This window comes from Saonia flava, from assembly GCF_011927795.1.
GTDB classification, from domain to species: Bacteria; Bacteroidota; Bacteroidia; order Flavobacteriales; family Flavobacteriaceae; genus Saonia; species Saonia flava.
Window position 1 is genome coordinate 1176693 of record NZ_JAATJJ010000001.1, and the last position, 57671, is coordinate 1234363.

Annotated in this window: 58 protein-coding genes and 2 tRNA genes (2 of these 60 cut by a window edge); 31 read left to right on the forward strand and 29 right to left on the reverse strand. The window is 35.7% G+C overall.

Annotated elements, in window-relative coordinates; all coding sequences use genetic code 11:
- A protein-coding gene (locus tag GGR42_RS05095; RefSeq protein WP_167961492.1) for an LptF/LptG family permease crosses the window boundary here: on the reverse strand, positions 1-238 show its beginning. The gene continues 845 nt to the left of window position 1, outside the view; 238 of the gene's 1083 nt are visible here — the first part of the coding sequence; its start codon is at positions 236-238; the stop codon falls past the left edge of the window.
- Positions 239-1369: a tRNA guanosine(34) transglycosylase Tgt gene (gene tgt, locus GGR42_RS05100; protein WP_167961494.1), complete on the reverse strand. Its 1131-nt coding sequence runs from the start codon at positions 1367-1369 to the stop codon at positions 239-241. It lies immediately after the preceding gene.
- A gap of 164 nt (positions 1370-1533) precedes the next feature.
- Between tgt and GGR42_RS05105 the strand changes: the two genes are divergently transcribed.
- The 3 genes from GGR42_RS05105 to GGR42_RS05115 are packed head-to-tail and all read left to right on the forward strand — an operon-like array spanning position 1534 to position 4045.
- A complete protein-coding gene (locus GGR42_RS05105; protein ID WP_167961496.1) occupies positions 1534-2379 on the forward strand; it encodes a transketolase in 846 nt (281 codons plus the stop codon).
- A 31-nt stretch (positions 2380-2410) separates the two neighbouring features.
- Entirely contained in the window at positions 2411-3364 is a 954-nt protein-coding gene (locus tag GGR42_RS05110) for a transketolase family protein (protein WP_167961498.1), read from the forward strand.
- A 57-nt stretch (positions 3365-3421) separates the two neighbouring features.
- Entirely contained in the window at positions 3422-4045 is a 624-nt protein-coding gene (locus GGR42_RS05115) for an outer membrane beta-barrel protein (RefSeq protein ID WP_167961500.1), read from the forward strand.
- A gap of 83 nt (positions 4046-4128) precedes the next feature.
- On the opposite strand, the gene GGR42_RS05120 is transcribed toward GGR42_RS05115, so the two are convergent.
- Positions 4129-5097, reverse strand: a complete 969-nt coding sequence (locus GGR42_RS05120) for an FKBP-type peptidyl-prolyl cis-trans isomerase (RefSeq protein WP_167961502.1) — start codon at positions 5095-5097, stop codon at positions 4129-4131.
- A gap of 79 nt (positions 5098-5176) precedes the next feature.
- On the opposite strand from GGR42_RS05120, the gene GGR42_RS05125 reads away from it, so the two are divergent.
- Both GGR42_RS05125 and GGR42_RS05130 read left to right on the forward strand, forming a co-directional pair.
- Entirely contained in the window at positions 5177-5548 is a 372-nt protein-coding gene (locus GGR42_RS05125; protein WP_167964358.1) for an RNA-binding S4 domain-containing protein, read from the forward strand.
- A gap of 39 nt (positions 5549-5587) precedes the next feature.
- Positions 5588-6085 (forward strand): phosphoribosyltransferase family protein, encoded by a 498-nt coding sequence (locus GGR42_RS05130; RefSeq protein ID WP_167961504.1) that lies wholly within the window; start codon positions 5588-5590, stop codon positions 6083-6085.
- On the opposite strand, the gene GGR42_RS05135 is transcribed toward GGR42_RS05130, so the two are convergent.
- Positions 6077-6592, reverse strand: a complete 516-nt coding sequence (locus tag GGR42_RS05135; RefSeq protein ID WP_167961506.1) for a shikimate kinase — start codon at positions 6590-6592, stop codon at positions 6077-6079. The genes GGR42_RS05130 and GGR42_RS05135 overlap by 9 nt on opposite strands.
- A gap of 133 nt (positions 6593-6725) precedes the next feature.
- On the opposite strand from GGR42_RS05135, the gene GGR42_RS05140 reads away from it, so the two are divergent.
- The 7 genes from GGR42_RS05140 to GGR42_RS05170 all read left to right on the forward strand — a co-directional run bounded on the left by GGR42_RS05140 (position 6726) and on the right by GGR42_RS05170 (position 13591).
- A tRNA-Lys gene (locus GGR42_RS05140) sits at positions 6726-6798 on the forward strand.
- A 55-nt stretch (positions 6799-6853) separates the two neighbouring features.
- Positions 6854-6937, forward strand: a tRNA-Leu gene (locus GGR42_RS05145).
- 119 nt (positions 6938-7056) lie between these two features.
- The gene (locus GGR42_RS05150) at positions 7057-7971 is read left to right on the forward strand and encodes a dihydrodipicolinate synthase family protein (RefSeq protein WP_167961508.1); all 915 of its coding nucleotides are present in this window, start codon (positions 7057-7059) and stop codon (positions 7969-7971) included.
- Between the two features lie 38 nt (positions 7972-8009).
- Positions 8010-9590, forward strand: a complete 1581-nt coding sequence (locus tag GGR42_RS05155; RefSeq protein ID WP_167961510.1) for an aldehyde dehydrogenase (NADP(+)) — start codon at positions 8010-8012, stop codon at positions 9588-9590.
- Positions 9591-9602: 12 nt separating this feature from the next.
- On the forward strand, positions 9603-11330 hold the full coding sequence (locus GGR42_RS05160) for a DUF885 domain-containing protein (protein ID WP_167961512.1): 1728 nt from the start codon (positions 9603-9605) through the stop codon (positions 11328-11330).
- The gene (locus tag GGR42_RS05165) at positions 11323-12324 is read left to right on the forward strand and encodes a 4-hydroxyproline epimerase (RefSeq protein ID WP_167961514.1); all 1002 of its coding nucleotides are present in this window, start codon (positions 11323-11325) and stop codon (positions 12322-12324) included. Before GGR42_RS05160 ends, GGR42_RS05165 begins: the two co-directional genes overlap by 8 nt.
- Positions 12325-12343: 19 nt before the next feature.
- On the forward strand, positions 12344-13591 hold the full coding sequence (locus tag GGR42_RS05170; protein ID WP_167961516.1) for an NAD(P)/FAD-dependent oxidoreductase: 1248 nt from the start codon (positions 12344-12346) through the stop codon (positions 13589-13591).
- On the opposite strand, the gene GGR42_RS05175 is transcribed toward GGR42_RS05170, so the two are convergent.
- From GGR42_RS05175 to GGR42_RS05205, 7 genes are all read right to left on the reverse strand, one after another.
- Positions 13592-14308 carry a 3-keto-disaccharide hydrolase gene (locus tag GGR42_RS05175; RefSeq protein WP_167961518.1) on the reverse strand — a complete coding sequence of 239 codons (717 nt, stop codon included), beginning with the start codon at positions 14306-14308 and terminating at the stop codon, positions 13592-13594.
- Between the two features lie 93 nt (positions 14309-14401).
- Positions 14402-14959, reverse strand: coding sequence for a TlpA family protein disulfide reductase (locus GGR42_RS05180; protein ID WP_167961520.1), 558 nt, complete (start codon positions 14957-14959; stop codon positions 14402-14404).
- 2 nt (positions 14960-14961) lie between these two features.
- Positions 14962-15522 carry a TlpA family protein disulfide reductase gene (locus GGR42_RS05185; protein ID WP_167961522.1) on the reverse strand — a complete coding sequence of 187 codons (561 nt, stop codon included), beginning with the start codon at positions 15520-15522 and terminating at the stop codon, positions 14962-14964.
- Positions 15523-15601: 79 nt separating this feature from the next.
- Positions 15602-17866: an aconitate hydratase gene (locus tag GGR42_RS05190; protein ID WP_167961524.1), complete on the reverse strand. Its 2265-nt coding sequence runs from the start codon at positions 17864-17866 to the stop codon at positions 15602-15604.
- Between the two features lie 113 nt (positions 17867-17979).
- The gene (locus tag GGR42_RS05195; protein ID WP_167961526.1) at positions 17980-18933 is read right to left on the reverse strand and encodes an AAA family ATPase; all 954 of its coding nucleotides are present in this window, start codon (positions 18931-18933) and stop codon (positions 17980-17982) included.
- A gap of 3 nt (positions 18934-18936) precedes the next feature.
- Positions 18937-20388, reverse strand: coding sequence for a peptidylprolyl isomerase (locus GGR42_RS05200; protein ID WP_245201396.1), 1452 nt, complete (start codon positions 20386-20388; stop codon positions 18937-18939).
- On the reverse strand, positions 20375-21238 hold the full coding sequence (locus GGR42_RS05205; protein WP_245201397.1) for a peptidyl-prolyl cis-trans isomerase: 864 nt from the start codon (positions 21236-21238) through the stop codon (positions 20375-20377). Before GGR42_RS05205 ends, GGR42_RS05200 begins: the two co-directional genes overlap by 14 nt.
- A 142-nt stretch (positions 21239-21380) precedes the next feature.
- Here GGR42_RS05205 and GGR42_RS05210 point away from each other — a divergent pair, with 142 nt between their 5' ends.
- From GGR42_RS05210 to GGR42_RS05230, 5 genes are read left to right on the forward strand one after another with little or no spacing between them, the layout of a single operon-like run.
- A complete protein-coding gene (locus tag GGR42_RS05210; protein WP_167961530.1) occupies positions 21381-21836 on the forward strand; it encodes an SRPBCC family protein in 456 nt (151 codons plus the stop codon).
- 17 nt (positions 21837-21853) lie between these two features.
- Complete coding sequence (locus GGR42_RS05215) at positions 21854-22093, forward strand: hypothetical protein (RefSeq protein WP_167961532.1); 240 nt, start codon at positions 21854-21856, stop codon at positions 22091-22093.
- Positions 22094-22108: 15 nt separating this feature from the next.
- The gene (locus GGR42_RS05220; protein WP_245201398.1) at positions 22109-23239 is read left to right on the forward strand and encodes a serine hydrolase; all 1131 of its coding nucleotides are present in this window, start codon (positions 22109-22111) and stop codon (positions 23237-23239) included.
- A 4-nt stretch (positions 23240-23243) separates the two neighbouring features.
- Complete coding sequence (locus GGR42_RS05225) at positions 23244-24077, forward strand: sialate O-acetylesterase (protein WP_167961534.1); 834 nt, start codon at positions 23244-23246, stop codon at positions 24075-24077.
- 1 nt (position 24078) lies between these two features.
- Positions 24079-25539: an alpha-L-fucosidase gene (locus tag GGR42_RS05230; protein ID WP_167961536.1), complete on the forward strand. Its 1461-nt coding sequence runs from the start codon at positions 24079-24081 to the stop codon at positions 25537-25539.
- A gap of 13 nt (positions 25540-25552) precedes the next feature.
- Here GGR42_RS05230 and rimO read toward each other — a convergent pair whose 3' ends face one another.
- The gene (gene rimO, locus GGR42_RS05235; RefSeq protein WP_167961538.1) at positions 25553-26860 is read right to left on the reverse strand and encodes a 30S ribosomal protein S12 methylthiotransferase RimO; all 1308 of its coding nucleotides are present in this window, start codon (positions 26858-26860) and stop codon (positions 25553-25555) included.
- Between the two features lie 142 nt (positions 26861-27002).
- Here rimO and GGR42_RS05240 point away from each other — a divergent pair, with 142 nt between their 5' ends.
- Positions 27003-28091: a serine hydrolase domain-containing protein gene (locus GGR42_RS05240; protein ID WP_167961540.1), complete on the forward strand. Its 1089-nt coding sequence runs from the start codon at positions 27003-27005 to the stop codon at positions 28089-28091.
- A 10-nt stretch (positions 28092-28101) separates the two neighbouring features.
- On the opposite strand, the gene GGR42_RS05245 is transcribed toward GGR42_RS05240, so the two are convergent.
- The 12 genes from GGR42_RS05245 to recR form a co-directional block, all read right to left on the reverse strand.
- Positions 28102-29382: an amidohydrolase family protein gene (locus GGR42_RS05245; RefSeq protein WP_167961542.1), complete on the reverse strand. Its 1281-nt coding sequence runs from the start codon at positions 29380-29382 to the stop codon at positions 28102-28104.
- A gap of 132 nt (positions 29383-29514) precedes the next feature.
- The gene (gene ftsY, locus GGR42_RS05250) at positions 29515-30471 is read right to left on the reverse strand and encodes a signal recognition particle-docking protein FtsY (RefSeq protein ID WP_167961544.1); all 957 of its coding nucleotides are present in this window, start codon (positions 30469-30471) and stop codon (positions 29515-29517) included.
- 144 nt (positions 30472-30615) lie between these two features.
- Positions 30616-30768 (reverse strand): DUF4295 domain-containing protein, encoded by a 153-nt coding sequence (locus GGR42_RS05255; protein ID WP_167961546.1) that lies wholly within the window; start codon positions 30766-30768, stop codon positions 30616-30618.
- Positions 30769-30774: 6 nt separating this feature from the next.
- Positions 30775-30957, reverse strand: coding sequence for a 50S ribosomal protein L33 (rpmG, locus tag GGR42_RS05260; RefSeq protein WP_072764828.1), 183 nt, complete (start codon positions 30955-30957; stop codon positions 30775-30777).
- A 21-nt stretch (positions 30958-30978) separates the two neighbouring features.
- Positions 30979-31215: a 50S ribosomal protein L28 gene (gene rpmB / locus GGR42_RS05265; protein ID WP_167961548.1), complete on the reverse strand. Its 237-nt coding sequence runs from the start codon at positions 31213-31215 to the stop codon at positions 30979-30981.
- A gap of 73 nt (positions 31216-31288) precedes the next feature.
- Positions 31289-32539 (reverse strand): competence/damage-inducible protein A, encoded by a 1251-nt coding sequence (locus GGR42_RS05270; RefSeq protein WP_167961550.1) that lies wholly within the window; start codon positions 32537-32539, stop codon positions 31289-31291.
- Positions 32539-32877, reverse strand: coding sequence for an Hpt domain-containing protein (locus GGR42_RS05275; protein ID WP_167961552.1), 339 nt, complete (start codon positions 32875-32877; stop codon positions 32539-32541). The genes GGR42_RS05270 and GGR42_RS05275 overlap by 1 nt, the downstream gene beginning before the upstream one ends.
- Positions 32877-33488 carry a fumarylacetoacetate hydrolase family protein gene (locus GGR42_RS05280; protein ID WP_167961554.1) on the reverse strand — a complete coding sequence of 204 codons (612 nt, stop codon included), beginning with the start codon at positions 33486-33488 and terminating at the stop codon, positions 32877-32879. Before GGR42_RS05280 ends, GGR42_RS05275 begins: the two co-directional genes overlap by 1 nt.
- Positions 33485-34399, reverse strand: a complete 915-nt coding sequence (locus tag GGR42_RS05285; protein ID WP_167961556.1) for a carboxypeptidase-like regulatory domain-containing protein — start codon at positions 34397-34399, stop codon at positions 33485-33487. The genes GGR42_RS05280 and GGR42_RS05285 overlap by 4 nt, the downstream gene beginning before the upstream one ends.
- Positions 34400-35176 (reverse strand): 3'-5' exonuclease, encoded by a 777-nt coding sequence (locus GGR42_RS05290; RefSeq protein ID WP_167961558.1) that lies wholly within the window; start codon positions 35174-35176, stop codon positions 34400-34402.
- A 43-nt stretch (positions 35177-35219) separates the two neighbouring features.
- The gene (locus GGR42_RS05295; RefSeq protein WP_167961560.1) at positions 35220-36572 is read right to left on the reverse strand and encodes a dihydrolipoamide acetyltransferase family protein; all 1353 of its coding nucleotides are present in this window, start codon (positions 36570-36572) and stop codon (positions 35220-35222) included.
- A gap of 23 nt (positions 36573-36595) precedes the next feature.
- Positions 36596-37216: a recombination mediator RecR gene (gene recR, locus GGR42_RS05300; protein WP_167961562.1), complete on the reverse strand. Its 621-nt coding sequence runs from the start codon at positions 37214-37216 to the stop codon at positions 36596-36598.
- 67 nt (positions 37217-37283) lie between these two features.
- Between recR and GGR42_RS05305 the strand changes: the two genes are divergently transcribed.
- On the forward strand, positions 37284-38741 hold the full coding sequence (locus GGR42_RS05305; protein WP_167961564.1) for a sodium:solute symporter: 1458 nt from the start codon (positions 37284-37286) through the stop codon (positions 38739-38741).
- Between the two features lie 44 nt (positions 38742-38785).
- Here GGR42_RS05305 and GGR42_RS05310 read toward each other — a convergent pair whose 3' ends face one another.
- A complete protein-coding gene (locus tag GGR42_RS05310) occupies positions 38786-39145 on the reverse strand; it encodes a CoA-binding protein (protein ID WP_167961566.1) in 360 nt (119 codons plus the stop codon).
- 291 nt (positions 39146-39436) lie between these two features.
- Between GGR42_RS05310 and GGR42_RS05315 the strand changes: the two genes are divergently transcribed.
- Entirely contained in the window at positions 39437-41890 is a 2454-nt protein-coding gene (locus GGR42_RS05315) for an outer membrane beta-barrel family protein (protein ID WP_167961568.1), read from the forward strand.
- A 125-nt stretch (positions 41891-42015) separates the two neighbouring features.
- On the opposite strand, the gene GGR42_RS05320 is transcribed toward GGR42_RS05315, so the two are convergent.
- Together GGR42_RS05320 and GGR42_RS05325 are read right to left on the reverse strand one after the other, a co-directional pair.
- Entirely contained in the window at positions 42016-42744 is a 729-nt protein-coding gene (locus GGR42_RS05320) for an SDR family oxidoreductase (protein ID WP_167961570.1), read from the reverse strand.
- A 6-nt stretch (positions 42745-42750) separates the two neighbouring features.
- Positions 42751-43761 carry a 3-oxoacyl-ACP synthase III family protein gene (locus GGR42_RS05325; RefSeq protein ID WP_167961572.1) on the reverse strand — a complete coding sequence of 337 codons (1011 nt, stop codon included), beginning with the start codon at positions 43759-43761 and terminating at the stop codon, positions 42751-42753.
- Between the two features lie 159 nt (positions 43762-43920).
- On the opposite strand from GGR42_RS05325, the gene htpG reads away from it, so the two are divergent.
- The 6 genes from htpG to GGR42_RS05355 all read left to right on the forward strand — a co-directional run bounded on the left by htpG (position 43921) and on the right by GGR42_RS05355 (position 50770).
- A complete protein-coding gene (htpG, locus tag GGR42_RS05330; protein WP_167961574.1) occupies positions 43921-45813 on the forward strand; it encodes a molecular chaperone HtpG in 1893 nt (630 codons plus the stop codon).
- A gap of 69 nt (positions 45814-45882) precedes the next feature.
- On the forward strand, positions 45883-46239 hold the full coding sequence (locus GGR42_RS05335) for a DoxX family protein (protein WP_167961576.1): 357 nt from the start codon (positions 45883-45885) through the stop codon (positions 46237-46239).
- Between the two features lie 354 nt (positions 46240-46593).
- Positions 46594-47706 (forward strand): helix-turn-helix domain-containing protein, encoded by a 1113-nt coding sequence (locus GGR42_RS05340; RefSeq protein WP_167961583.1) that lies wholly within the window; start codon positions 46594-46596, stop codon positions 47704-47706.
- A 522-nt stretch (positions 47707-48228) separates the two neighbouring features.
- Positions 48229-49269: a helix-turn-helix domain-containing protein gene (locus tag GGR42_RS05345; RefSeq protein ID WP_167961585.1), complete on the forward strand. Its 1041-nt coding sequence runs from the start codon at positions 48229-48231 to the stop codon at positions 49267-49269.
- 411 nt (positions 49270-49680) lie between these two features.
- Complete coding sequence (locus GGR42_RS05350) at positions 49681-50091, forward strand: hypothetical protein (RefSeq protein ID WP_167961587.1); 411 nt, start codon at positions 49681-49683, stop codon at positions 50089-50091.
- Between the two features lie 43 nt (positions 50092-50134).
- Positions 50135-50770 (forward strand): MOSC domain-containing protein, encoded by a 636-nt coding sequence (locus tag GGR42_RS05355; RefSeq protein ID WP_167961589.1) that lies wholly within the window; start codon positions 50135-50137, stop codon positions 50768-50770.
- 58 nt (positions 50771-50828) lie between these two features.
- Here GGR42_RS05355 and GGR42_RS05360 read toward each other — a convergent pair whose 3' ends face one another.
- Entirely contained in the window at positions 50829-51413 is a 585-nt protein-coding gene (locus tag GGR42_RS05360; RefSeq protein ID WP_167961591.1) for a hypothetical protein, read from the reverse strand.
- Between the two features lie 216 nt (positions 51414-51629).
- On the opposite strand from GGR42_RS05360, the gene GGR42_RS05365 reads away from it, so the two are divergent.
- A complete protein-coding gene (locus GGR42_RS05365) occupies positions 51630-52502 on the forward strand; it encodes an AraC family transcriptional regulator (RefSeq protein ID WP_167961593.1) in 873 nt (290 codons plus the stop codon).
- Positions 52502-53101: an alpha-ketoglutarate-dependent dioxygenase AlkB family protein gene (locus GGR42_RS05370; protein WP_167961595.1), complete on the forward strand. Its 600-nt coding sequence runs from the start codon at positions 52502-52504 to the stop codon at positions 53099-53101. Before GGR42_RS05365 ends, GGR42_RS05370 begins: the two co-directional genes overlap by 1 nt.
- A 4-nt stretch (positions 53102-53105) precedes the next feature.
- Here GGR42_RS05370 and GGR42_RS05375 read toward each other — a convergent pair whose 3' ends face one another.
- Positions 53106-53879, reverse strand: a complete 774-nt coding sequence (locus GGR42_RS05375; protein ID WP_167961597.1) for a S1/P1 nuclease — start codon at positions 53877-53879, stop codon at positions 53106-53108.
- 172 nt (positions 53880-54051) lie between these two features.
- On the opposite strand from GGR42_RS05375, the gene GGR42_RS05380 reads away from it, so the two are divergent.
- The 3 genes in view from GGR42_RS05380 to GGR42_RS05390 are tightly spaced (at most 38 nt apart) and all read left to right on the forward strand, a layout consistent with a single transcriptional unit that may run on beyond the window.
- Complete coding sequence (locus tag GGR42_RS05380) at positions 54052-56247, forward strand: DUF5916 domain-containing protein (protein ID WP_167961599.1); 2196 nt, start codon at positions 54052-54054, stop codon at positions 56245-56247.
- A 1-nt stretch (position 56248) separates the two neighbouring features.
- Positions 56249-57046: an HAD family hydrolase gene (locus tag GGR42_RS05385; RefSeq protein ID WP_167961601.1), complete on the forward strand. Its 798-nt coding sequence runs from the start codon at positions 56249-56251 to the stop codon at positions 57044-57046.
- A gap of 38 nt (positions 57047-57084) precedes the next feature.
- Positions 57085-57671, forward strand: partial view of a DUF819 family protein gene (locus tag GGR42_RS05390; RefSeq protein WP_167961603.1) — the start only. It continues 676 nt past the right edge of the window; 587 of the gene's 1263 nt are visible here — the first part of the coding sequence; it begins with the start codon at positions 57085-57087; its stop codon lies off the right edge, out of view.

Here is a 57671-nt window from a genome sequence, read left to right on the forward strand (position 1 = left end):
TGGAGGTAAAGAAAATAATTGATAAGAAAAGAAAGATAGGAAACAGCAAACTTCCTATGACAATTGTAAAATTTACATAATAAACAATAATCTCGTTCATTGGAGCTTCATTATCTATCATCTTTCCTATCTGCTCGGCAAGATTGGCCATAATTCCAATAGGGATAAACAAGAGTAACATTACCCCAAAAGTGAGTAAATAACGCTTTAGTATGTATTTGTCAAGGATTGTGAGCACCTATAATCTTTTATCCATTTGTTTTACCATCATATTCTTCCATTCATAAAAATCCCCTGCTAAAATATGTTTTCTGGCCTCTCTAACCAACCATAAATAAAAACCTAGATTATGTATGGTCGCTATTTGCTTTCCCAAATATTCATTAGCTGCAAATAAATGGCGTAAATAGGCCTTAGAATATTCTGTGTCCACAAAAGTAATTCCCATTTCATCAATGGGTGAAAAATCATCCTCCCATTTTTTGTTCTTTATATTAATAGTACCATGTGCTGTGAACAACATACCATTTCTGGCATTTCGGGTAGGCATTACACAATCGAACATATCAATGCCCAAGGCTATGTTTTCCAAGATATTAATAGGTGTTCCAACTCCCATTAAATACCTGGGTTTATCTTCTGGAAGAATTTCACATACCACCTCTGTCATGGCATACATTTCCTCTGCGGGCTCACCAACTGACAAGCCTCCTATGGCATTGCCCTCTGCCCCTGCATTTGCTATGTACTCAGCCGATTGTCTTCTTAAGTCTTTATATGTGGAACCCTGTACAATAGGAAAAAAGGATTGAGAGTAATCATATGTATAAGGCGTTTTCTCTAAATGGGAAATACACCTATCTAACCATCTATGTGTCATGTGCATGGAACGCTTTGCATAATTATAGTCGCATGGATAGGGAGTACATTCATCAAAGGCCATAATTATATCGGCGCCGATCACACGCTGAATTTCCATTACATTTTCTGGCGTAAAAACATGGTAGGAACCATCTATATGGGATTTAAACTTTACTCCTTCTTCTTTAATTTTTCTGTTGGCCGATAGGGAATATACTTGATAGCCACCACTATCGGTTAAAATATTTCTATCCCAACCCATAAACTTGTGCAAGCCACCAGCCTGTTCTATTATTTTAGTTTGAGGGCGCAAATAAAGATGATAAGTATTCCCGAGAATAATATCTGGGTCAATTTCTTCCTTAAGCTCTCTTTGATGCACACCTTTTACAGATGCTACTGTACCAACAGGCATAAAAATTGGGGTTTCTATTTTACCGTGATCGGTTATAACCTCCCCTGCTCTTGCCTTACTTTTTGGGTCCGTATGATGTAATGTAAACTTCAAATTCTATTTTAAGTGAGCAAAGATAATCAACTCCAACGCATAACTTCCTTAACAAAAAAATAAAGTTCTGTGAATACCTTTAACTTATCCAAAATAGTAGAATTCATATTTGCTTACCCAAAAGATAGCAACTATTTTTGTCCAGAATAAAACTAAAGACTAAAATGCCAAACGTAAGCGAGTTACAAGATATTACCACACAAGTTAGGAGGGATATTTTAAGAATGGTACACAAGGTGAATTCTGGTCATCCAGGCGGTTCATTAGGTTGTGCTGAGTTCATTGTTTCTTTGTACAATGAAATAATGGAATTAAAAGAAGGGTTTGATATGGATGGAATAGGAGAGGATTTATTCTTTCTATCCAATGGGCATATCTCTCCTGTTTTCTATAGTGTATTGGCAAGAAGAGGTTATTTTCCTGTAAATGAACTAGAGACTTTTAGATTGTTAAACTCCCGTTTACAAGGACACCCAACCACTCATGAAGGATTACCAGGGGTTCGTATTGCCTCTGGGTCTTTGGGACAAGGAATGTCAGTTGCCATTGGTGCTGCACAGGCAAAAAAGTTAAACAAAGATTCCCATATTATATATAGCTTACATGGGGATGGTGAATTACAGGAAGGTCAAAACTGGGAAGCTATTATGTACGCCTCCGCAAAAAAAGTAGATAACTTAATCTCTACAATTGATTATAATGGTCAGCAGATAGATGGTTCTACAGATGATGTACTTCCCATGGGTGACCTAAAAGCTAAGTTCGAAGCTTTTGGTTGGGATGTTGTGGACATTAAAGAAGGTAATGATATTGAAGCCATCCTTACTGGAATGAAAGAGGCCAAAAGCAGAACTGGAAAAGGAAAACCTGTATGTGTGCTTTTATATACAATGATGGGCAATGGAGTAGACTTCATGATGCATACGCATGCATGGCACGGTAAGGCCCCAAGCGATGAACAATTAGCAGATGCCCTTTCTCAAAACCCAGAAACATTGGGAGATTATTAAACCAATAACTACAGTATTAAGACAACAAAACATGAAAAAATATATAGATCAAGGTAAGAACGATACTAGAAGTGGTTATGGAGCAGGAATGACTGAGTTGGGAAGAACAAATCCCAATGTTGTGGCGTTATGTGCCGATTTGGTAGGTTCTCTAAAAATCCAAACATTCATTGATGAAAATCCAGAACGCTTCTTTCAAGTAGGTATCGCAGAAGCCAATATGATGGGCATTGCAGCGGGATTAACCATTGGAGGAAAAATCCCCTTCACTGGAACTTTTGCCAATTTCTCCACAGGAAGGGTATATGATCAAATAAGACAATCAATCGCATATTCTGATAAGAATGTTAAAATATGTGCATCACATGCAGGATTAACTCTTGGAGAAGATGGTGCTACGCATCAAATATTGGAGGATATAGGATTGATGAAAATGCTACCGGGAATGACCGTTATCAATCCGTGTGATTATAACCAAACCAAAGCTGCCACCATTGCCATTGCTGAACATCATGGTCCCGTTTATTTACGTTTTGGAAGACCAAAAGTGGCAAATTTTACGCCCGTTGACCAAAAATTTGAAATTGGAAAAGCTTTAATGCTCAATGAAGGTACAGATGTTACCATTGTCGCAACTGGACATTTGGTATGGGAAGCATTGATTGCGGCAGAAACTTTAGAGAATCAAGGCATTTCTGCAGAAGTCATCAATATTCATACAATAAAGCCATTGGATGATGAAGCTATTCTAAAATCTGTTAAAAAAACAGGTTGTATTGTAACTGCTGAAGAACACAATTATTTAGGAGGTTTGGGAGAAAGTGTTGCAAGAGTACTTTCAACACAACATCCTACTCCACAAGAGTTTGTTGCAACAAATGATACCTTTGGTGAGAGTGGTACTCCTGAGCAATTGATGGAGAAATATGGATTAAACAATAAAGCAATAGTAGAAGCCGTTTTAAGTGTGTTAAAAAGGAAATAGTGGTGTCATTTTTTTGGTACACTATTACTTTAAATCAAAAAAAAGAACACATTCATTATGAGAAAAACACTTCTAGTGGCGGTATATGCTTTAGTAAGCATAACTGCATTTGCACAATCAGGTTCAGGTTTTGGAATTAAAGCCGGCCTCAATTACAATCAAAACGGAGATTTAAGTTTTAGAGATGCTGTATCCTCCTCAAGTGAGGACATCATTGCTGGTTCAGATGGTAAAATTGGCTATCACATTGGTTTTTTTGGAAAATTGGATTTTCCAAAAATATACCTCAGACCAGAAATTATTTACACCAAAACAAAAAGTGATTACAGTTCAAATGGTATCAACAGTGAGTACGATATTTCTAAATTGGATGTCCCTGTACTTTTAGGATACAAAATTGTTGGCCCATTAAGTGTCTTTGCTGGCCCAGCTTTCCAGTATACTTTAGATAATGATTTAAAGGATTTACAGGTAGAAGACGTTAAAAATGATTTTTCTGTAGGTCTTCATATGGGAGTTGGAGTAAACTTGGGAAATATTGGCGTTGACGTTCGCTATGAACGTGGTTTCTCTGAAAATGAAGCGGATTTTATAGGAGAAAATATTACAGGTTCTGATATTTCTGGAAGAGTAGATTCCAGACCTTCGCAAATTATATTTGGTTTATCTTTAAAATTATAAAAAAACAATACTAAAATCAATATTAAAAAAGCTGCAAATAAATGAATTTGCAGCTTTTTTAATTAATCTTCTCTAGGTATTAGTTAGTTATCTGGGTCCAAATAATCTGGAGTTCCATCTCCATCAGAGTCTGGATAAGGAATTACGATATTTCCATTGTCGTCAGAAATTTCCTCTCTTGTGAGGATTCCATCATTATCATCATCTGAATCCACAAAATTTGAAAATGCCGGTGAAAAAGCATCCTCCTCTTCATCCCTGTCTGTATTATCATTGTATAAATAACCATCCATATTCAAGTCTTCCAAAATAGAGGGAATTCCATCATTATCATGATCTGTATCTATGGTATGGGTAAACATATCAACTTTAAAAATCAAAGGGCTATATGCAGGAATATTAGTTTGAGAATTGCTAAAATAACCTAAACCAGAAGGAAATATCATCAATCCAACCCCATAACCATCAACCGTAAATGTTCCATCATTGTTAACAATGACTTCACCACCTGATTTAAAATTAACCGACCCTTCAGAAAAACCTCGAGCCCCTGTTCCCTGAATGGCACCTAAATCAAACCAAAGAGCTGTATTAAAGGCTCCATCAAAAACAGTCCCATTTAACAAAGAGCCCTCGTACCTAACCAAAGTAGAATCGGCAACAGTAGGATTTGTGCCCTCACCCTCCCTAACGGAAAGAAAGTATAATTTATGCTGTACTTTATCCTCCTCTTCCAAGCCAGAAAAAGCATCCGATGAAACATTAATAATAATAGATTCCATTTGATCAATCAAAGGCGTTTTTCCACTATTGGAACCTGCAATAGTATCCAATTTTATTTTATAATTAAAATCAGCTGGAGGACTATTAAACTCCTCATAATTATAAAAGTGGGTTTTTAAAAAATCTTGAATTTCTTCCTCATTTTCTGCAGCTACCTCACTTAATAACCTTGGAGGAATAACTTCTATGTCCGACCCATCATCCTTTTTACAGGACCCAACAACTGTTCCAAGTATAATTAATAAATAAAATAATTGTTTCGTTTTCATGCATTTTCTTTTACAAGGGCGCAAGATACAATTTTCCCCTATTTTTGTAGAAGACCTTAACAAAGATTTTGATTTATACATGCGCATAGACAAATACTTATGGAGTACCCGTTATTTTAAAACCCGAAACATAGGTTCGGTAGCTTGTAAAAAGGGTCATGTAAAAATAAATGGACAAGTGGTCAAACCTTCAAGAGAGGTATATCCCATGGACAAAATCATTGTTAGAAAAAATCAAATAAATTATGAGCTAACCGTTTTGGACATCCCAGAAAACAGGGTAGGTGCCAAATTGGTGGATATATATAGAAAAGATACCACTCCAAAAGAAGCTTTCGAACATAATGAACTTTTAAGGTATTCCAAAAACTACTACAGAAAAAAAGGAACTGGTAGACCTACCAAGAAGGATCGTAGAGATATTGATGACTATACAGATGAATCAGAATAACAACGGTTTCTTTATCTTTGAATTGAAATTAGCATTCTGATGGAAAACCAAATATTAAGTCACGAAGAAATTCAGCATAAAGCAAAACGCATTGCATATCAAATTTACGAGACCAATGTAAACGAGCCTGAAATAATCATTGCCGGGATTGATGGAGGGGGATTGAATTTTGCTAAAAAAATCCAAACTATTCTTAAAAAAATCACCGAAGCCAAAATTACCTTGTGCAAGGTAACAATGGATAAGAAAAATCCTTTATCCAGTGGTGTTACCACTAGCATTCCTGAAAAGGAATATCACAATAAATCCGTTGTACTGGTTGATGATGTACTGAACTCTGGAACCACTTTGATCTATGGTGTGCATCATTTCTTAAAAACACCATTGAAACAATTAAAAACGGCTGTCTTAGTTAATAGAAACCATAAAAAATATCCTGTTAAAGCTGATTTTAAAGGAATCTCTCTATCAACTAGCCTACAAGAACATGTTCACGTAGAGTTTAAGACTAAGAACGACTCGGTTTACTTAAACTAAAAGTTTTTCTATTTCCTCTGAAATTTCCTCTGGCGATTTCCCATCACATAAAACAGTATAATTTGCTTGGGAATAAAAATGGTTTCTTTCAAACAAATGTTTTCCAATAAACTCTGGTAAGTCCTCATCGGGCAAATTTTTAATCAAAGGTCTTTCATTTTTTTCTTTACACAGCCTTTCCACCAAACCAGCAACAGATACCTTTAAATAAAAAACGTGTTCTGTTTCTTTTAAAATGGTTTCCATATTGCCACTATAACATGGTGTTCCACCTCCTGTAGAGAGTATAAAATTATTTTTTTTGTTTAAGACCTCTTTTAAAAAAATATGTTCTTTATTTCTAAAAAAAATCTCTCCTTTCTCCTTAAAAATATCAGAAATAGTATTCTCCAGCTCGTTTTCAATATAGTCATCCAAATCTAAAAAGTTAATTTTCAAACTCTTGGCCAAAATCTTACCAATAGTAGACTTTCCACTTCCCATATAACCCACAAGCACAATGCGCATTTCAATAAATTTTTGGCAAAAGTGGAGTAAATTCAATTGATTTCAAAAAAAAATAAATTTATATACAAATCGCCTTGCGAAATAAATTAATGATGGTATATTTGCACCCGCTAACAGCAATAGGCAACATTATGACCTGGTAGCTCAGTTGGTAGAGCATCTCCCTTTTAAGGAGAGGGTCCTGGGTTCGAGCCCCAGCCAGGTCACAAAAGTTAAGTCACAGTACTTAACTTTTTTTGTTTAAATTACTTTCTTATAATTGCGCACGTGGCGGAATTGGTAGACGCGCCAGCTTGAGGGGCTGGTGGCCATTAGGTCGTGGAAGTTCGAGTCTTCTCGTGCGCACAATAATATATTTTTTTCCTTCTTTTGATTTTCTTGATTAAATCAAACACATTTGTACCATAAATTTTATGGTAAATCTTTACCTTTAGACTTCAACTATTTTAAATCAAATAAATACTATGAGTCTAGTATGGAAAGGTGTTATGCCAGCTGTAACCACTAAGTTTACCCAAAATGATGAATTGGATTTGGACATGTTCCAAACCAACATAAAAGCGCAGTTGGATGCAGGTGTTGAAGGAATTATTTTAGGAGGCACTTTGGGTGAGGCAAGTACACTTTCCCCTAAAGAAAAGAGTATTCTTGTAAAAGAAACAGTGATTTTAGCTAATGGGAGTGTACCTACTATAATCAATATTGCAGAGCAGACCACAAAAGGGGCTATTGACACAGCACACATTGCAGAGAAAGATGGCGCCCAAGGTCTTATGTTATTGCCTCCTATGAGATACAAAGCAGACAGTAGAGAAACTATTACCTATTTCTCGGAAATAGCCAAAAACACATCACTGCCCATTATGCTCTATAACAATCCCATTGATTATGGAATTGAAATCACTTTGGATATGTTGGATGAACTAACCCCCCATAACAACATCCAAGCGGTAAAGGAATCCACAAGGGATATTTCCAATGTGACCAGAATTAGAAACCGATTTGGTAGCAGATACAGTATTTTAACCGGTGTTGATACCTTGGGAATGGAAAGCCTATTAATGGGAGCCGACGGTTGGGTTGCGGGTTTAGTATGTGCTTTCCCTAGAGAGACTGTTGCCATTTATAAATTGATAAAGGCAAATAGAATCGAAGAGGCACTTAAAATTTATCGTTGGTTTTTACCCCTACTAGAGTTGGATGTAAGCACCAAACTAGTGCAAAACATTAAACTAGCGGAAGTTCACACGGGAATAGGAACAGAAAATGTAAGAGCTCCCAGATTGCCTTTGGCAGGCAAGGAACGAGAACGTGTTTTGGCCATTATTGAGGAAGGTCTGCGAACAAGACCTACCCTACCCAACTATAAATCCATCTAGAAGAAGTATTTTTAAAAGCATCAAACCACAATTAAAACATGATTACAGGAAAAAATTATATCGGAAGTAAATTAGTAGGTTCCCATAAACCTTTTAAAACCTTCAATCCAAAAAGTAATAGTGAAAATCCTTATGAATTTTACGAGGCTTCCTCGGAAGATATCAACAAGGCAGTTGCTATTGCCAAAGAAGCTTTTTACACCTACAAGAACATAAGTGGTGCTAAAAAAAGTGAATTTCTAAATGCCATAGCTGATGAGATTTTAGCTCTGGGGGATGAATTAATTAACACTTACACTCAAGAATCTGGGTTGCCAGAAGGGAGAGCTATTGGAGAACGAGGAAGAACTATGGGACAATTGCGACTTTTCGCAAATTTAGTTGCCGAAGGATCTTGGTTAGAAGCATCTATTGATACAGCCCAACCTAAAAGAGAGCCTCTTCCAAAAGCCGATATTAGAAAAATGTTGATTCCTATGGGACCGGTAGTTGTTTTTGGAGCCAGTAACTTCCCATTGGCTTTTTCAACCGCAGGTGGAGACACGGCATCGGCATTAGCTTCTGGTTGCCCTGTAATTGTAAAATCCCATCCCATGCATGCGGGTACTGGTGAATTGGTGTCATCTGCCATAATCAAAGCAGCTAAAAAAACAGGAATGCCCAATGGCGTTTTTTCCAACCTCAACAGTAGTGGCATTGAGGTTGGTGTTGAACTAACCAAACATCCAGATATAAAATGTGTTGTCTTTACAGGTAGTTTTCGAGGTGGGAAAGCCTTATTTGATATTGCAAACAGCAGACCCGAGCCCATTCCCGTATTTGCAGAAATGGGAAGTATTAATCCTGTTGTTTTGCTACCTGAAGCTTTAAAAAGTAGTTCGGATAGCCTAGCTAAAAATTTAGCAGGTTCCATAACGCTGGGCGCAGGACAATTTTGTACCAATCCAGGGCTGGTTTTAAGTATTAAAAGTAAAGAACTTACTTCTTTTTCTAAAACTCTTTCTGAACTGTTACAAGATATGGATGCTTCTTGTATGCTTCACCCAAATATAAAGCGCACATACGAACAAAATCAGAATGAGATAACCTCCCAAGAACATATTTCCGTACTTACCAATTCTCCAGGGACTACAGAAATTAATTTTGTGGAACCACAATTGGCCACCGTTGAAGGAAGCGTATTTTTAAAAAATCCTACCCTACATAAAGAGGTATTTGGTCCTTTTTCATTAATTGTTCAGTGCATAGACGAAGAAGAACTTTTAAAGGTCGTCAAATGCCTTGAAGGACAGTTAACAGCCACATTAATGGCTGATGACAATGAACTGTCCAAATACCCAGAACTTGTAAATCATTTACTGGAAAAAGTAGGACGATTGATATACAATGGTATGCCTACAGGAGTAGAAGTATGCCCATCCATGCAACACGGCGGACCCTATCCTTCAACCACGGACAGCAGGTTTACTTCAGTTGGAACTGGTGCAATCAAGCGTTTTGTTAGACCTTTAAGTTATCAAAATTGGCCACACGACCTGCTACCTGATGAGTTAAAAAACGAAAACCCATTGGAAATTTATAGAATCGTGAATGGAGAATACTCTCAAGGCACCATTTAAACTTCCTGGTATATGAAAAAAATCTTGATATCACTTTTGATTGTTTGTATTGGTTGTAAAAAAGAGCATTCTAACCTATCGGATTCAGAAATTGCATTAAACCAAATAATTGAAAAATACCAAGATTATAAGGGGTACGATGAAAAAGAATATCCTTTGGGCATCTATACTAAAGAACATTATCATGAAAGTGCCAAATTTGCACAAACTATACTGGATGAATTGTCCAAGGTTAAAATTGATGACTTAAATGGGACTGATAAAATATCGGCCGAACTTTTAAAATTTGTCCTTGAAGAACAAATAGATTATTATGAATATGGGGAATATTTAAATCCTTTACTTTCAGATTCCGGTTTTCATGTAAGTTTCCCCTACATGGTAAGACCACTTACAAATTATGAACAAATCAAGAATTATTTAAGAAAATTAAACGCTATACCCGTCCGTGTTGACCAACAATTAAAAAACATCAAAGAAGGATTGGAAAAAGGGGTTTCCCAACCCAAAGTTATTTTTAAAGAATATGAGTCAACATACAACACCCATATTGTAGACAATTTTGAAGACAGTTTTTTTTATTCACCTTTTAAAAACTTACCAGAGTCATTAACTATAGAACAAAAAGACTCAGTTCTTGAAGTTGCAGAATTGACCATTAAAACCAATGTAATTCCTCAGTTTAGGCGTATAAAATCATTTTTTGAGGAGGATTATTTACCCAACACCAGAACTACCCTAGGAGTCTCTGAAATTCCGAACGGGGAAGCATATTACCAGAATAAAATTAATTTTTACACCACCAGTACAGATTATACTGCAGATGACATCCACAAAATTGGGTTAGCAGAAGTGGCAAGAATTAAGGCCGAAATGGAAAAAATAATTCAAGAACTTAATTTTCAGGGAACCTTTCAAGATTTTCTGAGTTTTTTACGAACGGACAAACAATTCTATGCAAAAACCCCCAAGGAGTTATTAATGATTGCTAGGGACATGGCAAAAAGAGTAGATGGCCAACTACCAAGATTCTTCAAAACTCTTCCCAGAAAACCATATGGGGTAGCTCCAGTTCCAGATGCGATAGCACCAAAATACACAGGAGGCAGATATGTGGGGACCAGTGCCAACAGTACAGAACCAGGTTATTATTGGGTAAACACCTATGACCTCCCAAGCCGGACACTTTACACCCTGCCTTCTTTAACCGTTCATGAAGCAGTCCCAGGACATCATTTACAAGGTGCTTTAAATTCGGAGCTAGGAGACAGTATTCCAAAATTCAGAAAAAATTTATATCTCTCGGCCTATGGAGAAGGCTGGGGGCTTTATTCTGAATTTTTAGCTGAGGAAATGGGTATATATACAACTCCTTATGAACATTTTGGAAAATTAACCTATGAAATGTGGAGAGCATGTAGGTTGGTGGTAGATACTGGAATTCATGCAAAAGGTTGGACAAGGGAGCAAGTTGTGGATTATATGTCTTCTAACACAGCTTTGTCCTTACATGAAATAAATACAGAAACAGATAGATATATTTCATGGCCTGGGCAGGCCCTATCCTATAAAATGGGTGAAATTAAAATAAGGGAGCTGCGAAAAAAAGCTGAAAAAGAACTGGGAAGTAAATTCGACATTAGGGACTTTCACGAAGTAATTTTGGAACAGGGAACTGTAACACTTTCTACTTTGGAAAACAGAATCAATGCCTATATATCAAAAACAATAAATGAGTAGTTATACTTTTAGTTGTATTGATGCCCATACCTGCGGAAATCCAGTTCGATTGGTAAGAATGGGCGGTCCCATACTTGTTGGGAACAACATGAGTGAAAAACGACAACATTTTTTAAAAGAGTATGATTGGATACGTAAAGGGTTAATGTTTGAACCGCGTGGACATGATATGATGAGCGGTAGCATTCTTTATCCTCCAAGTAATCCAGAAAATGATTTTGGGGTCATATTTATAGAAACTAGTGGTTGTCTTCCCATGTGCGGACATGGAACCATTGGCACAGTAACCATAGCCCTGGAAGAAGGATTAATTCAACCTAAAAAAGAAGGTGAGCTTAAAATGGAGGCCCCAGCGGGTTTAGTAAAAATAAAGTACACCCAAGAAGGAAAGAAAGTAACCTCTGTAAGATTGACCAACGTAAAATCCTACCTGGCAAAAGAAAATATTGAAGTTCATTGCCCAAGTTTAGGAAAACTTATAATTGATGTTTCCTATGGAGGCAATTTTTATGCAATTATAGACCCTCAAGAAAACTTTAAAGGTCTGGAACACTATAAAGCCGAACAATTGATTGGTTGGAGTAGAATATTAAGGGATGAAATAAATAAGAAACATTCTTTTGTTCACCCAGAGGATGCTACCATAAATGGCTTAAGTCATATTTTGTGGACAGGAAAAACCATTTCACCCAAGGCTACCGCAAGAAATGCGGTTTTTTATGGGGATAAAGCTATAGATCGATCACCATGTGGTACTGGAACATCTGCTCGTATGGCGCAATGGTATGCCAAAGGTAAGCTCATAAAAGGTGATGAATTTGTACATGAAAGCATTATTGGAAGTCAGTTTGTGGGTCGCATTGAGGAAGAAACTACCATTGGGAACAAAAAGGCCATTGTACCCAGCATTGAAGGTTGGGCCCGTATTTACGGTTACAATAAAATATTAATTGATGAGGAAGATCCTTATGCAGAAGGGTTTCAGGTAATTTAATATGAAAAAGTAGAAAGTATTGAAAAATGTCATTATTGTTGGAGGAGGAATCGTAGGGTTAAGCTGTGCCTATTATCTTTTGAAAGAAGATTATAACATTACCATTATTGACAAATCAGATTTAAGTGGTGGTGCGTCCTATGTAAATGCTGGTTATTTAACCCCTAGCCATATTATTCCCTTGGCCTCACCTGGGATGATGGCAAAAGGCATTAAATGGATGTTCAACAGTAGCAGTCCTTTTTATATGAAACCCAGATTGGATTTGGATTTTATAAAATGGGCATGGAGCTTTAATAAATCATCTTCCAAAGCCAATGTAGAAAAGGCCATTCCTTTGATTAAGGACATTAATCTTTTAAGCAAGGAATTATATACGGATTTATATGATTCCGGTGAATTGGGTGATTTTCAATTGGAAAAAAAAGGCCTGTTGATGCTCTACAAAACTGAAAAAGAAGGAAAACATGAAAAAGAAGTTGCCAAAAGAGCCCAGGACATTGGGTTGGAAGTAAAAGAACTTTTATTAAGTGAATTGAATACTTTACAGCCCAATCTTAGCAATGAAATTTTGGGAGCTGTCCATTATGAGTGTGATGCCCATACCACACCAACTGAAATCATGAAAAAGTTAAAAACCTATTTAAAGAAACAAAATGTCGTTTTCAAAATTAATGAAGAAGTGCAGGACTTTAAATTAAGTGGTAATCAAATCAAGGAAATTATTACTGACAAAGGTACATACTCTGCAGATGAAATTGTGTTGGCCTCTGGTTCTTGGAGTCAGAAATTATCCCAAAAAATAGGATTGAACATCTCAGTGCAACCTGGAAAAGGGTACCGCATCAATGTGCATAGGGAAACTCCTGTGAAATTACCTGCAGTTTTAATGGAAGCCAAATGTGCTGTTACGCCTATGAGGGGCTTTACTCGCTTTGCAGGCACTATGGAACTATCTGGAATCAATAACAAAATAAGAAAAGAAAGGGTTGCCGCAATTGCCCAGGCAGCCAGTAATTATTACAATAATTTAACCATAACCCAAGAGGAAAAATTAGAAGCCCAATATGGCCTAAGGCCTGTTTCACCAGACGGATTGCCATATATAGGCAGAACGTCCAAATACAATAACCTAAGTATTGCCACTGGACACGCCATGATGGGATGGAGTTTGGGACCGGCAACGGGAAAATTGATTTCTGAAGTTCTTACAAACAAAAAACCATCTATGAACATAGACGGTTTTAATCCAGAAAGAAAATTCTAGTTATAATTCTTTTATTTTAACATCCCGGAACCAAACCCCAGCTCCATGGTCTTGTAGTGCCAAATAACCTGAATTGGTTTTACCATAGTCAGGGTAATCATTCCATTTACCACTATTTCTTTTGGTATTCCAATCTTCGGTAAACTTATCAAACTCCACAATTTTTTCCCCGTTCAACCAGTGTTGAACTTTTCCATGGTCAAAAACAATTTTGGTAGAATTCCACTCACCTACAGGTTTAAGCTTTTTCTTATCATTCGCTAAATGCATGGCATAATTGGCACCTGTTTTTTGCCAATCTTCAATAGGTTCAGGAAAACCTACATCATCCAAAATTTGATATTCTGGTGCTGTTTGGTATGGTGAATGGTAGATGGTATCTTCTACCGCATGGTAAAAGACTCCACTATTTCCGCCTTCACTTATTTTCCATTCCAAACTAAGTTCAAAATTATCATATTGTTTCATTGAAATAATATCCCCACCTGAATCCCCTGCCTTTCCAAAACATTCAATGATGCCATTTTCAATCTTCCAATTATCAGGTAAATTGCTCATATTATACCCCCGCCAGTGCTTGGCATCCATTAAAGAAACCCATTCATTGGATTCGACGACTACTTCTTCTGATACATCAGTATCAATTTTTTCCTTCTTAACATCCTTGCAGGCAAAGGCCAACACCGATAAACAAAAAAGCGTTATTAGTTTTTTCATGTTTGGTTTACTATTAAATTATTCACAAATCATTAATAAATTGTACTTCAATTTATCCAAATAAAATGACTCTTCCTAATGAATAAAGGGGACTTATTTTAAAAGATCATCTAGGAACAATCTGGTTTTGTTACTATTCCAATTGGCAGCTCCCGTTTCAGCAATTACGATGTGTCCTTTTTTATTAATTATATAGGTAGTGGGTATCACTTTTGACTTCAATATATCCGGAGCCTTACTTTTGCTAAAGTATACTGGAAAGTTATACTCTTTTTTGGTAATAAAATTTTTTGCTTTTTGTACTTTGTCTTCAGCTACCATTACAAAACTAACTTTTTCGCCATAGTCATTGTAAAGTTCTTGTATGCTTGGCATTTCTGCTACACAAGGAGGACACCAAGTTGCCCAAAAATTTACAAATACAACCTTACCCTTTTCAGTTTCAAAATTCAACGTGTTTCCATCCACATCGACCAATTGCCATTGGTAAGTATCTAATGGGACTTGCAATTCTTCTTTTAAAGTATCCACACTACCAGCCAATAACCTATTCATTAATACTTTCATCTTAAAACCAACTGGTGTAAATAAGAAAAGAATCACTCCTAGAATAAGTAGTCCATTAACAATTTGGTCCTTTTTAAATTTCATTATTATTTAGAAATCAGCTCATCTAGCAACTTATGTACTCTACCTCTATTCCAACTAGCAATCTCCTTTTCATAAACCACCACACTTCCCTCTTTGTCAATTAGGTAAGACGATGGCACTACCTTCGAATCTATAGGCATTTTATCCCCTATGATAAGATAGGTAACCGGAAAAGTGAATCCATGTTTTTCCATAAAGGTTTCTACAGGCTCTCTTAACTCATTAGTAATGATATAAAAATCCACTTTGTCTCCGTAGGCATCATACAATTTTTGAATACTTGTTAATTCTGCATAAGATGGTAATTTCCATGAGGCCCAAAGGTTTATAAAAACCACCTTTCCCTCCGATTGTTTAAAATTGAAGAAATTCCAATCAGCATCTTTTAGTCGCCAATCGTAATCCGCAATTTTTTCTCTTTTGCTTTCAACAATTACTGTTGGACGTGGCGCAAATAATCTATGTAACAAAACCTTTCCGTAAAAACCCAAAGGGGTAACAAAAAAAGACAATACAAAAGCAATGAGGAGTATGTTTAAAAGCGTCTTCTTCTTAAGTTTCATTTACAATTTAGGTTTCGCCAAAACTAAAAAACTCCTGAAGATTTTCAGGAGTTTTAATTACTTATTTTACTATGAGGAACTATGCGGCATTCTCTTTTTTGATTACATTAAGTGCAGAACCTTCTTTAAACCATTCTATTTGAGGCGCATTATAGGTATGATTCAACAGAATGGTATCAACAGAACCATCTGCATGGACCGCTTCCAAAGTCAACTGTTTACCAGGAGCAAATTCATTTAAATCAATAAAATTAAATGTATCATCTTCCTGAATTAAATCATAATCCGATTCATTGACAAATGTTAACCCAAGCATTCCCTGTTTTTTAAGATTGGTTTCATGAATACGTGCAAAAGATTTTACAATTACCGCTGCAACACCTAAATGACGGGGTTCCATAGCAGCATGTTCACGGGAAGAACCTTCTCCATAGTTATGGTCTCCCACTACAATAGATTTAATTCCTGCGGCCTTATATGCACGAGCAGTATCTGGCACTGGGGCATATTCTCCAGTTATTTGATTCTTAACTTTATTTGTTGCTTTACCAAATGCATTTACTGCACCAATTAAACAGTTGTTGGAAATATTATCTAAATGACCACGAAAACGTAACCAAGGACCCGCCATGGAAATATGATCAGTTGTACATTTTCCAAATGCTTTTATTAATAGCTTGGCCCCTTCAATTTTGCTTCCAATTGGCTCAAAAGGTTCTAACAACTGTAATCTTTCCGAAGATGGAGAAACCACAACTTGTACACCGCTACCGTCTTCCATAGGAGCTACAAAACCTGCATCCTCCACATCAAAACCTCTAGGTGGCAATTCCAAACCAGTTGGTTCTTCCAACATAACTTCCTCACCATCATTATTGACTAATTTATCTGTCATTGGGTTAAAATCCAATCGTCCTGATATAGCAACAGCTGCAACCATTTCTGGTGACGCAACAAAGGCGTGCGTATTTGGGTTACCATCCGCCCTTTTAGAAAAGTTACGGTTAAAGGAATGTATAATTGTATTTTTTTCTTGCTTGTCTGCCCCTTCTCTAGCCCATTGTCCAATACATGGTCCACAGGCGTTAGTAAATATTTTTGCGTTTAAATCTTCAAAAATATCCAGCAAACCATCTCTTTCAGCTGTAAAGCGAACTTGTTCGGATCCAGGGTTGATACCAAATTCAGCCTTGGCAACCAGACCCTTGTCCACCGCTTGTTTTGCTACTGAAGCTGCTCTGGACAAATCTTCATATGAGGAGTTGGTACAAGAACCTATTAGACCCCATTCTACTTTTAATGGCCAGTCATTCTCTTTTGCTTTTTCCGTCATTTCACCAACTATTGTTGCCAAATCCGGTGTAAATGGTCCATTGATATGTGGCTTGAGCTCGTCCAGGTTAATTTCAATTACTTGATCAAAATATTTTTCCGGGTTAGCATATACCTCATCATCCCCTGTTAAATGTTCTTTTACCTTATTGGCTGCATCGGCAATATCATTTCTGTCAGTTGCCCTTAAATAACGTTCCATGGAAGCATCATAACCAAAGGTAGAAGTAGTAGCTCCTATTTCTGCTCCCATATTACATATGGTGCCTTTTCCAGTTGCTGACATAGATTTTGCACCCTCTCCAAAATATTCAACAATAGCTCCTGTACCACCTTTTACAGTTAAAATACCAGCTACTTTTAAAATAACATCTTTTGGTGCTGACCAACCCGATAATTTTCCGGTTAATTTAACTCCAATTAATTTTGGGAATTTAAGTTCCCATGCCATTCCTGCCATAACATCTACAGCATCTGCGCCTCCAACACCAATGGCAACCATTCCCAATCCACCAGCATTTACCGTATGGGAATCCGTACCAATCATCATTCCACCTGGAAATGCATAATTTTCCAAAACTACCTGGTGTATAATTCCAGCTCCCGGTTTCCAGAAACCAATTCCGTACTTATCCGATACAGAGGCTAAAAAATTAAAAACCTCACTACTATTGTTCAACGCATTTTGTAAATCCTTATCTGCACCAATTTTAGCCTGTATCAAGTGATCACAATGCACCGTGGTAGGAACAGCTACTTTAGGTTTCCCTGCCTGCATAAACTGTAACAATGCCATCTGAGCGGTTGCATCTTGACACGCGATACGGTCCGGCGCAAAATCCACATAATCCTTACCTCTTTCAAAAGCCTTAGTAGCTTTTCCATCCCATAAATGTGAATATAAAATCTTCTCCGAAAGAGTTAAGGGTTTACCAACCACTTCACGTGCCTTGTCAACACGTTCAGCCATGTTAGCATATACCTTTTTAATCATATCAATGTCAAATGCCATTATCTAATATTTTAAGTTTTGAGTAATTCTACAAATTTAAGAAAATCCGTAGTGCAAAGAAAATAATTTGCTACGGTAATATGCGAATTTTTAAGAAGAAAAACTATAGAATTTTATAGCAATTTTGTGATAATATCCTCTTCTGATACACCTTCTGCCTCTGCCTTGTAATTTTTTATAATTCGATGTCTCAGTATTCCCATGGCCACTGCTTTTACATCTTCTATATCCGGAGAGAATTTTCCATGGATTGCAGCATGGGCCTTTGCTCCCAAAACCAAATTTTGAGAAGCCCTTGGTCCAGCTCCCCAATCAATATACTGCTTTACATAATCTACAGCAGATTCTAAATTGGGACGAGTACTATTTACTAAATTCACAGCATAGGAAACCACATTGTCCGGCACAGGAATTCTACGTATCAAATGCTGTACTTCAATAATCTCTTTTGCATTGAACAAGGATTTTACCTCTGGAACATTATCAGAAGTAGTTTTCTTAACCACTTCAATTTCTTCTTCTACCGATGGATACTTAAGTTCAATGGCAAACATAAAGCGGTCTAATTGTGCCTCTGGCAAAGGATAAGTACCTTCCTGCTCTATTGGGTTTTGAGTTGCCAAAACAAAATAAGGAAGCTCTAATTTGTATTGCTGTCCCGCAATGGTCACCGCTCTTTCTTGCATAGCCTCTAACAATGCTGCCTGGGTTTTTGGGGGTGTCCTATTTATTTCATCAGCCAAAATAATATTAGAAAATATAGGCCCCTTAATGAATTTAAAACTTCTGTTTTGATCCAATACCTCACTTCCCAAAATATCACTGGGCATTAAATCTGGTGTAAACTGAATACGCTTAAAATCCAGTCCCAAAGTCTGGGCAATCGTATTCACCATAAGGGTCTTTGCCAAACCGGGCACTCCGATAAGAAGGGAGTGGCCTCCAGTATAAATAGACAATAGTATTTGGTCCACTACCTCATTCTGTCCGACTATAACCTTCGCAATCTCTTGCTTTAAGGATTTATGTTTTTTAACCAGATTTTCGATAGCGGCAACGTCTGACATATATTATTTTTTAACCCAGTTGTTGGCAAAATCACAATCTTTATTTGCCTCGTTTACACTTATATAAGTATCCTCTATATGCTCATCCATCCACTTTTTAATAGCATTGAACTGCTTTTCCCTAAGTGCCAATTCCTGGATTTTAAGATAATCCTGAGCAAAGTCTGCCTGATGCTCATCATATCTATTGGAAATTTTTAAAATTTTATATTTAACTCCAGCTCCTCTTTCATCTTGTTCCATAATAGGTCTGGAAATTTCATTATCCTTAAGGTTTCTCACTTGATTGTACAATGTTGGATCCATTTTTGTCAATTCAAAACGGGCACTAAAATCACTGGGGTTACGCAGTACACCTCCATCGAATTTAGTTTCTTTTTCATCAGAAAAATTAAGTGCCGCTTCCGCAAAAGTAAACTTACCATCCAATATATTTTGGCGAATGCTATCCAGCTCGGCTTTAGCTTCATTAATTGCTTCCTGTGGAACTTCTGGAGCCATTAGAATATGCCGAATATCCCTTTCCTGTCCTCTTATTTTTTCACAAAATATTATGTGGTATCCAAAAATGGTCTCAAAAGGTTCAGAAATCTCTCCCTCTTCGAGACTAAAAGCAACATCTTTAAATTCTTTTACAAAACCTGTTTCTTTGGTAATACTATAAAATCCTCCATTGGGTTTTGATCCTGGGTCCTGAGTATACAGGATAGCTTTTACCTTAAAACTTGAGCCATTATCCAGCACATCTGCTCTTATGGCATTTAATCTATCTATGACTTTTTGCTTTTCTTCGTCAGTGGCTTTAGGAGTTTTTACGATTTGGGAAATTTCCAATTCCGCCCCAATCATAGGTCTTTCATCTTTAGGGATTTTATTGAAAAACTGTCTTATCTCTTCTGGAGTAACCTGAATTTCACCTACAATCTTTGACTGCATCCTCTCAGAAAGCATTCTTAATTTATTAATTTTATAAAGTTCCTCCCTAAAACTTTCTACATCTTCCTTTTTATAAAATTTAAGCACTTTTTCCATAGAGCCTATTTGTGCTACCAAGCCCTGTATTTGTCTATCACTAGTTGCATTCACCTCATCATCGGAGACCAATATACTATCCTGAACGGCTTGGTGGGCATACAAACGGTCTTCCATTAACTTGCCCAAGAGGCTACAATGGCTAATATCTTCTGCGGAAACCCCTTGGGTTTTAAGATCAATCAGTGTTTTTTCTATGTCCGAATCCAATATCACATAGTCCCCAACAACAGAAGCAATACCGTCCAATTTGACCCTCTTAAAATTCTGAGTGGAATCCTTTTTAAAATCTCCACGCTCCTCCACAACCATATCCTCTGGTTCTACTTGAGTATCTGGCATTTCATTCGTCTCTTGGGAAAACCCAAAAACAGTAAAAAACATGCCCAATATTAGTACAAAAGTCTTATTAGTCTTTTTCATATACTTCAAATTCTTTTTCTTTAATGGCTTCGTCAATAATTTCAGTTTCCAGTTGTCTACCATACTCCAGCTTTCTTCTATTCAAAAGAACCTGTTTTATAGTTGGCTCTATATACTGTAATGGCGCAATATCATTTACTTCCAAAACATCAATAACCTTCGCCAAATATACCCCTAATGAATCCTGCAACTCAAAAAATTGTGATTTTTTTAAGTATCGCTCTTCATTTTCATAGGTCAGTGGAGGAATTTCATCGATCACCCTCGATGATGCTACCCAGATGGAATCATTAAAATTCAATTTTTTGAACTGCACCCCTATTGAATCCAAATACTGGACATCCTCCGCTTCAAAATCCTTTAATTTTTGGATTACAGCTTCTTTATCCAAAAACTGCGGGGGAAGTTCTATAAACCTAAGTTGGACAATTTTTTCCTTTAGTTTAAAATTCTCTTTCTCTATGTCGTAAAAACTCTGCAATTCTGAAAGGCTTATCGCTGTATCCTGGGCCTGCTGAACCAACGCCTCTTTATAAGCCCCAGTATAAAGATCATTTCTATAATTGCTCACGAGCCGGTCAAACTCAGCCAATTTATCTTCTGACAAATTTATTTTCGCCTTGTTCATTAACAATTGCTTGGCAGCCCAATTATTAATATAATTGGTAACAAACGATGCACTATCCGCTTTGGACATATTGCTATTCAACAACAATTGGACATCTTCTTTGTATAAATAGGTTTCCCCAACACGGGCCAAAGGTTCCTTTTCTGCTTCTTTTCTAAAAAAAGAGTCACATGAAACCGTAAAAATCAACATCATAATGGGCTGTGCAACTTTTATGAACATCCACCCTTTTCTATTAAAAAACTGCATCCTGCAAAAATAACAATTACATTATCTTGCACAAGTTATAAAATAGGGGATTAACACATTTTTAGCACCCTATGAATCCTATATTTATTAAATTAGTAAGAAATACGGGGCAAAAATGAAATATACTACAGAAATTATTGTAAACCTGCCCAGGGAAGAATTTATCAAGAAGCTGGACAATGCTGATAATATGAAGCATTGGCAACGAGGTTTGGTAAAATATGAACTGCTGTCCGGGAGCGCTGGGCAAGAAGGTGCAAGAATGAGTTTGGATTATAAAATGGGTAAGCGGGAAATGTCCTTAATAGAAACCATCATTAAAAGAAATTTTCCAGAAGAGTTCCATGCCACATATGACACCAAAGGAGTGCACAATATTCAAAAAAATTATTTTGAAGAGGTTGATGCAAATACAACAAAATGGATTTCTAAAAGTGAATTTCAATTCTCCAGTTTCATGATGAAGGCAATGGGTTTTCTTATGCCAGGAGCCTTTAAAAAACAGTCCTATAAATACGCTGAAGATTTCAAGGCCTTTGCAGAGAAAGGAATTTCTGTTTCTAAATCCTAAAGATAAATACTACCGACTTGAATAGAAGAATAAAATTAATTTGGGATTTTAGGGGCCCAACCGCAGGTATGACATCCGAACACCATGAAAAACACCTTAAAGAATATATAGCAGCCGAAGAATTGGAATGCAAAATTACCGGACATAGTACCATCAACGATATGCATAGCATTGCCTATATGGTTGTTAACGAAAAACATATGATTAAAGTGAGAGATTCACTAAAACCCCATCGTGGTGAAGTGTATGAAAATTGACCAAACCAACCAGACTTGAAAAAACAAATACTCATTATTTTAGGGTGCTGCTTGCTTTGGATTTCTTGTTCCCAGACTAAGAATCACAATCCTCTGGAAATAGTTTTATCATCAAATGATTCCAAGATTAAAAAGGTTATGGATAGTATAGGCCAATATGAGGTACAAATAAGGTACACCCATATTAAACGAGAAAATGATAGTGTTTTTTTTAAAGATTATGATTTTCAGGTGGACAACCAGCGCTACTTTTATCCTGCGAGTACCGTTAAATTTCCAATTGCTACTTTGGCTTTAGAAAAACTAAATGGGCTAGATTCGCTGACCATGAATACTCTTTTTTATGTAGAAGGTGATTCTGTTGAAACCACAATTGCCAAAGAAATCACCAAAATATTTGCGGTAAGTGACAATGAGGCCAATAATAGATTGGTAGAGTTTTTGGGTCAAGATGAAATCAATCAAAAGCTTAAAGAGAAGGGAATTGAAGGAGTCCGAATTTCTCATAGACTTTCAACAGACAATGCCTACGAGATTACAACCAAACCCTTGATTATTTATCTAAATGACAGCACAACCACAACAAGTATTCCCATTATTAACACTTCCCCTGTACCATTAGTAGAAAAAGGTGTTTTAAAAGGAAAAGGTTTCATAGAAGACGATTTCCTTATCAATGAACCGTTTAACATGAGTCTAAAAAATAAATATCCAATAGATGCACAACATAATGTTTTAAAACGAGTTCTTTTCCCAGAAAAATTTAAGGATGCTGAACAATTTCACCTAAGTGTCTCGCAAAGAGATTTTTTGTTGTCCTCCATGTCCAATTTACCAAAGGATGTTGGGTACAACCCAAAAACCTACTATGATAGCTATGGAAAATTCTTTATTTACGGAGATTCCAAAGAAAACATTCCAGATTATATTAAGGTTTATAATAAAGTGGGGTATGCGTATGGAACACTAACCGACTGCGCCTATATATTGGATTCTAAAAACAATGTGGAGTTTTTGTTGACCGCAACCCTTTTAGTGAATAAAAATGGGATTTTTAACGACAATACCTATGAATTTGAAGAAGTTGGTATTCCATTTTTGGCGCAACTGGGAAGAGAATTGTATAAATATGAATTAACTCGATAAACCCATGATTTTTAAAAAAACACTCCCAATCCTTATTTTTGTTTTTGTTTTTGTACTTGCATGTGCAGAAACAAAAAAGGACGAAAGCAAACTTAATTTTCCTAGATTAGAAGAAATGGTAAAGAATACCCCCAATAAAGAAAACTTATGGGTTTTTATTATGGCTGGGCAATCCAATATGGCAGGACGAGGTATAGTGGACCACAAGGACACTCTATCACATCCTCGGATTCTTTCCATTAATTCCAAAGATGAATTAATTTACGCTAAAGAGCCCCTTCATTTTTACGAATCCAATTTGGTTGGTTTGGATTGTGGCCTTTCTTTTGGTCATGAATTATTAGAACATATTCCAGATAGTGTTTCTTTATTAATTCTACCTACCGCTGTTGGTGGAAGCTCAGTAACTCAATGGCTCAATGACTCCATTCATCGAGATGTTCAATTACTTTCAAACTTTAAAAGAAAAGTAGCAATAGGAAAAAAATATGGTTCCATAAAGGCCATATTATGGCATCAGGGAGAAAGTGATGCCCACAAAAAAGATATCCCACATTATAAAAAGAAATTAACAAGTCTATTTAAAAATTTTAGGTCTGAAATTGAAAATGACTCCCTACCCATCATTTTAGGAGAATTAGGAGGGTATTCTGAAACACCTGAAGAATGGGGAGCTATTACTAAAATAATTAATAACTTTCCATCAATTGATTCCAATACTAAAGTAGTAAAACTATCAGATTTGCCAGACAAAGGCGATAAAATTCACTTTAGCACAGAAAGTTTCAGAATTATGGGACAGCGCTATGGCAAAACTTATCTACAATATATCCAATAACATGAAAAAATCAATCTTCCCCCTATTTTCTCTTATTCTTATAATAACAAGTTGCAAAACAGAAAAAATAGCTGATTTTCAACCCAAAACTGTTGTTCCATCAGTACAACAATTGGCTTATCAAAAAATGGAAATGGTGGGTTTTATACATTTCACAGTTAATACATATACTGATAAAGAATGGGGTTATGGTGACGAAAATCCAATAATTTTTAACCCAGAGGAATTAGACGCAGAACAATGGGTCTTGGCAGCAAAGGCTGGTGGATTAAAGGAATTGATACTTACTGCAAAACATCACGACGGTTTTTGTCTATGGCCCAGCAAATTTACAGAGCATAGTGTAAAAAACAGTCCCTATAAAGATGGACAAGGAAATGTGGTCAAGGAATTTGTTGATGCCTGTAAAAAGCATGGGCTAAAAGTTGGCCTTTATCTATCCCCATGGGATAGAAACCATGCTGATTATGGCAAACCAGAATACATTACCTACTATCGAAATCAGTTAAAGGAATTATTGACGAACTATGGCGAAATAAACGAAATTTGGTTCGATGGTGCTAATGGTGGTGATGGGTTTTATGGAGGGGCCAATGAAGAGCGAAAAATTGATAGAAGTACTTATTATGACTGGGAAAACACTTTTTCTTTGGTCAAAAATCTGCAACCCAATATTATGATTTTTTCCGACGCTGGGCCAGATATTCGTTGGGTAGGAAATGAACATGGTCATGCTGGGCAAACCTTTTGGTCTTCTATAAATGGTAATGAACTTACCATTGGAGGTGATATGGCAGATTATTTAAATATAGGCGAATCGGATGGGAATTCATGGCTTATTGGCCAATGTGATGTTTCCATACGTCCTGGATGGTTTTACCATGAAGCACAGGACAGCTTGGTAAAAACACCCAAGCAGTTGACTGATATTTATTATAAGTCTGTTGGAAGAAATGGCGTTTTATTAGTGAACCTTCCTCCAAACAAAAAAGGATTAATCCATTCTAATGATGTTAAGAACTTAAAAGGTTTCAAAGAAATAATAGACGAAACCTTTAAAACCAATTTGGTGGAAGGTGCAAAGGTAACCGCATCCAATTACAGATTGGAAAATGAACGTTTTTCTCCTCTAAATATTTTGGATAGCAATTCTGAAACATTTTGGACAACAGATGATTCAGTTCTTTCTGCTGAATTAATTATAGAAACTGAAAAACCTATTACTTTTAATCGATTATTACTTCAAGAACCAATAAAGTATGGTCAGCGAATAGAAAAATTTGAAGTTTCAATTGAAGAAAATGGAGCATGGAAATCCATCTCCAATGAAACAACCATAGGGTACAAAAGATTAATAAGGATAGAAAACGTAACTACTAGGAAGATTAAAATAAAAATAGTAGACGCCAACGCTATTCCTGCCCTTTCCAATTTTGAAGTGTTCCTAGCAACTAAAGAATAAGGAAAAGTGATGTTTAGGATGATATAGGTTCACCATATAGATCAAAGTCAGCGGCATCAGTGATTTTAATCTCAACAAATTCTCCAGTTTTAAGATAGTGCTTGGCTGCATCTATCAATACTTCGTTATCCACATCTGGTGAATCGAACTCCGTTCTACCTACAAAATAGTTTCCTTCTTTTCGGTCAATTACACATCTAAAGGATTTCCCTATTTTCTCTTGGTTCAATTCCCAAGAAATCTGGGATTGCAGCTCCATAATCTCGTTGGCACGCTGTTGTTTTACTTCGTCCAAAACATCATCCTCCAACTTGTACGCATGGGTATTTTCTTCATGGCTATAGGCAAAACACCCTAATCGTTCAAAACGCATCTCCTGTACCCAGTTCTTCAATATATTAAAGTCTTCCTCTGTTTCACCCGGATACCCAACTATTAGTGTGGTTCTTATGGCCATATTAGGAACGGCCTTCCTAAAATCTTGTAACAACTTTGTGGTTTTTACCTGTGTTGTGCCTCTTCTCATACTTTTTAAAATAGCATCAGAGATATGTTGCAATGGAATATCTAAATAATTACACACTTTAGGCTCATTCTTCATTACTTCCAAAACATCCATTGGAAAACCAGTAGGGAAGGCATAATGTAAACGAATCCACTCAATCCCATCCACCTTTACCAATTCTTGCAGCAGCTCAGCTAAATTTCTTTTTTTGTAGAGGTCCAAACCATAATAAGTTAGGTCCTGCGCAATTAAAATTAGTTCTTTGACTCCATTGGCCGCCAAGCTTTTGGCTTCTGCTACCAAATTTTCAATAGGTGTGCTTTTGTGTTTTCCTCTCATCAAAGGAATAGCACAAAAAGAACAAGGCCTATCACAACCCTCGGCAATTTTTAAATAGGCATAGTTCTTAGGGGTAGTGGTTAGTCTTTCACCTATCAATTCATGCTTATAGTCCGCACCCAGGGCTTTCAACAAATTTGGAAGTTCACTTGTTCCAAAATATTCATCTACATTTGGAATTTCCTTTTGTAGGTCGGGTTTATACCGCTCACTTAAACAGCCAGTAACAAACACTTTATCTACTTCGCCAGCTTCCTTCTTTTGTACAAAATCCAAAATGGTGTTAACGCTTTCCTCTTTGGCATTGTCAATAAAACCACAGGTATTTATTACTACTACATTACCCTCTCCCTCATGTACTACTTCTTTCTTATTGGCCTTTAATTGACCCATAAGTACTTCAGAATCGTATACATTCTTGGAGCACCCCAGAGTTACTACATTAATTTTGTTCTTTTTAAGTGATTTTGTCCGCATGAATCTGAAAATGAGGCCTACGTATCTGTAAGGCAGGTGCAAAAATACAATTTGATCAAGGAAGAATCAGCTTAAAAACTATTTTTCTTGTTTTTACGTTAAACCATTATAACCAATTGAAATCCAATAATAAAAAGTTGATATGAAAGTCCAAATCATTTTTCTGGTTTCACTTTTTTCCATTACACTAATTTCCTGTTCAAAAGACAAGGACAATGACCCTGAACCATCTCCCGAGGTGAAGGCCATGTACTTTCCGAAAATAAATTCATCTGATTGGGAAACTATTTCAGTGGAAGAACTAGATTGGAATCCAGATGCCGAACAACCCTTATATGACTTTCTTGAAGACCACAATACGGATGCTTTTGTGGTTTTAAAAGATGGTAGAATTGTTTTAGAAAAATACTTTGGGGATTTTGACGCCTCAAAAAGTCATACTTGGAATTCTGCGGCCAAAACGTTGACCGCCTTTACTATTGGAATTGCTCAAGAAGAAGGTCTTCTATCTATTGACAACCCGTCATCTGATTATATGGGAGAAGGTTGGTCTAGCCTTACTCTTGAACAAGAACAACTTATCACCGTCAAACATCATTTAACAATGACCAGTGGATTGGATTATACAGATGATATTTTTTGCACTGATAAAGAATGCCTGCTTTACAAAAATGACCCAGGGACTTATTGGTACTATCATAATGCACCATATACCTTATTGGATGAAGTCATTTCTGGAGCTGTAGGTAAAGATTACAAAACGTATTTTTATGAAAAAGTACGAGACAGAATTGGAATGCAAGGTTCTTGGTTAAAAATAGGGTACAATAACCTATATTTTAGCACTGCCAGAAGCATGGCCCGTTTTGGGCTTTTAAATTTAAACAAAGGTATTTGGGATGGCACTTCCATTTTAACAGATGAAAGCATTTTCAACCAAATGACAAATACCTCACAAGACTTAAATACATCCTATGGTTATCTATGGTGGCTAAATGGCAAAAACAGTTATAAAGTACCAGGTTCGGAGGAGTTATTTACTGGTAAACTAATTCCCAGCGCGCCAGATGATTTAATTGCTGGACTAGGAGCTTTTGACCAAAAATTATATGTTGTTCCCAGCAAAGGATTAGTGGTTGTACGTATGGGTGATAGTGCCGACGCGGAACAATTGGGGCCCTCTTCGTTTGATAACAACCTTTGGCTAAAACTAAATGATTTAATTGAATAAAATTATCCTTTTAGCGTTCCACCTTTTTTCCTCCTATCCAAACAGATGCTATTTTTTTGGTATTTACTATATCATCCAGTGGATTAGCCTCTAACAGAACAAAGTCTGCCAATTTTCCTTTTTCCAAAACACCCACATTTGTAAGTTTCAAACAATTTGCGGCATCTTTGGTTGAAGCAACTATTATTGCCATTGGGGACATTCCTGCTTTCGCCATAAGCTGTAATTCCAAATGCTCAAAATAACCTTGAAAACGGGTTGGCATTCCACTATCCGTACCCATAGCTATTGTAGCTCCTCCATCCGCTATTTTTTTTAGGTTAACCAATGCCATTTTCAATGCCTCTTGATTTGCTTCATAATCTTCTCCATTTCTAACATTTGTTTGTCTATCTGGATCTTTTAACATAACCACCTCTAAAGTATTTGCATTTTCAATAAAGAAAGGATCTGAAAAAAAATCAGGAGTTTCACCATACACATAAGTAGATAAATCCCTTGTTAAGGTTGGGCAATAACAAACATTTTTTGTTTTTAGAAGTTCTATCAGCTCTTGATCCACTTCTTTATCCCTAATACTATGCGCTAAGAAATCGGCCCCTGATTCCAACAAATCTCTAGCTATTTCAAGGTCATATATATGAGCCATAAGCATAAGATTGTGTTTATGGGACTGTTCAATAATTGCATCATAAATTTCAGAAGGCATTGCATTAGAACGTCCCCTATTGTTATCTACCCTAATTTTTATAAAGTCAGTTTTGTTTTTCGCGTTTCTATTTACTATTTCTTGTACACTTTCAACGGTATTTCCCGAAACTATTTCCCCTGCAATATACAGTCTGGCCCTGCCAATAGCCTTAACAGTATCATTAATTGCTTGAAAAGCCCTCGCCTGTTCCCTATCTTCTCCTAAACTTGCTACCGTAGTTATTCCAAAACGGGCATATAGCTCCAATTGATTTTGAATTTGCTGTGTTGAGTAATGTTCTGGGTTCACCTCATCCCTGTACCCAACATGAGCATGTGTATTGATCAAGCCAGGAATCATTGTTTTCCCTTCAGCTTGAATAATAATCGTATTCTTGGGAAGTTTTATATCATTGGCTGGCCCTGTAGCAGAAATTCGTCCATTTTCAATTAAAACAACAGCATTTTCAATAGGCGCACCTCCATTTCCATCTATAAGCCTCGCTCCCATGATAGCAGTAATATCAGAAGTTTTTGGCTTTTGGCAAGCCGTAAGAGTAATTAATAAAAGAGAACTAAACAAAAAACAGCACGCTTTCATTTTCAAAGAATTATTTGTTCCTAAAAACACTAATAAATGAATTCAGCATTACAATTATTGCATCTAGATAAACCAGCATACTATGACCTGATAAATTCCAAAAACACTCACATTAAAATACTCCAAGGACATTTAAAGTTTAAAAAAAGAATCTACAAATTCAAATTTATTAAAGACTTGTAAATCTTCTATGCCTTCACCTACCCCAATATACTTAACAGGAATTTGAAATTGGTCAGAAATACCAATAACCACACCACCCTTTGCTGTTCCATCCAATTTAGTGACTGCCAATGATGTTACTTCTGTGGCCTTTGTAAACTGTTTGGCCTGCTCAAAAGCGTTTTGACCTGTAGAACCATCCAAAACCAACAATACATCATGTGGTGCATTATCTACCACCTTGTCCATCACACGCTTTATTTTGGTAAGCTCGTTCATTAAGTTAATCTTATTATGTAAACGGCCAGCTGTATCAATTATAACAACGTCCGCTTCAGTGGTTACTGCCGAGCTCAAGGTATCAAAAGCAACGGAGGCCGGGTCACTACCCATTTTTTGTTTGATAATAGGTACATCAACACGGTCTGCCCAAACCTGTAATTGGTCAATTGCAGCAGCTCTAAAAGTATCGGCAGCACCCAATACCACCTTATATCCTTGGCTTTTAAATTGATGTGCTAATTTACCTATGGTAGTGGTCTTACCTGCTCCATTTACCCCAACCACCATTATTACATAAGGCTTTTTGGTATTTGGAATTTTAAACTCGGTTTCCTCTCCAATATTAGTTTCCGAAAGCAAGCCTGCTATTTCTTCCCTAAGAATTGTTTGGAGTTCATCAGTACCCATATATTTATCCTTGGATACCCGAGCCTCAATTCGGTCAATGATTTTAAGGGTAGTGTTAACACCAACATCGGAAGTCACCAAAACTTCCTCAAGATTATCCAAAACATCATCATCAACTTTGGATTTTCCTGCTACAGCTTTTCCTAATTTGTTAAAAAATGAGGTCTTGGTCTTTTCCAAGCCCTTGTCCAAAGTTTCTTTTTTCTTTGAAGAAAATATATTTTTAAATAAGCTCATTTACATTAAAATAGAAAATCAAAGATAGGAAAGTATGATGATAATTCTAGCAATGTAAAAATTGCGTTTTTTAGAAAGTTCTAAAAACAAAAAAGCCACTTTCATATGAAAGTGGCTTTCCAACCAAAATACTTGGTAAGCTTGTTATTTCTTATTCAACCAGTCATTCACCAATTCTGGCGCCATTACTGATTCTACAAAAGTATATGCACCACTCTTAGGTGACTTTACCATTTTTACGGCTTTTGTTAATCTTTTTGAACTCGTTTGCAACGAGGCTACGGTCTTCTTTGCCATGACTTATTATTTTATCTCTTTATGAACTGTCATTCTCTTTAAGATAGGGTTGAATTTTTTGATTTCCATCCTATCTGGAGTATTTTTCTTATTCTTTGTAGTAATGTACCTAGAAGTACCTGGCTTTCCAGACTCCTTATGCTCTGTACATTCTAATATAACTTGAATTCTATTGCCTTTCTTCGCCATAGTTATATAAATTAAACAGGATTACTTAATTAACCCTTTACCTTTTGCTTCTTTTAAAACTGCAGAAATCCCTTTCTTGTTGATACTTTTTAAAGCTCTTGCAGATACTTTTAAAGTAACCCAACGGTCCTCTTCTGGAATATAAAAACGCTTTTTAGAAAGATTTACGTCAAATCTTCTTCTGGTTTTATTAATAGAGAAAGATACGTTATTACCAAACATAGCCTTCTTTCCGGTGATTTCACAAACTTTTGACATTACACTACTTTTTGTGTGATTTTAAACAGGGTGCAAATTTATATCTTTTTTATGGGACGTACAAAATTCTTTTTTAGAATTTTAATATTTCTTTTTGCAGCAATTCAAATGCCTTGTTTACAGACTTTTCTACTATCCTTTCCCTATGGTTTCCCATATTAAATTTTTTGGCAAAAACATCCTTGGGAGTGGCGATGGCAATAAATACTGTTCCCACATCTTCATCAGAGTCACCTTTGGTTGGCCCCGCATTGCCAGTCGTGGCAATGGCAAAATCAGTTTTTAGCAGTTGCTTTACTTTCGAGGCCATTGATACCGCCACTTCCTGGCTCACTACCGAATGTTTTTTTACCAAATCCTCATCAATACCAAGAACTTCGATTTTGGTTTGTGTGGCGTAACTCACCACACTCCCTTTAAAATAATTGGAAGCCCCTGGCATGGCCGTTATTCTTTCTGCTATTTTCCCTCCAGTAAAACTTTCTGCCGTAGCCAAGGTCATTTTCCTAGATGTCAATAGTTTAGCGACAAGTGCCTCTATAGTTTCATCCTCTTCTTCTCCATATATAATATCACCAATTAGAGTATATAATTTTTTAACTTCTTCGTTTACTGCATCTACCAGCAATTCCCTATTATTTCCCTTTGCAGTTAATCGCAATCTAACTCTCCCCAAATTGGGCAGGTATGCCAAACTTACGAAACTGGGCAGGCCATTTTCCCAAGGTTCAATTTTTTCAGCTATTCCACTTTCCCCCATGCCATAGGTCATAATGGTTTTATGGACTATATAAGGACGTTTGAATGTTTCTTGAATTTTAGGAATCACTTCATTTTTTATAAGATTTTTCATTTCAAAAGGAACACCAGGCAATGAAACAAACACAGTTTCATCCTTTTGAATCCAAATCCCAGGAGCGGTTCCATATGCATTGTGCAAAACACTTGCCTTAGAGGGCACCAAAGCTTGCCTTCTATTTAAGTCAGATATAGTGGTGGTGGTTATATGCTTTTGAAAAAGCTCTTCTACATGTTTTAATACTTCTTCATCTTTGACCAAGGTGTCATTAAAAAAATCACACAACGTATGTTTGGTAATATCATCCTTGGTTGGGCCCAATCCTCCCGTTAGAATAACAATACTAGACCGTGATTGAGCTTCACTTAAAGAATTTAAAATATGCTCCCTATTATCTTGTACGGAGGTAATTTGATAGACCGAAACACCAATTTTATTAAGTTCCTTGGCAATAAAGGCAGAATTGGTATCCACAATTTGACCGATGAGGATTTCGTCCCCAATGGTTATAATTTCTGCAAACATTAAAAATCAAAATCTTTTTCAAGCTCCGAAATTACCTGAAGAACATCCTTCTTTAAAAGAGGGAATCTCTCTTTAATTTCCAGTTCATTTTCAGGATCTTTTCCCAGAGTTTCTATTTCCAAAGCAGTGGCCCGGGTTTGTTCCATTCCCAACAAATCCACATTAGGTTTTATCTTATGGGCCAATTTATAGATATTCTCATAATCCTTTCCCTCAATGGCAACTTCCAAAGCCTCCAGATCAGCCGGGACTTCTTCCAAAAAAACGGAGATTACAGATGTGATAAAATCCGTATCACCTTCCGCCATTTCATTTATTTTATCTAAACTATAAATCATTACTTAATTTTAACTGTAAACATTTCCTCATCTTCCAACTTTCCAGAAAGGTAGTCATTTGTACTTATTTTACCAACTCCAGCAGGTGTTCCCGTAAAAATAACATCTCCTTTTTTTAACATAAAATAGGTGGACACATAGGCTATGAGCTCATCTATTTTCCAGAGCATGAGGCTCGTATTTCCATTCTGGACAAGCTCATTGTTTTTTAATAACGAAAAATTTAAACTGTTTAAATCCTTAAAAATTGTCTTGGGCAACCATTTTCCAATTACGGCAGCACCATCAAAACCTTTAGCTTTTTCCCAAGGCAATCCTTTTTCCTTCAATTTTGACTGTAAATCCCTTGCTGTAAAATCTATTCCAAGACCTACTTCATCATAATAAGTGTGCGCAAATTTCTTGTCAATATGCTTCCCTACTTTCTTTATTTTAACCAAAACTTCTACCTCATAATGAATATCATTGGAAAATTCTGGGATATAAAAATCCTGCTCCTTTGGCAATATTGAAGAATCTGGCTTTATAAAAACCACTGGTTCCGTTGGCCTCTCATTTTCCAACTCTTTAATGTGGTCCACATAATTTCTACCTATACAAATAATTTTCATTTACTTTTTTCTTTGGACAGTTTTAAACTTATGGCGGGAATAAAATTCTTTGATTTATCTTTTGATTTTACTTTAAAGTCAATCCATTCGCCCATTCCATATACCATTGCTTTCAGGTTTTTGTCATTTACATAAACCCCGCCAAAAGTTGGCGCAAACCTATCTTCAACAATATGCTTATTAGTTACTGGGCTTTTCTCTACCATTTTATACCAATTATAAGGGATAAATAACCATTCCAAGCCTATATAGATACCTTCTTCTGGCATTTTAATTTTAAAGGCAGATAAATCTGCACTTACAAAATCCTGAGCAAAATCACACTCCAAAATAATACTTTCATTGATAAGGTCTCTTCTTGGTTTTTGGGTTCTTGGATCTACATCATAAACACGTATTCGAAATTTAGATGTTAATCTTCTAAAATCAGTTTTTTGAAAAAAAACAGTGGCCTTTTCTACAACTTTATTCTGCGCCCCAATATTTGGAAAATAAAGCGCTAGAACCCATGGTGTATGTGAAGATGAAAAACCACTGGTAATTGAATGACTGTTAATTGGATTTAAAACGAAAGAGTCTCCCATATTTTCAGATAAGACCACCTCATCTAACTTATAGGACTCTTCAATCAATCTTATTTTTTTACTGTTAAACAATATTCGAGCATCAACAATGGTATCTTTATACCCTAAAGAGGATATATGTACTTTTTTTTCTAAGTGAGATGTGGGTATATCCAAAAAGAAATGTCCATTTTCGTCTGTTGAAGTCCCTTTTAATGTATTTAAAAAACTTAAATTCACATAAGGTATTGGATTGTGGTTTTTACTATCATAAATATCCCCCTCGAACAATACTTCCTGAGCGCTAGTGATATAAACGAATAAAAAAAACAATAGGGACACTCGCATTTAACCCAATTTATTGTTCATTTTGCTCAATTTAATTTGTGTCAATACTTTTTTTGTGTACAAAGGAAAATCTGCATTTAATATCCATCCAAAATAACCTGGTTCCTTTTCCAGAACATCATGAACTTTTTTTCCCTTATGTTTTCCAAACGAAAATATTTCCTCTCCATCTTTATCCATTGCAATAAAACCTGCAAAATCAACAAATTGTCTTCGAGTAGTAAACTCGGATAACTTCTTAATATTGTTTTCCAATTCTGGATAGCGGTCCAACTGAGAAAGTAGAACCTCGTAAGTTGCATTGGTGTCCGCTTCCGCACTATGTGCATCGGTTAAATTTTTATCGCAATAAAATTTGTAGGCAGCTTCCAAAGTTCGTTTTTCCATTTTATGAAAAATGGTCTGCACATCAACAGAAACAGTACTTTTCATATCAAAATCCACATCCGATCGCAGCATTTCCTCTGCTAACAGAGGTATATCAAACCTATCTGAATTATACCCTCCCAAATCGCTTCCTTTTATCATGGTATAAATTTCCTTGGAGAGTTCCTTAAAAGTTGGTTCTTTGGCAACTTTTTCATTGGAAATCCCATGTATGGCAATTACCTCATCGGGTATGGTCATTTCTGGATTTACCAACCATGTCCTACTTTCCTTATTTCCATTGGGAAATACTTTTAATATAGAAATTTCAACTATTCTATCCTTCGCCACATTGGTCCCTGTGGTTTCCAAATCAAAAAAACAAATGGGTCTTGTGAGTTTTAACTCCATAATTAAAAATTCTCCTAAAATTTATTTGACAGCCTCTGGTTTATTAAATTTCCCTGTTTTCGTCCCAAGCCTCTAAATAATCGGCCACGGCCTTTATAAACATTCCACCCATGGCACCATTTACCACTCTGTGATCATAACTGTGTGATAGAAACATCTTGCTTCTAATTCCAATAAAATCACCCTCATTGGTCTCTATCACCGATGGCATCTTTCTAATAGCTCCCAAGGCCAGAATCCCCACCTGTGGCTGATTGATAATGGGTGTGCCAAAAACACTTCCAAAGGAACCAACATTAGTCACAGTATAAGTACCGTTCTTAACCTCATCTGGTTTTAATTCATTGTTTTTTGCTCTATAAGCCAAATCATTGACAGCCTTGGCCATTCCCATCAAATTCAATTGGTCCGCATTTTTAATGACCGGCACTATAAGATTACCATCTGGTAAGGCCGCGGCCATCCCAATATTGATGTTCTTCTTTTTTATAACCGTATCCCCATTTACAGAAATATTCAACATTGGATACATTTTCAAAGCCTTGGCAATGGCTTCCATAAAAATTGGGGTAAAGGTTAATTTCTCCCCTTCCCTCTTTTCAAAAACATCTTTAACCTTGTTACGCCAATTTACAATTTTGGTGACATCAACCTCTATAAAACTTTGAACATGTGCAGAGGTAGATACACTATCCGACATATGTTGGGCAATTAGCTTACCCATACGAGTCATTGGAACAACTTCGTCTTCCTTACTTATATATGTTGACTGTGATGTATTGATTGGTTTTGAAACACTTTCCAATTTAACCGGTTCACTTTGAACAACTGGTTTTTTGGGCTGTCCATTGGAAATCTCAGGAGTTATTTTTCCAAGTTTTCTTTTTTCAATGTATTCCAATAGATCATTCTTGGTTACCCTACTTTCTTTTCCAGTTCCTTTTATGGTATCCAATTCGGCAATGGGAACCCCTTCTTGTTTAACTATATTTTTCACCAAAGGAGAATAAAATCTATCCGTACCACTATAATCCCGCACGGGAGCGACCACTGTCTCTTTAGCCTCCACTATAACCTGTTGCAGTTCCTTTATTGTTTCCTCTGGGACAGGAATTTCTATTTCCTCATCCTCAATATCATCATAAGTGCTTTCCCCTTCAACTTCTATTATTGCAACGGTGTCACCTACATTAATAACATCATCAACATTAAAAAGTTTTTCCACCAAAACACCTTCCACTTCACTGGGAACATCTGAATCTACCTTATCTGTGGCAATTTCAAAAATAGCCTCATCCAATTCAATTTTATCCCCAACATCCTTTAACCAAGAAGTAAGAGTTGCCTCTGCAACACTCTCTCCCATTTGTGGCAATTTTAATTCAAACTTTGACATACTGTTTTTTAATCCTTATTAATCTACAATGCTTTTATGGAATTTTCAAACGGAATCCTGTTCATAATACTTCTTCCCAATGTAATTTCATCTGCATATTCCAATTCATCCCCCACTGCAATTCCCCTTGCAATGGTAGAGGTCTTAATATTCATTCCTTCCAATTGTTTATAAATATAAAAATTTGTGGTATCCCCTTCCATGGTGGAACTCAAAGCAAAAATCAGTTCTTTTATTTCTCCATTTTTGGCCTTTTCCACCAAAGAACCAATGGTCAAATCTTGCGGACCAATTCCTTCCATTGGTGAAATCTTCCCTCCAAGGACATGGTAAAGTCCTCTATATTGACCCGTATTTTCAATGGCCATTACATCCCTAATATCCTCTACCACACAGACCAAACTCTTATCCCTTTTATTATTGCCGCAAATTTCACACAAAGCAACATCGGAAATATTGTGACAGCTTGTACAGAATTTAATATCGCTCCTCAATACCTGTATGGCATTGGACAGCCTTACACTCTGTTCTTTTGGCTGTTTCAATAAATGCAATACCAATCGCAAAGCCGTTCTTTTCCCAATACCTGGCAACTGTGACATTTCATAAACTGCATTTTCTAATAATTTGGATGAAAATTCCATAAATGCAAAATTACAATTTTAGATTTATGTTTTAAGTTTTTGTACTTTGCATCTGAAATTTATTTTTATGACTGCATCGCACATTCTGTTATTGATAGGCGGCTATTTTCTTTTGCTTTTACTGATTTCCTATTTCACTGGAAAAAACGATTCCAACCTTGATTTTTTTAAAGCGGGCAAGCAATCTCCTTGGTATTTAGTTGCTTTTGGGATGATTGGCGCCTCTTTGTCCGGTGTTACCTTTATTTCTGTTCCTGGATGGGTGCAAAGCTCCCAATTTAGTTATATGCAGGTCGTTTTTGGCTATCTCTTTGGCTATTTTATAATAGCCTATATTCTTTTACCTATTTATTATAAATTAAATGTCACCTCCATTTATGAATATTTGGAACAACGCTTTGGCACGGTAAGTTATAAGACAGGCGCATTCTTTTTCTTTATTTCCAGAGTTTTGGGTGCCTCTTTTCGCCTTTTCCTTGTTGCCATTGTATTACAACAGTTTGTTTTTGATGCATGGAACGTTCCTTTTGAGGTCACTGTGGCGCTTTCCATCTTATTGATTTGGATCTACACTTTTAAAGGAGGAATAAAAACCATCGTTTGGACAGATACGCTACAGACCTTGTTTATGCTAATTGCCGTTGGACTGTCCATTTATTTCATTAATCAAAAACTGGAATGGAGCTTTACAGAGTTTTTAGCATCAAGTGAACTAAAGCAATACAGCAAAATATTATTTACAGATGATTTCTTTGTCAAAAACCATTTTCTTAAATCCTTTATAGGAGGAATATTCATTACCATTTGCATGACGGGGCTGGATCAAGATATGATGCAAAAAAACCTAACATGTAAAAACTTAAAAGATGCCCAAAAGAATATGGTTTCTTTTAGCTTGGTTCTTATTATAGTGAACTTTGTCTTTTTACTGCTTGGAGCCCTATTGTTTATTTATGCCGAAAGATTTCAAATCGCAACCCCTTTAATGGATGGCACTCCAAAATCTGACCTTCTTTTTCCAGAAATAGCATTGAACAGTGATTTGGGAATGACAGTTGCCATTACATTTATGTTAGGGCTTATAGCAGCAGCATACAGTAGTGCAGATAGCGCATTGACATCGCTTACCACCTCCTTTTGTGTAGACTTTTTAGAAATTGAAAAGAAAGAAGAGGCAAAAAGAAAAAAACTAAGAAAAAGTACACATATAGCCATGAGCGTGCTTTTGATCATAGTCATTATTATTTTTAAACATGTATTGGATAGAAATGTAATTGATGGCTTATTAACAGTGGCAACATATACCTATGGACCCCTTTTAGGTCTTTTTGCATTTGGCATATTAACCAAGTATAAAATCCATGACAAATATACGTGGATAGTTGCCCTGGTTTCTGTTGCCATAATTTACACCATAGCAAAAATTCCAGCTGACTATTTGGGGGGGTACATTGTTGGGTACGAATTGCTTCCAATAAATGGACTGTTAACATTTTTTGGAATGTTTTTAATACGCAAAAAGTAGTCCTTTTCCTTTGGTAATTAAGGATGTTTATGTCTTCTCAAATTTTAGTATTGATTTGTGGCTAACAAAACCAATGTGCATGCCTCTAAAACTTCAATATTATTATTTCTTAACACCTTGTAAAAGTCAATGTTTTCAGTACCTGGGTTAAAAATCACCCTTTTTGGAGCAAGCTCAACAATAGTTTTATAAAAGTCTTTTTGAGTTTTTGGATTCATATACAAAGTTATGGTATGAATGTTTTGAAATTCTTGTAAATTAGTCTTAATTTGTACTCCGAAAGCTTCCCCTTCTTTCTCACCAAAAGCCTCTGTGCTAACATTGTTGTCCACGAGTCGTTTTATAGCAAGATTGCTATAACGATTTGGTTTTAAAGAGGCTCCAAAAACTAAGGTTTTTTTCATATGTTAAAGTATGTTAATGACTGTAACGAATATTAAAAAAAATCGTCTATTCATAGTAATAAAAGTTAAGTCATTGGTACTGTTATATTTTTTTTATAGTTAATGGTTAGTGTTTAGTATAGCATGTCAATGATAGAAACCCGGAGCTTTGCTTCGGGTTTTATTTTTTCTATTAGTTCACTAAAAGACGAATTCCTTTCACTATTTGTTAAAAAGAAAAATAGTTGTAACATATCAGGTTTCCCATCGTCTTATTCTCAACATCAATTAATTCAATCAAAAACGAACAGAATGAAAAAAGTAACTCTACTTTTTGCACTATTTTTCTATGGTGCAATTACAGCAAATCCCTTTACAGACCCAACCGATTTAAAGATAGGAACCATTGTGGGTAAGGTAATAGACAATCTTGAACAACAACCCGTAGCCTATGCCGCAATTGTTATTAAATCTGAGGATGGTTCTGCAACTATTACAGGTGGCATAACAACAGATGACGGTTCTTTTGAGGTTAAGGACCTACCCGAAGGAAAATTACTTATGGAAGTTCAATTTATTGGATACAAAACACATTCCCAACCCATTACAATAACCAAAAGCAATAAAAAATTGGATTTGGGAACTATTATTTTAGAGGAAGAAACCCAAGAACTAACAGGAGTTGAAGTTGTTGCAGAACGTACCACCATTGAGCAAAAAATAGACAGAAAGGTAATCAATGTAGGTAAGGACCTTACCACCGCTGGAGCTACTGCCTCGGATATCATGAACAATATTCCATCTGTAAATGTGGACTCCCAAACAGGAGATTTAACGCTAAGAGGTAATTCCAATGTCAGGGTTATGGTAGATGGAAAACTATCCAATGTTCCTGTAGCTCAATTACTAAAACAAATTCCTTCCACATCCATAAAATCAATAGAATTAATAACCAATCCTTCTGCCAAATATAATCCAGAAGGTATGAGTGGAATCATCAACATTGTACTTCATAAAAATGCAAATATTGGCTTTAACGGCAATATAAATACAGGTTTAAGCAAAGGAAAAAATGCTCGGTTCAATAGTTCCATTGACTTAAATTATAGAAACGGGAAATTTAATCTGTATGGTAATTATGGCAATAACATAGGCAAGCAAAGCAACTTTGGCTATATAAAAAGGCTGGATGAAAATTCTGAGCAGTTATTTGATTTCTTCAACAACAACAAATCCCATTTATATAAAGTAGGTTTTGATTTTTATTTAGATGACAATAATACTGTTTCCTTTTTCACTAATCAGAATATGTATGATGGCAAAGGAAGTGGAGATACAGATGTTGTTTATTATAATGACCCTGCCAGAAATACTGCTCAGCTTTTTAACAATACAAACGATAACTTAAGTGAACAATACAATTTTGATTACAAGCACGACTTTAAAAAAGAAGGGCATAACATTGAATTGGAAGTAGATTATAATCATTTTGACAGCGATGAGGATGCCCATTTTAGCTCTACTGGTGCGGCGCGCTTTCCAGATTATCAAGATTTTGTAAATACAGATAGAACACAGACCATTGCTAATTTGGATTATGTAAACCCGATAGATTCTATTTCCAAATTGGAATTGGGAGTTGAAGCCCGCGTTTTTAAGACCGATGTGGACTATGCCTCCACAGGGTTGTCATTTAACGCTAATGGAATTTTAAGACCTACACCGGATACAGATTTTGTTTATGCCATGGATATTTACTCGGCTTACGCCACCTTTGGTCAAACTAGGGGCAAATTATCGTATCAGGCAGGTATAAGGGTAGAAAATGTAGAAGTTAAGGCAGACACCAACCAAGTGCGGTCCTTTACAGACAAATATACGCAAGTGTACCCATCGGCATTTTTAACATATGCTGCAAGTGATGAAAACCAATTTCAATTGAGTTATAGTAAAAGAGTGGACAGACCGGGGTTACAACAAGTAAACCCTATTAGACAATGGTCCACACCTTTAATTTCATCTTTTGGGAATGAAACACTGGTGCCTCAGTTTACCAATTCCTTCGAGGCCAACTACACCAGAAGATTTGAAAAAGGGAGTGTTACTTCAGGTGTCTTTTATAGAAGTATTACCGATGAAATCAACAGAGCGGTTTATATTGATCGTCTGGATTTTAACAAAACCATTTTAACCTTTGATAATTTCGACAATACATCTGCCTACGGCTTAGAGGTTTCCACTACTTACAGACCTACAAAATGGTGGAATATAAACGGAAGTTTTGATTTGTTTTCACAAACCCAACGAGGGATTACAGAAAGCTTGCTTACAGCGGATAACAATACGGCAACAGAAGATGATATTGTTATTGAAGAAACAGAAGTTGACAATGTTTCTTGGAACTTTAGAATGAACAACAGTTTTACGGTAACTAAAAAATTAAACCTACAGCTCTTTGGTTTTTATAGAGGTGCCAACCAAACCCTACAATTTGAGATAGAACCTATGTACTTTGTAAATATGGGTGTTAGATATACTTTTGCCGAAGGAAAAGGAACTGTTAGCATAAACATGAACGACATCTTTAACACTATGCGTTTTGCCTTTGATGCAAAAAGACCTTATGCACAAAAAGGGCAGTTTAATTGGGAGAGCAGAAATATATATATTGGCACATCTTACAGGTTTGGTAGTGGCAAGAATAGAGCTGCACAAAGAAAAAGAAGGGATAGTAATACCAAACAAGGCGGTGGCGGAATCATATAGTTTTTTTTGATATAATATATCTAGGAATTGGTTGGTTATAACTAGATAGTATTGTATCAATAAAAAAACCCGGGACAAATGTCCCGGGTTTTTGGTTTTGCAAAAATTGGCCAATACAAGCGCAACTAATTTATTTCAATATACTTTTCTGCATATGGCATATAGTCTTTCCCAAATTCTTTGGCCATTTTATCAGGAAAAACATGAAAGCTTCCATTCTCTAATGCCTTTATAATACCTTCAGAAACTACTGTTGCCGGCTCAGCAATATCCTTCATTCCTGCCTCGGCTCCCATATCTGTATCTATTGGACCAGGGTGTACACTAATAACCCGAATATTCTTGGGTTTCATACATTCTTTTAAACTTTGAGTGAAAGAATAGCTTGCCGCTTTTGATGCAGAATACGTACCAAAAGTTTTCCCTCCAATAATAGAAGCAATAGAATTTATTTGAACAAATACTCCTCCTCCATTTCTTTCTAAAGCAGGAGTAAAAGCTCTTGCCATTCGCAAGAGTCCAAAAACATTCACCTCGAGTTCTTTTTTAAAAACTGTTTCCACATTAGCATCTAGGGGGCTTGTTAAAGTTAATACGCCTGCATTGTTAACTACTACATCAACATCTTGCACCTCTTTTGCCAACTCCGCGACCGTTTCTGGAATAGATAAATCTAAATAAACGGAGACAACTTTATTTCCATACTTCTGCTCCAACTCTATTGTAGATTCTAAGTTTCTTACAGCTAGGTAAACTTTTTTCGCTCCATGAGCAAGAAAAGAATTCACAATTTCCTTGCCTATTCCCCTATTTGCACCGGTCACAAGTGCTGTTTTATCATTTAGCGAAATCATACCCTCTTACCACCTAATAATGGCACTGCCCCAGGTAAAACCACTACCAAAAGCTGCTAAAACCACTAAGTCACCTTTTTTTATCTTTCCCTGCTCCCAAGCTTCGGTCAAAGCAATAGGTATGGAGGCCGCAGTGGTGTTCCCATATTTCATGATATTATTAAAAACCTGATCATCTTGTAACCCAAATTTCTTCTGTATAAATTGGGAGATTCTCAAATTGGCTTGGTGGGGTATCAACATATTAATATCGCTTACCGCCAATTTATTGGCCTGTAAACCTTCCATAATCACCTCGCTAAAACGCACTACCGCATTTTTAAAGACAAATTGGCCGTTCATATGTGGGTAATAAGATTCATCATTTGGATCGTTATCTTCCAAAATATCCGTGACCCAGCGTTTTCCCATTCCTGGAGCAATCAATGAAAGTTCCTCAGCATGCTGCCCTTCAGAATGTAAATGTGTAGTCAAAATACCTTTGGTTGTATCCTCTTCCCTACTCAAAACAGCCGCACCTGCGCCATCGCCAAAAATTACGGAGACCCCTCTACCGCGAGTGGTCATATCCATACCATGGGAATGCAATTCCGAGCCAATAACCAAGATGTTTTTATACATACCTGTTTTTATGTATTGATCTGCTACAGAAATGCCGTATACAAATCCGGAACATTGGTTCCTAACATCCAAGGCACCAACTGTTTTAATCCCTAAATCTCTTTGTACCAAAACTCCTGGCCCAGGAAAGTAATAGTCCGGACTAAGTGTAGCAAATACAATAAAATCAATATCGTTTTTGTCAATCCCAGCACGTTCTATAGCAATCTTTGCTGCTTTTACACCCATAGATGTGGTAGTGTCCTCACCTCCTTTTAGCACATGTCTTCGTTCTTTAATGCCTGTCCGTTCTTGTATCCATGCATCATTTGTATCCATCATCTTGGATAAATCATCATTGGTCACCACATTTTCTGGCACGTAATAACCCAGTCCAGTAATTTTTGAATTGTACATTTTATGATTTTATTATTTTTTGAAACGTTTGAATGCGAAATATAAGAAGAATTATATTCTAAGATACAAAAAACATAAAAAGTGTCAGTTTGTCATTACCATGCAGTATGGTATTTTTTTTGACTAAGAATAAACATTAACACAAAAATTTAATGAAGTATGGCTACAGGTAAAATTAATGTTTCCGTTGAGAACATATTTCCCTTAATAAAAAAATTCCTTTACAGTGATCATGAGATTTTCCTTAGAGAACTAATTTCCAATGGGACAGATGCTACCTTAAAATTAAAGCACCTAACATCTATTGGCGAAGCAAAAGTTGAATATGGAAACCCTAGGCTGGAGGTTAAAATAGACAAAGAGGGCAAAAAATTACATGTTATTGACCAAGGAATTGGAATGACAGCTGATGAAGTAAAAAAATATATTAATGAATTGGCTTTTTCTGGAGCCGAAGAGTTTTTAAACAAATATGACGATGGTGCTAAAGATTCTGGCATTATTGGTCATTTTGGTCTTGGTTTTTATTCTGCGTTTATGGTGGCTGAAAAAGTTGAGATAATTACCAAAAGTTATAAGGATGAACCAGCAGCACATTGGACGTGCGATGGTTCACCCAATTTCACTTTAAAAAAGTCTGATAAAAAAGATAGAGGAACAGAAATTATTCTTCATATAGCCGAAGATTCCATGGAGTTTCTAGAAGAAACCAGAATAAGTGGCTTATTAAGCAAGTATAACAAGTTTATGCCCATTCCTATAAAGTTTGGGACCAAAACTGAAACTTTGCCAAAACCTGAGGGTGCAAAGGAGGAAGAGCCCGCACCTACTAAGGAAGTGGATAACATTATCAACAATCCCAATCCAGCTTGGACAAAGCAACCAGCGGATCTTAAAGAAGAAGATTATAAAGGATTTTATAGAGAGCTCTATCCTATGCAGTTTGAAGAGCCTCTTTTTAACATTCACCTAAATGTGGACTATCCTTTTAACCTCACAGGAATTCTTTATTTTCCAAAATTAACGAACGACCTCAACATTCAGAAAGACAGAATTCAATTGTATCAAAATCAGGTTTTTGTGACCGATAATGTTGAAGGAATAGTACCTGAGTTTTTGACTATGTTGCGTGGCGTAATAGATTCACCAGATATTCCTTTAAATGTTTCTCGTTCCTATTTACAGGCAGATGGTGCCGTAAAGAAAATATCATCTTATATAAGCCGAAAGGTCGCAGATAAATTATCATCCCTGTTTAAAAACAACCGTGAGGATTTTGAAGCAAAATGGAACGATATTAAAATTGTAATAGAATACGGAATGCTTTCCGATGATAAATTCTATGAAAAAGCTGACAAATTTGCACTATACCCAACGGTAGACGGCAACTATTTCACTTTTGAGGAACTTCAAGAAAAAATAAAGGATAACCAAACGGATAAAGATGAGAAATTGGTTGTTCTATATGCTTCAGACAAAGAGGCACAACATAGCTATATTGAAGCTGCGAAAGCTAAAGGTTTTGAAGTACTGTTGCTGGATTCACCTATTATATCGCATTTAATGCAAAAATTGGAAACTTCTAAGGAGAAAATTTCCTTTGCCCGTGTAGATGCAGACCATTTGGATAATCTTATTAAAAAAGAAGATTCCCAAATCTCCAAATTATCAGATGAGGAAAAAGAAAAGCTCAAGACCAATTTAGAAGAGGTAATTCCAACAGATAGGGGATATACCATACAAATGGAGGCTATGGATAGTGCTGCATCCCCTTTTATCATTACAGAACCCGAGTTCATGCGTAGAATGAAGGAAATGCAGCAAACCGGTGGCGGTGGCGGTATGTTTGGAATGGGCGGTATGCCAGAGATGTACAATCTTATTGTAAACACTAACCACGAATTGGTTGGTGAAATTTTAAACACCAAGACAGCAAAGAAAAGGGAGCGCTTAATAAATCAATCTCTTGATTTAGCTCGTCTTTCCAAAGGGCTTCTTAAAGGTAAGGAGCTAACTGACTTCATTAACAGAAGTTATGAAATGATTAAATAGGTTTTGTAACCTATAAATATTAAAGGGCCAACATTAATTTGTTGGCCCTTTTGTTTTTATCTTTAAATCATGAGCAATCCATGGCACTTTTACCTAATGGTCTTAATTTATATTAGTTCCGGTCTTTTACATTTTGTAAAACCCAAAGCCTACATGAGGATTATGCCCAGATATTTACCCCACCATAAACTTCTGGTCTATTTTAGTGGAGCTGCCGAGCTTCTTTTAGGTATTGGACTATGTTATTCCAAAACCAAAAATTTCTCAATTTATGGCATTATTACCATGTTGTTGATATTTCTATTGGTACATGTATATATGTTACAAGAAAAAAAAGCCTCTCTGGGACTCCCAAACTGGGTGTTATTTTTAAGAATTCCGCTTCAGTTTGTTCTAATGTATTGGGCATACCAATATTTAATATAGAAGAATCTTGCTTAATTACTAAGAAAGTCATATCTTAATATAAGGATATTTAGTGATTCTTTATAGAGTGATTTATTAATTAAGTAAACGCTCTTTGTCAAAAAAAAGAAAGTCCTATTTTACTCAAAAAAAAAGACTAAAATTGACCTACAGACTTATTAATTGCAGGGAGCAAAATCATTAACAATATAAATTTTATACTTTCTTAATTAAATATCAGGTGAAATTTTTCAAAGTATTTCCTTACTTAGTGTAAGGAATTTAATCCTTGCGATTCTTGCTGTTATTTTAGTACAACTAGTTTTGATTTTTCAAAAAAGTATATAGGGGGTTTTTAAATAATATTTAACCAATATGGCGATAGACCTAAGTTTTACAATGCTAATAAAGGCTTTGGGTTTAATCCAAGGTTTGCTCATTGGGGCTTTCCTCTTGTTTACTAATAATCAAAAAAGTAAGGCAAGGTTATTTCTTGGTCTGTATATTCTATTTTTGGGAATACAGTTTGGAGAATCACTTTTAGCAGAATTACATTTTACAGACACATACCCCCTACTTTTGTTTTTACCTTTAAACTCATCATGGTTAAGGGCTGCTTTGTTCTTTAATTATGTACAAAGAATATCCATTTTTTCTTCTAAAGAAAATGGGTATAAATTCTTGATTCCCGGTATTATTTGGTTTGTAGCACAAACGATACTTTTCTTAATGCCAATAGACATCAAAATAAAACTGGCAGATACCAGATATATGAATATTTTTTCTGGGCTAGGCCTAATATATGGTTTTTCTTTGGCCATCTACACTTTAATATATATTAGAAGACACTTTAAGGAAGTTAAAAACCAGTACTCTAATTTGGCGAACAAAAGATTAGCATGGGCATGGCAATTTATCATTTTATCTCTTGTACCGCTTCTTATACTTATTACTTCTCTTATTTTTAATTTTTCCCACAACCTGCATTTAATTTTGGGATCTTATGCCCTTTTCCTACTATATTGGATTTCTATTCACGGTGTAATGCAACCTTCTATAAAATCTCTTGTCTGGGAAAAAACCTATAAGAATGAAGGACCATCCAACTCTAATAAGAAATCAATAAGCAATGCATCCAGTAAAAATCTCTTGGAGATCATAAATTTGACCAATTCCCACATTATTTCTACAAAATCCTATCTTAATAAGGATCTTACCATTTTAGAGGTAGCTCAAGAGTTAGATTTACACCCTAGGCCAATTTCTGCAGCTATAAATGCCATAAACAAGGAAAACTTTAACTCTTATATTAATAGATTTAGAATAAACGAGGCCATTAAGCTATTAAATAGTGGCCAAGTAGGCCATTTAACAATAGAAGGTGTTGGTTCGCAAGTGGGCTTCCAAAGTAAAAGTGCTTTCTATGGGGCGTTTAAAAAAATTACTGGAACAACTCCTTCCAATTATCACAAAAATAGAGCGCAATAGAACAACAATTTGTTTTATATTCAGAAATCAGAACTTTAAAACTTCAAAAAAATAGTATTCCAAAACTAATTCTTCGCAACTTTAGTATTTAGATATTAGTGTTATGAAGGGGACAAGGAAATTTTTATTAATAATTTTAGTAATTATTTGGTCCACCTTTATTATATGGCAAGCTATTATAAGAAAATGGGCCAAAGAACACCCTAGCTTTTTTAGAGCGGATTTAATTATTATACTTCCTCTTACAATAATCCTAACCATTTATATTTTATACATCATTAGAAAGCATAAAAACTAATGCCCGCTTCATAAAGTATTGATATTCATTAACAATATCCGATTTCCATTCCAATTCACATTTTGACTATTTTCTATTATTTAGAACACAAATGCGTTAATTTTATACAAAAATTACATATATTTTAACAAATAATTGTTTTGGACATCAATTACAACATAATATCTTTTATTGACATCCTAGGTTGTGTTCAAGGAATCATTATAGGAATGACAATCCTGATCATGAACAAAAACAAAAAGAAGCCTAGAACATATTTAGGCCTATTTATAGTTTTATGGGGGGGGCAGTTTATGGTTGGCCCTTTAGAAGCTATGAGTATAACAACAGTCTATCCAGCACTCCTTTTTATTCCAATTAATTCCTCGTGGTTGTTAATGCCCTTGTTTTTTCTATATGTTCAAAGGACTTCCATTTTTGCAAACAACAAAACAGGATATTGGCTATTAATTCCAGGTATTATTTCCTTTTTATTGCAACTATTCTGTTTTTTACTTCCTGTAAGTAAAAAAATTCAACTAAAAGATTCTAATGTAATTCCTGCTTTTTGGTTTGCATCAATAATTTATGCGCTCATAGTTTCTGCATACATCATCTATTATATTTCCCTCCATAAAAAGGAAATAACAAATCAATATTCCTCTACAGATCATAAAAAACTTAATTGGGCATGCTATTTTGTAATATTCCTATCCATTCCAATACTAATTCTAATTAAAAGAAATTTTATTGAAGACTCTGTAAATATGGAATTGTTTTTTTCATGTTATACTGTTTTACTTATGTACTGGCTATCCATACAAGGTTTAAGACAGACTCAAATAATGACACTAATGCCAGTGGAAAATCCTGTCAATTCCACTAAACTTTTTTCAAGGCCTAAAAATAAATTATCAAAAAATGATGTTGACCAAGGTCTAAAAGATATCGTTAACGAACTTAATACATATTTGAAAAGTTCCCAATTATATTTAAATAAGGACTTAACAATTAGCGAAATAGCAGAATATCTTAAAATACATCCAAAACGAATTTCAACGGCCATTAATAACGTTACCAACCAAAATTTCAACTCCTATATTAATAAATTTCGTATTGAAAAAGCGTTGGAATTAATGAATGGTGTTCATCTACGAAATTACAGTATAGAGGGCATAGGCGAAGAAGTTGGCTTTAATAGTAAAAGTGCCTTTTATTCTTCCTTTAAAAAAAACACCGGCACCACACCTTCCAACTATATGGGTAAGCCTACCGGAAAAGGATAAATACACAAAAAATTAAGTTCTAAAAACCAGTTCTAATTCCTGAAAAACACCCCGAGGTGAAGTTCTGATTCCTGAAAAAAGAATCTTACTTGCTTTAAAATCATACAATTAGTTCTAAATTCTGAATTTCATACTGTTATTACTAAGAATTCGTTTTTTTTTCAAATAAATTTCACAAATCTTTATCTCAAGAACTTAGAACATGCTAAAAGGAGATAATAAGTATTTATGGTTTTTTTTAATAGTTATCTGGTTCACCTTTATAGTATGGGAAAATCAAGTAATAAAATGGGTTTCCTATGAAACCAGTTTTATTTTCAGGGTAGATTTATTCATTATACTACCTATACTAATAGCTATGACTATGTATGTACTCTACATAATTGTAGATCAAAAAAAAAAAAATAACTCATGAAACTAGTAGAAATAAACCCTTCGGGAAATTTTGATCCATGGAGTATTGAAAAGCAGAAAGAACTAGAAAATTTAAACCCAAACGAGCCCTTGGGCACTTCCCTGCTTTTTGAAAATGAAAGTATGAGACTTTGGAATATTTATTTGGAACCAGGTGAAAGATTACCATTTAGAATACAAAGAACCAATTACAACTGGATTTGTATGACAGGAGGCCTTGCCATTTCCCGATTTAATGATGGTAAAATTTGCTTGGTAAAATTCGACAAAGAAGATGTTGATTACTGGGAGTTCCAAAATAATGAGTTAATATGTGACCTTGAAAATATTGGCGAGGAAGAAATAAGTATTAATCTTATTGAATATTTGCCCACCTTAAAAACATTCGAAATTCCAAAATATCTATAAAGGTATTGATCCCCCATGATTATGATTTTTATATCTTTAAGATATGAAAATTGTTTCTACAAATATTGGTGAACCTACAACTTTCACTTGGAATGGTAAAGAGGAAAAAACCGGCATTTTTAAATACCCCATCAATGTGCCTTTATACCTTACCAAAAATGATGTCAAAAATGACACAATCATTGATCGTGTGCATCATGGAGGTGAAAATAAGGCATGCTATCTATTCTCAACTAATTTTTATCCCTACTGGAAGAGAAAATACCCACATTTAGATTGGAACTGGGGTATGTTTGGTGAAAATCTAACTATTGAAGGGTTAGATGAATCCGTGATAAGTGTTGGGGATATTTATAAGTTGGGAACTGCATTGGTGCAAATTTCGCAACCAAGAGAGCCCTGCTACAAACTGGGCGTTCGTTTTGGACATCAAAAAATCCTGAAAGAGTTCATAGACCATGGGCATCCCGGCACGTATGTTAAAATTTTGGAGGAGGGAGTGGTAAAAACTGGGGATAGCATGGTGCTAATTGAACAAAACCAAAATAGATTAACAATCCAACAACTCTACCGTGTAATTCTACAAAAGGAAAAAGATATGAAAATATTAAAAATGGCCATAGAAAATATGGCCGTCCCTGTCTATAAAAGAGAGCGATTACAAAAGTATATAACATAAAAAAAGGAGGCTACCCAACCTCCTTTTTTACCTGAAAATTAACTTAAAATAAACTAACTTAATCAACAATGACTTCTTTGTAGTATGTGTCATTGCTGTCTTTTACAACAACTGTATAGCTGTCCTTCAATGCATTTTCAAAATTGAAAGCTTTTTCAACTAGCATTTCATTATTTAATGTTTCACCAAAAACCAGTCTATTTTCACTATCATAAACTTTAATTTCAACTGATTTTTTATCAAGGTTTAAAAGATTTACATAAACCATATTCTCTTTAGACCTAAAAATTGGCTTAACATTTTCTTTTACCTCAAGAACATTTACCAAACCATCTTCTATATTAATGGAATACGCAATTACTTTTAAGGAATTTTCTACTTTTAGTGTATAAGATCCATTTTCTAATTGGCTTACATTAAATTTCTTATCATAGTTTTTATTGGCAACTTTCTCAAAATAAATTACCGCTTCTTTTGTATCTATAAGCTTAACCGTTGTCTCATTGGATTGGGTATCCATATGAAATACAAAACTTTTGGCATCTTTAGTAGCCGTTAAAGAATGTTTTGGTTCGTTTGCCATGCTCGCTACTGTAGTAAACATAAAGGCAAAAATTGCTGTGATTTTAATAATTGTTTTCATAACATTTTAAGATTTAATATTAGTAAATCATTTATGGTACAAACATACCTCACTTATCCAGCCTGTACTACCTCAGATTTTTCCTATTTATGTACTATTTTAACCTCAATGAACGTTAATATATTGTTAAGTGACAACAGAGCATATATTTTGGTTAATTTTGTAAAGAATTCCTACAAATGGCTTAACTAATTTTATATTATCAATTAGCAATACATGATAAAACAAAAACCTACTTTTGAATCTATAGAACCCGACTTTGGCCATTCTTTTACCTATCAAAAATTTGATGAGGATAAAGAGAACAATAACAATATATGGCACTATCACCCAGAGATAGAATTGGTCTATGTAAACGGTGGAACAGGTAAGCGCCAAATAGGCAGCCATGTATCCTATTACACCAAAGGAGATTTAATTCTTATTGGCTCTAACTTGCCCCATTGTGGCTTCACTGATAAATTAACTGGCAATAAAAGTGAGAGTGTTGTACAAATGAAGGAAAACTTTTTAGGAAATGGATTTTTTGACATTCCTGAAATGAAAAAAATCCAGAATCTTTTTGAAGTAGCTAAGGGTGGAGTGGCATTCTATGGTAAGACCAAAACTATTATTGGAGAAAAAATTGAGATATTAGAATACCAGACCGATTTTCAGCGGCTCCTGTCCATTCTAAACATCTTAAATGAACTGGGGAGTTCCCAAGAGTTTAAAGTCTTAAATGCCGAAGGGTTCTCCATAGAAACCGAAGTGAAGGACAATGACCGTATCAATGTGGTCTTCAATTTTGTAAAAGCAAATTTCAAAGAAGAAATTACATTAGATGAAATTGCAAATTTGGTAAGCATGACAGTCCCTTCTTTTTGTCGTTACTTTAAAAAAATAACCAATAAGACTTTTACCCAGTTTGTAAATGAATATAGGTTGGTACACGCTTCCAAGTTGTTGGCAGAAAAACCTATAAGTATTACGGAAGTTTGTTTTGAAAGTGGTTTCAATAATTTTTCTCATTTCAATAAACTGTTTAAGGCATTTACTGGTCAAAGTCCATCTGAATATAGAAATCAGTTAAAAACAGTATTACAATAGTGGAACGATTATTTGAGGAAAAAATAAACATAAACCTTCCTGATAGTGACATTATTTATTTCCCAAGTTTTTTAACTACTAAAAAGGCTACACATTATTTACACAAACTAAAGGATAGTATTCCATGGCAGCAGGATTCCATTTCCGTATATGGAAAAACCTACCCACAACCCAGATTAACAGCTCTTTTTGGAAACAACGAAAAAACCTATTCCTACTCCAACATTGTTATGCGTCCACATAAATTTAAAGGTGAACTTTTGGAAATTAAACAAAGTGTTGAAGATATTACAGAAACAATTTTCACCACATGCCTGCTAAATTTATATAGAAATGGAAAAGACAGTAACGGTTGGCATTCGGATGATGAAAAAGAATTAGGTTACAATCCTATTATTGCATCCGTAAGTTTGGGACAGGAACGTCATTTTCATCTTAGGCACAAAACCAATCCATTATTAAAGTACAAAATGGTATTGGAACACGGTAGTCTTTTGTTAATGAGAGGAGCTACACAGCACCATTGGTTGCATCAAATTCCCAAAACAGCAAAACAAATTAATGAAAGAATCAACTTAACTTTCAGGGTAATCCTATAAACACTTACTTAAAAAGGTCGTTCAATACTTTTGCTAAACGTACCCCTCCAATTTGCAACTGTCTTTCCACAGTTCCCCAATATTTATAACTGTACCTATAACCTACTTTCTCACCAACTTCAACAGAATCATAAACTTCATTTGCAAGTTCTTGGGATTCTTCCACCCAATCAAAAATATCTCCCTGCTGTAAAGCTTTTTGCTCTGGCTTGGATAGTTTTGGAAGTTTATTGGCAAGTTCTGTATAGCTTAATCCATAATCATCTATCATGTTGGAATCCCAAAGTCGGTGCAAATTAGACCCCCGTCCAAACCATTCCAGCTGTAAGTCATTCCCTCCTTTATCTTCCAAACGTCCTACATGCATAGGTTGGTGTAAATCTCCCACTAAATGAATAAGCATTTTAAGGTAAAAAATCTTATCAGCTTTTGTACTGCTTTCATCCTTTACTATTTCAATACATTTTTGAATACCAATTACAATATCCCCATATTCACTGGGTTCAACATCTGTATATTTTTTGTCGGCAGGAAAATTAACATAGTGCCATGCAGAAAATTTGGAAAAACTCCTGTCCGCTTTTATTTCATCTGCAAAATTGGCTACAGATGCCAAGCTCTCCGTACCCAGTAATTTTTTTAATTCCCTTTTTGTCTTACCATTTATATATTCTTGTGCCACTTCCCCGATGACCCGATGACCTGTTTTGGACCAGACCATATCATTGGAAAAAGAAAATTGTACGGACAATAAGACCAATAGGAATACTTTTTTCATATTAATAGAGTTTTTTCCAAAAATAAAAAAACCAATAACACACCTTAATGCTAATTTGGCAATTTTATTTCTTTTTTTTTAAATATTGACAAATGTTTATCCAAACCCACAAATTTGGGATTTTTTTAACGCTTTAAAGACTTAAATTTGGTTCTCCAACTAACAAAAAACTATGGTAAGACCTTTATGTCGTCTTTTCTTACTATTTATTTCCATTTCTTCCTTGGGACAGGAAAACAAAAAGTTTACTGTTAAATACATTACAGAAAACATTGAAATAGATGGAGTTCTTGATGAATCCATTTGGGAAAGCGCCGAAAGCGCCAATGATTTTCATCAATATTTCCCGTCAGATTCTATACAATCCCTTCTACCTACGGACATTAAAATGTTATATACAGATGACATATTGTATATAGGGATAACAGTACAGACCAAAAGCAGTGATTTTATCATTACCTCCCTTCAAAGAGATTACAGAGCAGGCGGTACCGATAATATTAGTTTACTCTTTGACACTTTTAACGATGGCACCAATGCTTTTTTGTTTGGTATAAACCCCTACGGGGTCCGTAGGGAGGCTCTAGTATCAAATGGAGGAGCGGACATAAGCGGATTCACCACTTCATGGGATGTTAAATGGAGGGGAGAATCTAAAATATATGATGGTTATTATACTTCCGAAATTTCCATACCTCTTTCCTCTTTCAAGTTTAATGAAGGGGAGACTAAGTGGCGATTTAACAGCTATAAATTTGACATGCACCTCAATGAACGTAGTACATGGGTACATATTCCACAAAACCAAATAATCATCAATCTTGCCTTTATGGGAGATATGTATTTTGAAAAACCTTTGGGAAAATCACGAACCCCGCTAGCCATAATTCCATATGTGAACACCCTATCTGCCAAAGATTTTGATACCAATGAGAACATAACCGATTTTAATTTTGGTGGTGATGCCAAAGTGGCCATTGGAAATGGAATGAACTTGGACCTTACCGTAAATCCGGATTTCTCTAATGTTGAGGTAGACAATATAGTGACCAACCTAACCAGGTTTGAAGTTTCCCTTCCGGAGCGTAGGCAATTTTTTATTGACAACAATGACCTTTTTGGAACCTTTGGAAACAATAGGGATGGCAATCCTTTTTTCTCGCGGAGAATTGGTCTAACAAAGAATAAGGATGATGAAACCATAGAAAATGGAATTATTGGTGGAATTAGGCTAAGTGGTAAGCTAAACCAAGACTGGAGAGTGGGTCTTTTGAACATACAGACCGAAGAGGATTTGGAAAACGAGGTCCCCAGTAACAACAATACAGTTTTTGCCCTTCAAAAAAAGATGTTTTCCCGTTCCAACCTAAGTTTCATTTTTGTAAACAGAGAAACTTTTAAAGAATATGATTTTCTTGATGAAATAGATAGGTATAACAGAGTCATTGGACTGGATTATAATTTAGCTTCCGAGGATAATACATGGGTGGGCAAGTTTTATGCCCATAAATCTTTTGCTCATGATAGTGGGGATGAAGACGGTTCTGCTGGTACAGAGCTCATGTACAATTCCAGAAATCTAAACTTTAGGCTCAGAGGTAATTATGTTGGGGACGATTTTAGATCAGATCTTGGATTTGTAAGAAGAACGGACATGTTGGCTGCCAGACCTTTTGTAGAATATGTATTCTGGCCCAAAAAAGGAAAATTAAACAGCCATGGGTTTCGTTTCAGTCCAAACTTCTTATGGAGACCTACCCTAGATTACAAAAATACGGATTATACCATGTTCTCCGCATGGGAGGCCAAGTTTAAGAACCAAGTGGAATTCTCAGTAAAAATGTTTAATAGGTATACTTTTTTAACAGACACCTTTGATCCTACAGGAGCAGAAGGTGCAATAGAATTGCCTGCGGACCAGGGATATCATTATACCAGCTATCAAATGGAGTACATATCTGACCGTAGAAAAACATTTTATTATGAATTAAAACCAGAGTTTGGAAAATTTTATAATGGAAATCGTTTATCAATGGATGGTTTACTGAGTTTTCGATTTCAGCCTAAGGTTTTTTTGTCCTTGGCGTTTAACTATAATAAGATAGAATTGCCCAATCCCTACCCCAGTGCAGATTTATGGCTCATAAGCCCAAGAGTAAATATTACTTTCAACAAGTCTATCTTTTGGTCTACATTGGTTCAGTACAGTAATCAAAGTGACAATTTAGGTTTTAATTCTAGGTTACAATGGCGTTTTGCTCCCTTATCCGATTTGTTCATTGTTTATAATGACAACTATTTTGTAAATACTTTTAGTCCCAAGTACCGTTCCATCAATCTTAAATTCACCTACTGGCTAAATATTTAGTATGAAATTCCAAATGCTTTGTTCCGATTTGGACGGAACCCTTCTGTCTACAAAAGATAATGTTTCGGATATCACCATTTCTGAAATTTCTAGAATAAAAGAAACCACAAAAATTGTTCTTGTTTCTGCCAGAATGCCCAAATCTATGACCTACCTTCAAAAAAGATTGGGAGTGGAGCAAGAGCCCATTGTATGTTATAATGGCGCTCTGGTTTTGGATGGCCAAAAAGAGTTGCATTCTACTTTTATGGATATGGAATATGTTGAAAAAGTACATACCCTAGCTGAAGAGCACCAAGTAAAACTTGGACTTTATTATAAAGATGAGTGGTATGTGGAGCAAGATTCCGAGCGTGTACAAAAAGAAATAAAATATACTCATTCCTCTCCCATTTACAGAAAAACAAAAGACACTTTGAAAGATTGGAAACAAAGAGAAATTGGAGCGCATAAAATTATGTTGATGGGAACCAAGGAAAGCTCGGACATTCTATTTCCATTACTTCAAAAAAACCTAGGACTGTATTTACATTTGTATCGATCCAATGATACCCTTATTGAAGTTGCACCTATATCCGTTTCCAAATTATCAGCCATCAAATTATTGTTACCTCAAAAAGAGGAACTGCAAGACGTAATTGCTTTTGGAGATAATTACAATGATATGGAAATGTTGAAGCATGTTGGTTGTGGTGTTGCTGTAGCTAATGGAAGAGAAGAACTTAAAGCCATTGCCAATTATGTTACTTTGCCCAATACAGAACACGGTGTAGCCCATTTTATAAAAGAACATCTTTAATTTGACTATATTTGAAAAGGATGCAAATTCCTTATTAAATGGACCAACCCTTTATTACCGATGATACCGTAGTCTTTGGATTACTTACCCTATGTTTAGGTTTTATTTTCTACACTTCTTCCATTAAAAACAGTTTTTGGAAAAAGTTCTATTCTATTGTCCCAGCAGTTTTAATGTGCTACCTATTACCAGCCATATTGGCCAGTTTGGGTATTATTTCTGATGACACTTCCAAATTGTATTTTATAGCAAGTAGGTACTTACTTCCAGCAGCATTAATACTAATGACCCTGAGTATTGACCTAAAAGCAATTAAAAATTTGGGCTCAAAAGCACTGATCATGTTCCTAACAGGCTCCCTTGGAATTATTATTGGTGGCCCTATAGCCATTCTCCTCGTGTCCATCTTTTCTCCTGAAACTGTTGGTGGAAATGATTTTGATGCTATATGGAGAGGCTTGGCCACTATTGCGGGAAGTTGGATTGGAGGGGGTGCCAACCAGGCCGCAATGCTGGAGATTTTTCAATACAATCCAGAGAAATATGGAGGAATGGTTTTAGTTGATATTGTGGTGGCCAATATATGGATGGCCATTTTGCTTTTAGGGATTGGCAAAACAAAAAG

Coding starts and splice junctions, on each gene's coding strand:
- GGR42_RS05105 (WP_167961496.1), top strand. CDS start 1,534: ATGCCAAACGTAAGCGAGTTACAAGATATTACCACACAAGTTAGGAGG.
- GGR42_RS05110 (WP_167961498.1), top strand. CDS start 2,411: ATGAAAAAATATATAGATCAAGGTAAGAACGATACTAGAAGTGGTTAT.
- GGR42_RS05115 (WP_167961500.1), top strand. CDS start 3,422: ATGAGAAAAACACTTCTAGTGGCGGTATATGCTTTAGTAAGCATAACT.
- GGR42_RS05120 (WP_167961502.1), bottom strand. CDS start 5,097: ATGAAAACGAAACAATTATTTTATTTATTAATTATACTTGGAACAGTT.
- GGR42_RS05125 (WP_167964358.1), top strand. CDS start 5,177: ATGCGCATAGACAAATACTTATGGAGTACCCGTTATTTTAAAACCCGA.
- GGR42_RS05130 (WP_167961504.1), top strand. CDS start 5,588: ATGGAAAACCAAATATTAAGTCACGAAGAAATTCAGCATAAAGCAAAA.
- GGR42_RS05135 (WP_167961506.1), bottom strand. CDS start 6,592: ATGCGCATTGTGCTTGTGGGTTATATGGGAAGTGGAAAGTCTACTATT.
- GGR42_RS05150 (WP_167961508.1), top strand. CDS start 7,057: ATGAGTCTAGTATGGAAAGGTGTTATGCCAGCTGTAACCACTAAGTTT.
- GGR42_RS05155 (WP_167961510.1), top strand. CDS start 8,010: ATGATTACAGGAAAAAATTATATCGGAAGTAAATTAGTAGGTTCCCAT.
- GGR42_RS05160 (WP_167961512.1), top strand. CDS start 9,603: ATGAAAAAAATCTTGATATCACTTTTGATTGTTTGTATTGGTTGTAAA.
- GGR42_RS05165 (WP_167961514.1), top strand. CDS start 11,323: ATGAGTAGTTATACTTTTAGTTGTATTGATGCCCATACCTGCGGAAAT.
- GGR42_RS05175 (WP_167961518.1), bottom strand. CDS start 14,308: ATGAAAAAACTAATAACGCTTTTTTGTTTATCGGTGTTGGCCTTTGCC.
- GGR42_RS05180 (WP_167961520.1), bottom strand. CDS start 14,959: ATGAAATTTAAAAAGGACCAAATTGTTAATGGACTACTTATTCTAGGA.
- GGR42_RS05185 (WP_167961522.1), bottom strand. CDS start 15,522: ATGAAACTTAAGAAGAAGACGCTTTTAAACATACTCCTCATTGCTTTT.
- GGR42_RS05190 (WP_167961524.1), bottom strand. CDS start 17,866: ATGGCATTTGACATTGATATGATTAAAAAGGTATATGCTAACATGGCT.
- GGR42_RS05195 (WP_167961526.1), bottom strand. CDS start 18,933: ATGTCAGACGTTGCCGCTATCGAAAATCTGGTTAAAAAACATAAATCC.
- GGR42_RS05200 (WP_245201396.1), bottom strand. CDS start 20,388: ATGAAAAAGACTAATAAGACTTTTGTACTAATATTGGGCATGTTTTTT.
- GGR42_RS05205 (WP_245201397.1), bottom strand. CDS start 21,238: ATGTTCATAAAAGTTGCACAGCCCATTATGATGTTGATTTTTACGGTT.
- GGR42_RS05210 (WP_167961530.1), top strand. CDS start 21,381: ATGAAATATACTACAGAAATTATTGTAAACCTGCCCAGGGAAGAATTT.
- GGR42_RS05225 (WP_167961534.1), top strand. CDS start 23,244: ATGATTTTTAAAAAAACACTCCCAATCCTTATTTTTGTTTTTGTTTTT.
- GGR42_RS05230 (WP_167961536.1), top strand. CDS start 24,079: ATGAAAAAATCAATCTTCCCCCTATTTTCTCTTATTCTTATAATAACA.
- rimO (WP_167961538.1), bottom strand. CDS start 26,860: ATGCGGACAAAATCACTTAAAAAGAACAAAATTAATGTAGTAACTCTG.
- GGR42_RS05240 (WP_167961540.1), top strand. CDS start 27,003: ATGAAAGTCCAAATCATTTTTCTGGTTTCACTTTTTTCCATTACACTA.
- GGR42_RS05245 (WP_167961542.1), bottom strand. CDS start 29,382: ATGAAAGCGTGCTGTTTTTTGTTTAGTTCTCTTTTATTAATTACTCTT.
- ftsY (WP_167961544.1), bottom strand. CDS start 30,471: ATGAGCTTATTTAAAAATATATTTTCTTCAAAGAAAAAAGAAACTTTG.
- GGR42_RS05255 (WP_167961546.1), bottom strand. CDS start 30,768: ATGGCAAAGAAGACCGTAGCCTCGTTGCAAACGAGTTCAAAAAGATTA.
- rpmG (WP_072764828.1), bottom strand. CDS start 30,957: ATGGCGAAGAAAGGCAATAGAATTCAAGTTATATTAGAATGTACAGAG.
- rpmB (WP_167961548.1), bottom strand. CDS start 31,215: ATGTCAAAAGTTTGTGAAATCACCGGAAAGAAGGCTATGTTTGGTAAT.
- GGR42_RS05270 (WP_167961550.1), bottom strand. CDS start 32,539: ATGTTTGCAGAAATTATAACCATTGGGGACGAAATCCTCATCGGTCAA.
- GGR42_RS05275 (WP_167961552.1), bottom strand. CDS start 32,877: ATGATTTATAGTTTAGATAAAATAAATGAAATGGCGGAAGGTGATACG.
- GGR42_RS05280 (WP_167961554.1), bottom strand. CDS start 33,488: ATGAAAATTATTTGTATAGGTAGAAATTATGTGGACCACATTAAAGAG.
- GGR42_RS05285 (WP_167961556.1), bottom strand. CDS start 34,399: ATGCGAGTGTCCCTATTGTTTTTTTTATTCGTTTATATCACTAGCGCT.
- GGR42_RS05290 (WP_167961558.1), bottom strand. CDS start 35,176: ATGGAGTTAAAACTCACAAGACCCATTTGTTTTTTTGATTTGGAAACC.
- GGR42_RS05295 (WP_167961560.1), bottom strand. CDS start 36,572: ATGTCAAAGTTTGAATTAAAATTGCCACAAATGGGAGAGAGTGTTGCA.
- recR (WP_167961562.1), bottom strand. CDS start 37,216: ATGGAATTTTCATCCAAATTATTAGAAAATGCAGTTTATGAAATGTCA.
- GGR42_RS05305 (WP_167961564.1), top strand. CDS start 37,284: ATGACTGCATCGCACATTCTGTTATTGATAGGCGGCTATTTTCTTTTG.
- GGR42_RS05310 (WP_167961566.1), bottom strand. CDS start 39,145: ATGAAAAAAACCTTAGTTTTTGGAGCCTCTTTAAAACCAAATCGTTAT.
- GGR42_RS05315 (WP_167961568.1), top strand. CDS start 39,437: ATGAAAAAAGTAACTCTACTTTTTGCACTATTTTTCTATGGTGCAATT.
- GGR42_RS05320 (WP_167961570.1), bottom strand. CDS start 42,744: ATGATTTCGCTAAATGATAAAACAGCACTTGTGACCGGTGCAAATAGG.
- GGR42_RS05325 (WP_167961572.1), bottom strand. CDS start 43,761: ATGTACAATTCAAAAATTACTGGACTGGGTTATTACGTGCCAGAAAAT.
- htpG (WP_167961574.1), top strand. CDS start 43,921: ATGGCTACAGGTAAAATTAATGTTTCCGTTGAGAACATATTTCCCTTA.
- GGR42_RS05335 (WP_167961576.1), top strand. CDS start 45,883: ATGAGCAATCCATGGCACTTTTACCTAATGGTCTTAATTTATATTAGT.
- GGR42_RS05340 (WP_167961583.1), top strand. CDS start 46,594: ATGGCGATAGACCTAAGTTTTACAATGCTAATAAAGGCTTTGGGTTTA.
- GGR42_RS05345 (WP_167961585.1), top strand. CDS start 48,229: ATGAACAAAAACAAAAAGAAGCCTAGAACATATTTAGGCCTATTTATA.
- GGR42_RS05350 (WP_167961587.1), top strand. CDS start 49,681: ATGAAACTAGTAGAAATAAACCCTTCGGGAAATTTTGATCCATGGAGT.
- GGR42_RS05355 (WP_167961589.1), top strand. CDS start 50,135: ATGAAAATTGTTTCTACAAATATTGGTGAACCTACAACTTTCACTTGG.
- GGR42_RS05360 (WP_167961591.1), bottom strand. CDS start 51,413: ATGAAAACAATTATTAAAATCACAGCAATTTTTGCCTTTATGTTTACT.
- GGR42_RS05365 (WP_167961593.1), top strand. CDS start 51,630: ATGATAAAACAAAAACCTACTTTTGAATCTATAGAACCCGACTTTGGC.
- GGR42_RS05375 (WP_167961597.1), bottom strand. CDS start 53,879: ATGAAAAAAGTATTCCTATTGGTCTTATTGTCCGTACAATTTTCTTTT.
- GGR42_RS05380 (WP_167961599.1), top strand. CDS start 54,052: ATGGTAAGACCTTTATGTCGTCTTTTCTTACTATTTATTTCCATTTCT.
- GGR42_RS05385 (WP_167961601.1), top strand. CDS start 56,249: ATGAAATTCCAAATGCTTTGTTCCGATTTGGACGGAACCCTTCTGTCT.